The organism is Halolamina litorea (genome assembly GCF_026616205.1).
Classification (GTDB): domain Archaea; phylum Halobacteriota; class Halobacteria; order Halobacteriales; family Haloferacaceae; genus Halolamina; species Halolamina litorea.
On sequence record NZ_JANHGR010000001.1, the window covers coordinates 546,069 to 602,237 of the forward strand.

Below are 56,169 nucleotides of genomic sequence, written 5' to 3' on the forward strand. Positions count from 1 at the left end.
GACGCCGAGCGGATCAACAACGCCGAGCGTGCTTTCGACGTCCTCGACGACAACATCGAGGACATCACCGTCCGCGGCGCTCCCAGCCGCGGCACGGAGGTCAGGCTGGCCGAGGCCAGCATCGGGACGGGGGAGTCGACCCTGCTCAGCGTCTCGGGCTACGAGGGTGGCTCACTGGCGTTCTCGACGGGTAACTACACGCTCGACCCCGTGGTGTACGAGTCCGGCGACACCCGGATCCGCTACTCCGGGAACGCGCTGACGCGCATCCAGCCGGCTGGGTCCGTGGCGCTCTCGGAGCCCGATTTCGTCCTCTCGGAGCGCCGCGCGATCATCCCCGTCGTCGAACTCTCCGTCGAGGACCGTTCGATCGCCGGCTCGCGGACGGTGCTGATCCGGTCCCAACGCCGGCTCCGAACCGTCGAGGTCGACGACACCGACGTGGACCGACTCGAGATCGCGCTCTCCTCGCCGGTGGCCGACCGTTGGGAGTCCTACCTCTCGGGTGCGGGTATGAGCTGTTCGCGCCCCGGCGGCGCCGACGACCCGCGGGTCGTCTGTGAGACGACGGACCTCGACCGCGTGCAGGTGGTGCACTTCGAACTGGCCGTCACCTTCGGCTGAGACCCTCTGGTCGGTCTACCGGACCGAACTGCCCTCACTGGAGGAGTCGAGTACCGATCGAGGAATCGAAGAACGTAGTGGACTCGCTGGGATTTGAACCCAGGGCCTCTTCCTTGCGAAGGAAGCGATCTACCACTGATCTACGAGCCCGCACCCGAATCGATGCGGGGGAACGGTTTGAACGTTGCGCTTCACCCGCGAGTCGGCGCCGTCGGGCTGTCGTCGTCGGTCGTGACGACCGCGAGCGCCGCCGCTCGTCGGGGTGAGAAAACGTGAGAACGGGGTGGGTTCAGTCCTCGAGGACGATCTCGATCGAGACGTCGTTCGGGACCTGAATCCGCATCAGCTGTCGCAGCGCGCGCTCGTCCGCGTCGATGTCGATCAGCCGCTTGTGGACCCGCATCTCCCAGTGCTCCCAGGTGGCAGTCCCCTCGCCGTCCGGGGACTTCCGCGAGGGAACGTTGAGCTCCGTCGTCGGGAGCGGGATGGGGCCGGAGAGCGAGACGCCCGTCTTCTCCGCGATCTCGCGGACGTCGTCACAGATGTCGTCCAGATCCTCCGGGCTCGTGCCGGTGAGTCGGACGCGGGCCTGTTGCTCGGCCATCTATCGCTCGTCGACGCTGAGGACCTTCCCGGCCGCGATGGTCTGACCCATGTCGCGGATGGCGAAGCTCCCCAGCTCGGGGATCTCGCTCGACGGCTCGATCGAGAGCGGCTTCTGCGGTCGGATCGTCACGACTGCGGCGTCGCCGGACTTGATGAAGTCCGGGTCCTCCTCGGCGACCTCGCCGGTCGACGGGTTGATCTTCTGGTCGATGGACTCGACCGTACACGCGACCTGTGCGGTGTGGGCGTGGAAGACCGGAGTGTAGCCGGCGGTGATGACCGACGGGTGCTGCATGACGACGACCTGCGCCTGGAACGTCTCGGCGACGCTGGGCGGGTCGTCGGCCGGGCCACAGACGTCGCCACGGCGGATGTCGTCCTTACCGATGCCACGGACGTTGAACCCGACGTTGTCACCGGGCTCGGCCTTGGGCACCTCTTCGTGGTGCATCTCGATCGTCTTGACCTCGCCGCCCACGTCGCTGGGCTGGAAGGAGACGTTGTCGCCGATGTTCATCACGCCGGTTTCGATACGTCCGACGGGGACGGTACCGATACCGGAGATGGTGTAGACGTCCTGGATCGGCAGGCGGAGCGGCGCGTCCGTCGGCGGCTCCGGCTCCGGCAGGCTGTTGAGGGCCTCGAGGAGCGTCTTCCCGTCGTACCACGGCGTGTTCTCGGAGGCTTCGGAGACGTTGTCGCCTTCGAAGGCCGAGGTCGGCACGAACGTGGTGTCGTCGGACGCGAAGCTGACCTGGTTCAGCAGGTTGTTGACCTCTTCCTTGACCTGCTTGTAGGTGTCCTCGCTGTAGTCGACGACGTCCATCTTGTTGACGGCGATGATGAGCTCGTCGATACCGAGCGTCTTCGAGAGGAAGACGTGCTCTCGGGTCTGGGGCGCGACACCGTCGTCGGCCGCGACGACGAGCACCGCGTTGTCTGCCTGCGAGGCGCCCGTGATCATGTTCTTCACGAAGTCACGGTGACCCGGACAGTCGACGATAGTGAAGTAGTACTCGTCGGTGTCGAACTCTTGGTGGGCGATGTCGATGGTGACACCTCGCTCTCGCTCCTCGGCGAGGTTGTCCATGACGTAGGCGAACTCGAAGCCGCCTTTGCCCTTCTCTTCTGCCTCTTCGCGGTGCTGCTCGATGACGTGCTCGGGGACGCTCCCTGTCTCGAACAGCAGGCGCCCGACCATCGTACTCTTCCCGTGGTCGACGTGGCCGATGACGGCCAAGTTCTGGTGCGGTTTGTCTTCGCTCATGGTGGATTCACGCGCTAAAGGCGCTGTGGGGAATCGTTCGTCAGAACGCCGTAAAACCATTTCGATACGTGGCCCCTAATCCTGCCGCGTACGGCGGTTTGTGCCACTGTACCGTGGTTCCTGCCTCAGCGCGGGGGGAGCCGCCCGACGTCGGCCAGCACTGCCGATGCCGTCTCGGGACCACCCGCGCCCCGTCCCGAGATGTTCAGCCGACCCGCGTGGCCGGTCGCGACCTGGACGATGTTCTGGGTCCCCGTCACCGCGAGCGTCCCGTTCTCCGGGACCAGTCGCGGCCCGACGCGGACGCCGTCGGGCGTCGCCTCCACGATCAGTCGGACGGTCCGCCCGTCGTCGGCCGCAAGCGAGAGCGCACTCGTCGGCAGGTCCTCGATTCCCGCGACCTCGGCGTCGGCGAGCGAGATGTCGTCCTCCCCGCGAGCGTCGCGGAGCACGTTCGCCACGATGACGCCCTTCAGCGCCGCGTCGGTCCCGTCCACGTCGAAGCTCGGGTCCGCCTCGGCGACGCCGAGTTCCTGTGCCTCCGCGAGCACGTGCTCGTAGCCCAGCCCCTCGGCGGCCATCCGGCTCAGCACGAAGTTCGCGGTGCCGTTGAGCACCCCCTGGACCCGGTCGACCCGCTCCGGGCCGAGGTCCTCGATGGTCCGCACCGCCGGGATGGCGCCGCCGACGGTCGCCTCGAAGCGAAGCTCCCCGGCGCTCTCGCGGACGGCCGCACGGAGGTCGGCGTAGCGCTCGGCGACGGGCCCCTTGTTCGCGAGCACGACGTGGCGGTCCCGGTCGAGTGCGGCGACCGCGTTCGAAAAGCCCGGTTCGGCGTCGCCGAGCGTCGTCGGCGTCGCCTCCACGAGCACGTCGTAGTCGGCGTCCAGCAACTCCTCGTGGGACGTCCGGCCGACGACGCCCGTCTCGTCTTTCTCCGCGAGCACGGCGGCTACGTCCAGCGGTTCTCCCAACGCCGCCCCCGTGGAGTCGGCCAGTCCGACGACCTCGTGGCCGTAATCCTCAGCCAACTCGACGACGGCACGGCCGACGGCGCCGACGCCCATTACGGCGAGCTTCATTCGCCCACCCCTAGGGGTTCGACGACGGTCAGGTCCTTCCGCTCGGCGATCGACCGAACCGTCTCCAGGGCGGCCGCACGCTCGCCGGACCGTGCGCCGAGTCGGAGGTACGCCGAGGAGACTGCGCTGACGCCTTCGGGGGCAGTCAGGGAGAGTTCCTCCACCGAGACCGTCGACTCACCCTCGATCTCGCGGAGCGTCCCCGAGAGGTCGGTGTCGACGAGGTGGCCGGTCAACAGGACACGGAACGCCTCCCCGTAGTACTCCTCGTCGGCGGCGACGACGGTGACGCCGCGGTCACGGAGCCCCTCGACCACGTCCTCGAAGCGGTCCACCTGACAGTCGAGGGCGACTTCGACCGGGATTCGGCCCCCCGGCGTCCGGCTCCCCCGCTCGTGGAACACCGAGAGGAGGTTCCCTCCGTTCTCGGCGATGGGTTCGAGCGCGGCCGCCAACTCCCCCGGCTCGTCGTCGAGTTCGAGTCGCAGCGTGTGTGTGGTGACACCTTCGGGCCGGCTCATGGTCGATGCCTCCTCCCGACGGTTGGGTACACACGGATCACAACCCGAGGGAGCGCCGGGTTCGGTAAAAGCCTTCCCTGAGCGTGCTACTGGGTACCGAAGAAAGAACGGAGAAAGAACGGGAGAAGCCGCGCTGCTTAGAGGTAGTCGATCGACTCGGGCAGTTCGAGCTTCATGCCCTTACGCTCGCGGATCTCCATGATCTTCTCACGCTGGAGGTTGTCGGCCATGACGCGGAAGCCGGCGTTCTCCGTGTTCCAGGAGGCACGGCCCTCGGTCGCGCTCCGGATGTCGCTGGAGAAGCCGATCATCTCGCCGACGGGCGCGATGCCCTCGACGACCATGAGGCCACCCTCCTGGTACATGTCGTCGACGCGGCCACGGCGGCCCTGGATCTCGCCGGACGCCGCACCCATGTGCTCGGACGGAACGTCGATGCGGACGTTCTGGATCGGCTCCAGCAGGCGGATCTCGCCGTCGATCAACGCGCGGTGAACGGCCTCACGGACTGCGGGGATCACCTGTGCCGGGCCACGGTGGATGGTGTCCTCGTGGAGTCGGGCGTCGTGCAGTCGGAGCAGCGTCCCCTGCACGGGCTCGGCGGCCAGCGGGCCGTCGTCGAGCGCCTCGGAGAGCCCCTCGACCACCAGCTCCATCGTCTCGTTGAGGTGCTGGATACCCTTCGTGTCGTCGATCAGGATGTTCGTCCCGTGGATGTGCTCCACGTTCTGGGACGTGTCCTTGTCCATGCCGGCCTCCTGCAGCGCTTCACGGCGCTCCAGTTCGGGCATGTCCATCGAGACCTCGCCGAGCTGGATCGCGTCGACGATGTCCTGCCCCATCGGGTGGATGGAGATGTAGAACTTGTTGTGGCGGTTCGGCGAGACCCCTTCGACCTCTCGGGACTCCTCCTGGGGCTGCTCGCGGTAGACCACGATGGGCTCACCGGTGTTGACCGGGATGCCCTGCTCCTTCTCGATACGCTGGGTGATCACTTCGAGGTGGAGCTCACCCTGCCCGGAGATGAGGTGCTCCCCGGTGTCCTCGTTGATCTCGATCTGGATCGTCGGGTCCTCCTTGGCGACCTGCTGGAGCGTCTCGATCAGCTTCGGCAGGTCGTCCATGGTCTGGGCCTCGACGGACTTCGTGATCACCGGCTCGGAGATGTGCTCGATCGACTCGAACGGCGTCATATCGACTGAGGAGACGGTGGAACCGGCGATAGCGTCGCGCAGGCCGGTGACCGAGGCGATGTTCCCCGCGGGCACGCGGTTTACTTCCTCACGCTCACTCCCCATGAACAGCCCGACGGACTGGATCCGGTTCTTGCCGGCGGTGCCGGAGACGAACAGGTCCTGGCCCTTCTCCAGAGTCCCGGAGAAGACACGACCCGTGGCGATCTCGCCGGCGTGGGGGTCCATCGAGATGTCGGTCACCATGAAGACGACCTCGCCGTCCTCGTTGACCAGCCGCATGTCCTCGGCCAGCTCGGACTCGGCGTCGCCACGCCAGATGCGCGGGACACGGCGGGGCTGTGCGTCGACGGGGTTCGGGAAGTGCTCACAGACCATGTCGAGCACGACGTCCGAGAGCGGCGTCCGCTCGTGGAGCTCGTCGCGCTTGTCGTTCTGCTCGAGCTCGATGATGTCCCCGAAGTCCATCCCGGTGCGCTGCATCGACGGCATCGAGACGCCCCACTTGTAGAGCGCCGAGCCGAACCCGACGGTACCGTCCTCGACGGAGACCGTCCAGTCGTCGTCGATGTCGTCCATCTCCTCGATCATCCCGCGGATGAGTTCGTTCACGTCCGCGATGACGCCGAGCAGTCGCTCCTGCATCTCCTCCTCGCCTTCCTGCAGTTCGGAGATGAGGCGGTCGACCTTGTTGATGAACAGGGTCGGCTTCACACCCTCACGGAGCGCCTGTCGGAGCACCGTCTCCGTCTGGGGCATCGCGCCCTCGACGGCGTCGACCACCACAAGCGCGCCGTCGACGGCACGCATCGCTCGGGTCACGTCGCCACCGAAGTCGACGTGGCCCGGAGTGTCGATCAGGTTGATGAGGTGGTTGGTGTCCTCGTACTCGTGGGTCATCGAAACGTTCGCCGCGTCGATGGTGATCCCACGTTCCTGCTCGTCTTCCTTCGTGTCCATGGCGAGCTGTTCGCCGGCGGTACCCTCGGAGATCATCCCCGCGCCTGCGAGGAGGTTGTCCGAAAGCGTCGTCTTCCCGTGGTCGACGTGAGCGGCGATGGCGATGTTCCGGATGTTCTCCGGCGTGTCCATCAGTCGCTCACACTCTTGGACGATTTTCTTACGTCGGCCCATTGGCGTGGGCTACCCGTGGCGGGGTCAAAAGGGTAGTGTTTCGGCAAGCGGGGTGTGCCACCGGCACACGGGTGTCTGACCCTCGTTGCCGGCCGATCCGTTCACGCTGATCGCCCGCCGCCGTCGGCGCGGCGCAGGCTCGCCGTCTCGGCGTAGCAGACCGCCACGACGAACAGCGTGACGACGCCGAACAGGCCCAGATGGACCGCGAAGAGGTCCCCGGAGCCGTCGGCGACGGCCACGACGGGCCCGACCACCAGCGCCGTCGCGGCCACAACTGCGACGAGGGTGGCACCCCGTCGCTCCAACGCGAGAGCGGCGCCGGCGACGCCACCGACGGCGGCCCCGACCGCACCAGTCGCGGTCAACACGCCGCTGAGGGGGTTCGACACGACGAACTGCATCACGACCGCGACGACCACCGGCACCAGCGCCGGCGTCGCTCGCCGGAGCAGGTAGCCCGTGGCTGCCCGGAGGGTGAGCGGCGACGCCGGCGGGTCGGGGTCGCCGATGGCCCGAATCCGGTCGTCGAACCGGGTGAGGACGTTGTCCACGAGATCGTGTTGGTGGACCGACCCGTTAACCGTTACTCCACGGCCCCGGGCGACTCCAGTCGACGCACTTCGGCGTAGCCGACGACGGCGCTGAGGCCGGCGGCCACGAGGACCACGAGCGCGGCGGTACGGACGTAGCCCTCGCTCGCGCCGAGTCCGTCGACGTACGGGCCCAACTGCCCGACCACGGCGATAGTGACCCCGAACGCGACAGCCGCGCGGTACTGGTGATCCAGCGCCCCGAGGACGCCGGCGACGAACGCTGTCAGCAGCGCGACGCCGGCACCGAGGACAAGCGTCGCCCCGGGGACGCCGACGGTGACGTACTGCCAGCCGGCGACCGCGAGGTAGAGCGGGAGGCCCTTGGTGATGTCACGGCCCGCGTGGGAGAGCACGTCGCGCGCGGAGAGGGGGAGCGACGGCGCCGGTGCCGCCCACCACTCCTCCAGCCTGTCGATCACGCCCGCCCTTCCCGGCGCTGCGCCAAAAGTTCCTGCCCTTACTGCATCTCGTACCCGCCATCGAGCAGGCGACCGCCCCCCGCCGTCTCACACCCCCGAAACCGTCTTAATCCTCGAAACCGTGGTAGTCATACACATGGATCTACGACTCCCCGAGAACGGCCCCGCCGAGCCGTTCCTCGGCGCAGCAGACCTCCTCGAAACCGAGAGTCGGATCGATCTCCCCGTCGAAGTACACGTTCGCGACGACCCCGACGAACGGACGTGGGCCGGTCACTACGAGGACCGACACGTCCTCAACATCTCTCGGCAGGCGGCCACCAGCGCGATGGGTCGGGAACTGGCGCTGCACGAACTCTCACACATGGCCCGCTACGAGCAGAACCACCCCTCACACCACCAGTCGACGGACGAGGCCATCTTCCTCGCGTTGGCGGGCAAGCGCGTCGAGCGCCGGAAGCTGGCCCACGTCCACCAGCTCGCCAACCACATGAAGGACATCTACGCCGACGACATCACGCTCTCGGTCGCCCCCGGCGCGAAACTGGTGACGTTCCTGGAGTCGCGGCTGGCCGACGCCGTCGCGGACCGGCCGCCCGTCGTCCCCACGGGGTGGCAGCTCGCCACGCCCGGCTCCGATCCGGAGATCACCGCGGTTAACGCCGGCTTCGCGCTCGCGCTCGTCGAACGCCACGATCTCGTCGACGACGACCACCGGATCTACGACCTCGCCCACGCCGCGGCCGACGACGCACCCGGGGTCAGCGTCGAACGCTTCGCCGATGCGTTCCGGTCGCTCTCGGACGACCCGACGGAGAGTGAGTACCGCAAGGCGCTGGTCGACATGACCCGGGAGTACGTCGGCGGTGCCGACTAACGCTCGGTGATCCGGACCAACACGTCGTCGTACTCCATCGGGAACGGGGCGTTCGCCCGCCCGTCCCGGTTCGACGTGATGGCGTAGAGCGCGCCATCGGGGCCCTCCTCGACGTGTCGCACCCGCCCGAGATCGTTCTCCAGCAGGTCGTGACTCGTCACAGTGTAGCCCTCGGACAGCCAGTCGGCGTCCTGTCGGTGGCCCGTCTCCCCGAGTGCCGGCGGCTCACCATCCGGCGGCGTCAGCGTGAACGACTTGACGCGCTGCTCGGCCAGACAGCCCACAAGCAGGCGGTTGCGAAGCGTCGGCACGCCGTCGCCGCGGTAGAACGACGACCCCGACGGCGCCCACGTCGTCCCCTCGACCCGGGAACTGGCGATGGGGCGCCCGTAGTCGGTCCCCTCGTACTCGTCGGGCTGGCGGGCCTCGGGCCAGCCGTACTCGCTCCCGGTCTCGATGGCGTTGAGTTCGTCCGGGCCGGGGCCGTGCTCGTTGACCACCGGCGTCGTATCGGGGAGCCAACTCAGCCCCTGCGGGTTCCGGTGGCCGACGGAGTACACCCGGGCGTCACCGCCGCTCTCGTTGCCGTCGGCGCCCTCACCCGACGTATCGACGCGGAGCGTCTTCCCGGCCAGCGAGTCTGGGTCGGCCGCGAGTTCGCCGCTGCCGGCGTCGCCGGTCGTCATCCAGAGGTAGTTCGCGGGGCCGAACCGGAGCCGGCCGCCGTTGTGGATGAACGCGTTGGTCCCGACTTTCGCCGGCGCTTCGAGCAGCGTCTCGACCGGCTCGCCGGGGGTCTCGCTGTCGGGGTCGAACGCCGCCAGCCGAACGACCGGCTCCTCACCGTCGTCGGCGGTGTAGCAGACGTACACCAGCGGTACCTCGGGGTAGTTCGGGTGGACTTCCACACCCATCGTCCCGCCCTCGCCGCCGTCGACGAACCAACTCTTCTCGTCGCTGCCCGGCGGCACCGAGCCGCCGTCGATGGAGCCGGCCGGCTCGAACAGCGGCGTCACCTCGCCGTCCGCGTAGCGCAGCACCTGCCCGGGCCGCTCGGTCAGGAACAGGTCGCCGTTCCCGCCGAAGGAGAGGTCCCACGGGATTTCGAGGGTCTCGGCCAGCACCTCGACTTCCAACTCCGGCTCGGCGGCGGCGGTCGGCGCCGACCACTCGGGGTCGTAGCCGGCCCACGCCGTCTCGTCGTGGCCGAGGCGTCGGTCGTACTCCTCGGGACCGTCCTCGTCAGCGGGGTCCTCGTCTCCGATGGCGTCGTCGGGCGTGCTACAGCCCGCGAGGCCGACCGTGGAGAGGGCAAGCAGCGCGCGGCGGGAGAGCGCGTGATCCATGATTCTCACTCGACGCGCCCGGAGTAAATTCCTTCTGCCGGCGGGTCTCCGGCCGACCGGCGCCGTCGCTCGTAGGGAAGTGAGAAAACGAAAGAGAGAGAGAGAGAGAACCGCTTAGCGGGCCGCGGCCGCGACGCGCTCGGTCTCCTCCTTCTGGGAGATCGGGTACGCGCTCACGTCGTAGTCGGCGGCGCCGAGTAGCTGCTGGGCGAGCGCCTCCGAGGCGGACGTAGTCGTCTTTCGGGAGGCGTTGAGCGTGCCGACCGCGATGAACTTCAGCCCCTGGTCGACACGGCGCTGGGGCGCCACGTCGACGGCCTTCGGGACCGAGATCCCGCCGTACTTCAGGCGGACGGTCTCCTCGCGGGGGGCCGCGTTCTCGACGGCAGTGACGAGAACCTGTGCCGGGTTCTCCTCGCTCTGCTCGTGAACGATGTCGAACGCGTCGCGCACGATGCGCGTCGCCTTCTGTTTGTCGCCGGTGTTGTCCTCGGTCTGCATGAGGCGGTTGATCAGTCGCTCGACCACGCTGATCTCGGACTTCTCGAACTGCTTGCTCGCGTGACGGCCCATCGTGTGCGCGATGGGGGTCACGTTGAGGTAGCGCTGGGTCGAGGGGTCGGTGTACTCGATCTCGGAAACGTCCCAGACGCCGAAGAGGTCGGCGCCCGTCGAGGTCTCCTCCGTCGTCTCCTCGGCTTCGGCTTCGACCTCCTCGGTCTCGGCGTCGGCCTCGGCGGCTTCTTCCTCGCTCATCGGACGGGTTTCTCCGCGTTACCGCGAACCAGTTCGATCATCGAGACACCGTTGACCTTCTCGACCTTGTAGTTGACACCCGAGATGTCACCCATCGCACGACCCTTCGAGCCACCGATCCCGGCGATCGTGACCTCGTCGTGCTCGTCGATGAACGAGATCGCACCGTCACCGGGACAGAACGCGGTGACCTGCTTCCCGTTCTTGATCAGCTGAACACGGACACACTTTCGGATGGCCGAGTTCGGCTGCTTTGCCTCGATACCGACCTTCTCCAGGACGATCCCGCGCCCCTGGGGGGCACCCTCGAGGGGGTCGGATTTCTCGCGCAGTCCTCGCTCTCGGCGCGCGTACTCCGAGTCGGACCACCGCCGCTTCTGGCGGTCCTTCTTGAGTTTCCGCGCGGCGTATTTGCCGTTCGCCATACCCGGACTTTTCGACGGAGCCACTTAAGCGTCCCCTTTCGTGAGGGCGAAACGGCCGGAGAACTGATTAGCGGTATCGCTAATCCGATCTGAGCCCGTTTCACTCACTAGCCGTCGACGGCGTCTCGGTCGCCGTCACGGGAATCTCGGTCGACCACCTGTCGACGCCCCAGTCGAGCCAGACGCGTGCCTGCTCCTCCCCCCCGTAACGTGTCGTCGTCGGGCTGAGTTCCCGCTCCTCTCCCGGATCGAGCGTCGTCCTCACGAGGTCCGACCCGGACGCTGGCCCTGACAGGCTCGCCCCGAACGTCCCCGTCCCCTCGCCGTGGTTCGTCACCGTGAACGTGACCGTCACCTCTGTGCGCTGTTCGGGCTCGATCTCGGCGGGCGAGACCGACGGCTCCCCGACCTCGAAGACGGGCGGCTCGTTCAGCCGGCTGATCGTCTCCGGGGGCAACGTCCGGAACGTCGATCCGCCGAGGCGCAGTTCCCCCCGCTCGACGGTCCGGTCTTTCGACACCGCGAACACGGCCGTGACGGTGTCGTCCTCCTTTACCGGTTCCCGGGAGGCCCGGTCGACCGCCTCGCCGTCGAGATAGAGGGTCATGTGATTCCTCGCCCCCCGTTCGAGCCGGACGACGACGTACTGCTGTCCGGCCTTCCGGTGGACGGTCGGATGCGTCCCCGACAGCAAGTACTGGAAGAAGTCCGCGACCGAGAGTTCGGTGAGTCGTTCCGGCGGGGTTCCCGTTTCGGTCGTCGCCTCGTCGGTCGGCGTCGCCGAAAGGCAGCCGGCGCTGCCGGCGATGGCTACGACGCTGCCGGCCAACAGCTGACGACGGGAGGGCTTCTGGCGGGCCACGGCTCTCCTGTCGAACGGTCTGCATAAATGCTTCGTGGGGCGGCTGCCCCGATTCAGGCCAACTGCACGTCGTCCACGTCGAAGTGGCGGGCAGCCAGCCGCCGGGCGGTCTCGATCGACTCCCCGCCGGCGCCGATGGCGACCCCGCGGTCGCCCTGTGGCACCTCGACGTACGCGACCGTGCTGCCACCCTGCGTCGACAGGGTGACGTTGCGCACGGCCGCGGGCGCGAGGCAGTTCGCGACGAACGCGGCCGGGTCGTCGGCGTCCTCCACGAGGTCGACGCGGGTGTTCAACTGCTCCTCGGCGGCGGCGACGGTTTCGCCGTCCGGGCCGATGGCCGCGCCCATCTCGCCGGCGGGCACGACGAACACGATCCGATCCTCCTCGACCAGACAGTCAGTCGGCGTGACGCCGGTCGCGTCGGCGAAGGCGGCGATGTACTGCCGTGCGTCGTCCGACAGCGTGACCGTCATCGGCGACCCGCCGTCGACTCGGAGAGCCGACCCATCAGTCGTCGGCGGACTTCGGCGTCGACGCCGAGCCCATGCGGAGGTCCACGTCGCCGGTTCCGATCGAGACCGGCTTCCCGACGATCACGTTCTCGATCACGCCGTCGAGGTCGTCGACCTCGCCGTGGATCGCGGCGTCGAGCAGGTGGTTGACGGTGACCTCGAACGCCGCGCGGGCGAGCACGGAGTCCTTCGACCCCGAGATCCCGTGGCGACCGATCGACTCGATCGTCCCGCGGTTGGTCATGATGTCCGCCACCAGCATCAGGTGCCGGACGTTCACGTCGTCGAGCCCCTGTTCCTGCAGGGTCTCCTGGGTCTCGTTGATGATCGTCTCCCGGGCGGCCTCGATCCCGAGCTGTTTGTGGATCTCGTGGATGTTGTTACACGTCGAGCGGCTGGTGTCGACGCCCTCGATCTCGAGCACGTCGCCGAACGCCGACCCCTCGGTGTAGAGGACGAACTCCTCCTCGTCGCTGTCGTCCATCTCTTCCTTCCGGATGACGACGCGGGAGACCTCCTCGATCCCCTTGAACACGACTTCGCGGAGCTCTTCGACCAACTGGAGCAGTTCGCGGTAGCTGGGCTGCTCGGGGCCGAAGGCGATGGCGGTCCCCTTGCGCTTGGTCGCCACCTTGAGTTCGCTCTCGATGGTGTCCTGTATCTCCTCGGCGATGGTGCCCACGTCGTCGTAGGTCGGCCAGCGCTTCTGGAGCGTCTCCTCGTTCAGGTCGATCGTGACCTGCATGTCCGCGACGTTGGTCGAGACGTTCCCCAGTGCGAGCACCTTCGTCGCCTCGATCTGCCAGACGACCTCGCGGGCCTTGTCGCGGTCGGTCGCGTACTCGCCGTCGAGGTGGACCGTCATCGTCGGCGTGTCCGGCGTCTTCCGGGCGTCGACGAGTTCGATCAGTCGGGGCAGTCCCTGTGTCACGTCGATCTCCGCGACCCCCGCGAAGTGGAACGTGTTCATCGTAAGCTGGGTCCCCGGCTCACCGATCGACTGGGCCGACACCGTCCCGACGGGGTCGAGCGCGTCGACGCGGGTCTCGTCGTAGCGGGTGACGACGGCCTTGACGATCTCGTCGATCTGTTCGGGTGTCGCGCCCTCGTTCTCCTCGATGGCGCCGTAGACCCGGTCCTTCAGTCGCCGCGGGAGGTCGGTCCCCTCGACGAGCGTCTCGGTGTCCTCGTCGATGTGTTCGAAGCTCTCGGGGAGCGCGTCGGCATCAGTCATCGCTCACCCCCTGTCCCGCCTTGTTCAGGCCGGGACCGGCGTACTCCGAGATGTTGGTCTCCTCCTGCTTCTCGCCGAGGAAGCGAGCCTTCTGGTCCTCGCTGCTGAACTCGGCGTCCAGCACGCGCTGGGTGATCGCCTCCACGTCGACGGGGTCGTCCTCGTCGTAGGCGACGTTGACCGGCGAGGTGCCGTCCTCGCCGAACTCGAACTGGACGACGGTGCCGGAGGTGTCCCGGACGGTGCCGTCGTACTGCGCTTCCAGTTCCGAGAGCGCGTTGATGAGGCGGCGCTGGAGGTAGCCGGACTTCGAGGTCCGGACTGCCGTGTCCACCAGCCCCTCGCGGCCACCCATCGCGTGGAAGAAGAACTCACGCGGGGTCAGCCCCGAGCGGTAGGAGTTCTCGACGAAGCCGTGGGGCGCCGCCGAGAGGTCGTCGCGCTTGTAGTGGCTGAGGGTGCGGTCCTCGTAGCCACGGTTGATGCGCTCGCCACTGACGGTCTGCTGGCCGACGGAACCGGCCATCTGGGTCAGGTTCAGCATCGACCCACGTGCACCGGAACGGGCCATGACCACGGCCGGGTTGTCGTCGGCGAAGTAGTCGTCGGCGATCTCCCCGGCGGAGTCACGCGCCTTGCCCAGCGTCTGCATGATCTTCAGTTCGAGCGTCTCGTCGACCGTTCGGCCGGGGATCGAGTTGAGGTCCCCCGCACGGTAGGTCTCGATCAGCTCCTCGATGCGCTCGTGGGCGTCGTCGATGGCTTCGTCGACCTGCTCGCCCGCCGCGGCCGGGATGGACTCGTCGTCGATCCCGATCGAAAACCCGAAGTGCATGATCGAGCGCATCGCGAGCGTCGCCACCTCGTTGACGAATACGCGTGCGCGCGTCTTCGAGTACTCCTTGGTGATCGTGTCGACGATGTCGCCACCGAACGCACCGACGGCGCCCTCGTCGATCGTCCCCTGGATCAGCTGTCCGTCCTCGATGACGACCTCGTCGTCGGCCTCGGAGATGAACTCGAGGTTGAGGTCGTCGGGGAGGAGCTCCGAGAACACCGTTCGGCCGGTCCAGTACGGCTGGCCGTCCTCCTCGCCGTCAGCCTCGGGCAGCTCGTCGACGCTCGTCGCACGGAGCAGGTCCAGCGCCTGGTTCTCCGAGAACGTCGGGTTGTTCCGGGTCAGCAGGTAGGTCCCGCTGATGTGGTCCTGAATGGCGCCGATGATGTTCTTCCCGAAGCGCGGGCTGAGCATCTGCTCCTGAACGCGCATCAGGACGCGGGCCTCCGCACGGGCCTCCTCGTTCTGGAGGGCGTGCATGTTCATCTCGTCGCCGTCGAAGTCGGCGTTGTACGGCGTACAGACCGTCGTGTTCAGGCGGAACGTCTTGTACGGCATCACGACGACCTCGTGAGCCATGATCGACATCCGGTGCAGCGACGGCTGTCGGTTGAACACGATGATGTCGCCGTCGGTCAGGTGCCGGGAGACCTCCCAGTCGGGCTGGACCTTCTCCGCGAGCTCCTCACAGTTCTTCTCGGTGACCTTCAGTCGGCGGCCGTCGGGCCGCTTGACGTAGTTGGCGCCGGGGTGGCCCTCGGGGCCGTTCCGGACGTAGGTCCGTGCCTCCTCGATGTTGCGCTCGGAGACGTTCATCGTCTGGGTCATCTCTCGCGCGACGCGCTCGGGGACGCCGACCTCGTTCAGCGAGAGCGTCGGGTCCGGCGAGATCACGGTACGCGCCGAGAAGTTCACACGCTTACCCGAAAGCGAGCCACGGAAGCGACCCTCCTTCCCCTTCAGTCGCTGGGAGAGGGTCTTCAGCGGCCGCCCCGACCGGTGCCGGGCCGGCGGCGTCCCGGAGATCTCGTTGTCGACGAACGTGGTGACGTGGTACTGGAGCAGCTCCCAGAGGTCCTCGATGATCAGCTGGGGCGCACCCGCCTCGCGGTTCTCCATGAACCGCTGATTGATACGGATGATGTCCACCAGCTTGTGGGTCAGGTCGTCCTCGGAGCGCTGGCCGTTGTCCAGCGTGATCGAGGGACGAGTGGTGACCGGCGGGACCGGCAGCACCGTCATGATCATCCACTCGGGCCGGGAGGTCTCGGGGTTGACGCCGATGTTCGCCAGGTCCTCGTTCGGGATGTCCTCGAACCAGTCCCGGATGTCGCTGGGCATCAGCTTGTTCTCGTCCTCCTCGGTGAGGTCGATGTCCAGCGCCTTCTCGAGTTCCTTGCGGTCGTCCTCGCGGGGACGGAACTCGCCGCTCAGGATGTCGTTGACGCGGTCGAGCGCGATGCCGGTCCGGTCGGCGAGGTCGGTCGGGGCCATCCCCTCCTCGTCCTCGTCGTCGGGCTGCATCGCCTCGGCGATCATGTCCGAGTACTCGCCGGCCAGCACGTCCTGTACCTCGTAGTAGGTGGTCGGCTTCTCGTGTTTGATGTCGTACTGGGTCTCGCCACAGTACGGACAGCGGGAGGCCTTCCGGGCCTGTCGGATCGCGGCCTTGAGCACGTCGTCGGGGTCGTCGCCGAGCTCCTTGGCGCGCTTCAGTCGCTCCGCGTACTCGGCCTGCTCGTCCTCGGTGAGCGAGAGGCGGCCGCAGTCACGGCAGGTACCGCGCAGCAGGCGGCGGATCAGCTTGGCGAAGCCGACGTGGATCACCGGCGCCGCGAGCTCGATGTGGCCGAAGTGGCCGTTACACGAGCCCGAGTGCTGACCGCAGGTTCGACACTCCAGCCCGGGGTCGATGACCCCGAGTCGGGGGTCCATGAGCCCCATGTCGATGGGGTAGCCGTCGTCGTCGTACGTGTCGGCGGTGATCACCTTCGTCGCGGACATGTCCCGGTACGTTTCCGGGTCCATCAGGCCGAAGCTGATCTCGCCGATCTCCTTGGGTGAGCCTGAGATTGACATTTATACTGCGTCCTCCAGTTCCAGCTTGGGTCGAATGCCGAGCGCCTTCATCTCGTCGAGCAGGAGCTTGAACGCGTAGCTGACCTCCAACTCGTGGATGTTGTCCTCGTCTTTCGTGATGGGGTCGTACACCCGGCGCTGCTCCACGTCCTCGACCGCCACCATCCCGGTGTCCTCCGAGATGTACACCGTCTCGCGGTCCGAGGAGTCGAGCAGTCGTTCCTTCAGCGCCATCGCGGCACCGTGCCCGATCAGCACCTCACGCTCCATCTCGCCCACACGGAGCCCACCCTCGCGGGCGCGCCCCTCGGTGGGCTGGCGGGTGAGCACCTGCACCGGCCCGCGCGAGCGGGCGTGCAGCTTGTTGCTCACCATGTGGTACAGCTTGTGGTAGAAAATCGTCCCGACGAAGATCTCCGCGTCGATCTTCTCGCCGGTGACGCCGGAGTACATGACCTCCTTGCCCGAGGACTTGAAGCCGCGCTCCTCGAGGCTGCTGCGGAGTTCGTCCTCGCCCTCGCCCTGGAAGGCGGTCCCGTCGACGCGGCGCCCTTCGAGCGCGCCGACCTTGCCGCCGAGCATCTCCAGCACGTGGCCCACGGTCATCCGCGAGGGGAGCGCGTGGGGGTTCATCACGAGGTCGGGGATGAGCCCTTCCTCGGTGAACGGCATGTCCTCCTGGGGTGCGAGGTGGCCCACGACACCCTTCTGGCCGTGCCGGGACGCGAACTTGTCCCCGAGTTCGGGGATCCGCTCGTCGCGCACCGAGACCTTCGAGAGCTTCGAACCGTCCTCGCCCTCCATCAGCGTGACCGTGTCGACGATGCCGTCCTCGCCGGACCGCATCGTGACCGAGGTCTCCCGTCGCTTCTGGGGCGAGAGCCCGCCGAGGTCCTCCTGCTCCTCGAGGAACCGGGGCGGCGAGGTCTTGCCCAGCAGCACCGAGTTCTCGTCGACCTTCGTCTCGGGGTTGACGAGGCCGTCCTCGTCGAGGTGCGTGTAGGCGTCCTCACCGCGTGCACCGCGCACGTCCTGCGAGGGCGTCTCGAAGCGGTCCTCCTGACCGCCGGGGTAGCGGCGCTCCTCACCCTCGTAGGTGCGGAAGAAGTGCGAGCGGGCGAGGCCACGCTCGACCGACCCCTGGTTCATGACCAGCGCGTCCTCGATGTTGAACCCCTCGTAGGACATGACCGCGACCGTGAAGTTCTGGGCCGCGGGTCGCTCGTCGAACCCGATCTGCTCGGTGGTCTGTGTCTTGACCATCGACAGCTGCGGGTAGTGCAGGAGGTGCTGGCGCGTGTCCGGTCGGATCCGGTAGTTCGCGCTCGGGATCCCGAGTGACTGCTTCATCATCCCCGCGCCCATCGTGATACGCGGCGACGCGTTGTGTTCGGGGTAGGGGATCATCCCGGCGCCGATCCCGAAGATCAGCTGCGGGTCGACCTCGAGGTGCGTGTGGTCCTCGGTCACGTCCTCCTCGTCGACGGCGACGAGGATGTCCTCCTCCTCCTCGGCGTCGATGAACTCGACGATTCCGCGGTCGACGAGGTCGCTGAACTCGAGTTCGTCGTCCTTGACGGCCTCGACGTGCTCGTCGGCCAGGCGGGGCTCGCCGTCGTCGACGACGATCAGCGGGCGGCGCGCGCGGCCCGCGTCGGCGTTGACGATGACCTCGCGGGTGCGGTCCTTGACCGCGACGTTGACCATCTCGCTGACCTCGCCCTGTCGGCGGGAGTCTCGGATCTGTGCTGCCAGCTCGTGGGGGTCGGGGTGCGTCCCCACGAGGCTGCCGTTCACGTAGACCTTCGCAGGTCGTTGCTGTTTTCCTGCCATCTCAGTCGTCCGCGGGTGTGGTTCGTTCGACGCCCTCGATACCGGGGATGCCTTCGACGCCCATGTCGTCGAGTTCGCGCTTGAGTTCGCGCTCGTCCTCGACGTGCTGGGAGAGCTCCATCGCCTGTGCGAAGTTCTTCACGAGGCCACAGTTGGGCCCCTCCGGCGTTTCGGAGGGACAGATACGGCCCCACTGGGTCGCGTGCAGGTCACGCGCGTCGAAGTGGGGCTGGGAGCGGCTGAGCGGCGAGCGCAGCCGTCGCAGGTGGGAGAGAACGCCCATGTAGTCGGTTCGGTCGACCAGCTGGGAGACGCCCGAACGGCCACCGACCCAGTTCCCGGTGGCGATCGGGTGTTCGAGGCGCTCGGTCAGCACGTCCGAGCGGACGACCGTGTTGACGCTGAGGTCACGGTTCCGCATGTTGGCGCGCTCGAGCTGGTACTTCACGTCCCGGGAGAGCTTGTTCAGCGCGGTCCGGAACAGGTCCTTCATCAGGTCGCCGCTGACCTTGAGGCGCTTGTTGGAGTAGTGGTCCTTGTCGTCGGAGTCGCGTCGACCGAGGGCGAGTTCGAAACACGCCTCGGCCATCCGGCAGAGGTAGTACGCCTTGTTGATGCGGACGTCCTCCTCCTCGACGCCCTCCTCGTGGAGGTGCGGGAGCAGGTAGCGGTCGATGACGTAGTTCGCCCGCTTCAGCTGGTAGTTCTTGCCCTGGCCGGAGGCGACGCGCTTCCCGAGGGTCTCGATGGCGCCCTCCTCGGTCTGGACGTCGGCTTCCTCCAAGTTCTCCAGCATGAACTTCACGATCTCGGGGTCCTCCGAGACGCGGTGGACGATCTCCTCGTCGGACTCCAGCCCGAGGGCACGGACCAGCGTCACGAACGGCACGGAGCCGGAGACGGAGGGGAAGCTCACTTCGAGCAGCCCCTCGCGGTTGCGCTCACACAGCACGAGCGCGCGGTAGCCACGGCGCTGGGAGAACGTCTTGGCCACCTGGATGTCGTCGCCGTACTTCGTGTCGTGCTCCGCGAGGATCTTGTTCGGCGCGAGGTCCTCGCTGGTCATCAGCACGCGCTCGGAGCCGTTGACGATGAAGTAGCCGCCGGGGTCGACGGGGTCCTCGCCGATGTCGACCAGTTCCTCGTCGGTGAAGCCGTCGATGTTACACTTGTTCGAGCCGACCATGATCGGCATGCGGCCGACCTTCGTCTCGGTCTGGTCGACGACCTCCTCGGGCTCCTCCTCGCCGCCGCGAACGATGGACATCTCCATGAACACGGGGGCGGCGTAGGTGATGTTGCGCAGGCGGGCCTCCTGCGGGTAGAGCAGCTCCTCGGAGCCGTCGGCCTCGCGGACCCGCGGCGTCAGGATACGGACGTTGCCGAGTTCGACCCAGACGGGCTCCTGTCCTTCCTTGTCGCCGATGTCGGTGCCGATCGTCTCCTTCTCGTCGACGACGTCCTGCATGCCGCGGTCGAGGAAGTTGTTGAACGACCGGAAGTGGTGCTCCGCCAGACGCTCCTGGGAGAAGTACTCCCGGGAGACCGCACGGCGGTCTTCTCGGTCCATTATTCGACCACCAGTCTGTAGACGACGGCGGTGTCTGTGGTGCGCGAGTCGCGCTCGATGCGAACGACGTCGCCGGGCTCTGCCTCCTTGGGCAGGGCGGGATCCCTGCGCTTGATTTTGGGTAGGTTCGTCTTCTTCACTTGGTACTCCTCCAGCACCTCCTCGATCTCGGGCTCATCGAGGAGTGTGTGCTCCGGAACCAGTTCGTGTTGGCTTACGTCTACCATAGGTGTGGGGCGTTCAGAGAATCGGTCACGAGATACTACGGCCGTATTTTAGCCGGCGCCATATAACGCTTGCTAATGTAGGTCGCGCGTGCGCGAGCGGTTGACGCACGCGGGATGGTCGCGTGGTCACCAGCGGCCCGGTCGCGTCGGCGTCATCGGCGACACCACGGCACGCGTATTCGTCCCATGGCGACGATGGATAACAAGCCTTATCTAGCCGACGGCAATACGATTGAGTGTAGTAAGGCAGCGGCCTGAAAGCGTGCCCGGATGGTGTAGTGGCCCATCATACGACCCTGTCACGGTCGTGACGCGGGTTCAAATCCCGCTCCGGGCGTCTTCTCTCTCTAACTCAACCCCCGAGCGAAACGCTCGTTCTCTCACTCTCTCCCGACCCGGTAGCGTGACGCTCGCGCTCTCGGCTTCTCCAACCGCGTCAGTCGTCGGCGACGACCGACGCCGTTCCCGTGAGTACCTGCTTCTGTGCCGCCAGCCACGCGTCGATGTCCTGTTCCCGGACCGCCGCCTGCATCGTCCCAATCCGCTCGCGCCGTTCGTCGGCGTCCATCCCGAGCGCCTCGCCGATCGTCGACGCGAACCCCGACACGTCGTAGGGGTTGACCGGGAGCGCCGCCGGGCAGAGCGCCTCGGCGGCGCCGACGAATCGGCTGAGAACGAGCACACCGGGGGTGTCGGCGGCCGTGGCGCCCTGCGCGGCGACGAACTCCTTGGCGACGAGGTTCATCCCGTCCCGCCGCGAACTCACCACCGCCACGTCGGCGTGCCGGTACAGCCCGGCCAACTCGCGGTCGTCGATGCCCTCCTCGATGTAGATGGCCGGCGTCCAGTCCTCGGTCCCGTGGACCCGGTCCAGTTCGTTGATCCGGGCGCGGACGTCGTCGTAGTAGCGCCGGTAGGCCGGAATGCGGTCGCGCGTTCGGGTCCCCTTCTGGACGTAGGTGAACTCGCCGACGAGCCCTGGGTTCTGCTCCAGCAGGTACGAGAGTGCGTCGAGGCGCTCGACGATCCCCTTCGTGTAGTCGAGGCGGTCGACGCCGAGCACGATCGAGCGGTCCGCGGGCAGGTCGTAGCGCGCGGCGACGCGCTCCCAGTAGTGCTCGGCGGCGTCGCTCGCGGCGTTCGCGGCGACGCGGTCGGTATCGACGCCGATCGGCGAGGCGTACGTCTCGACGGTCCGCCCCTCGTAGCGGATCTCGCCGGCCGGGGTCAGCGCCGCGTCGGGGACGAATCGGGCCACGCACTCCCGGAAGTTCGCGGCGTAGCGGTCGAGGTGGAAGCCGACCGCGTCGTTGCCGAGCAGCCCGCGGAGCAGTTCGGTCGCCTGCGGGCAGATCTCGAAGAACTCCGGCGTCGGCCACGGGACGTGCCAGAAGTGCACCAGTCGCGCGTCGGGGATGGCCTCTCGGACGTCGCCCGGCGCCAGCGCGAGGTGGTAGTCCTGGAACCAGACCACGTCGGGGTCGGCGTCGCAGATCCGCTCGGCGAAGCGGCGGTTCGCCTCGCGGTAGGCCGGGGCGAAGTCGGGGGCGACGTTCACCGGGTCGGCTTCGAGGTGGCAGATCGGCCAGAGCACCTGGTTGCTGTAGCCGTAGTAGTAGTTCTCGACCAGCCGCCGCGGCAGGTCCAACCGCGAGAGCGTGTAGCCCGGCCGGTCGTCGCTATCGCCGGTCGCCACCTCCGGTGGCAGGTCCACCCGGCCGTTCGGTGCCACCGCGGGGTCGAAGTCGGCGTCGCCGCTGCCCCACGCGACCCACGTCCCGCCGGTCTCGGCGACGACGCCGTCGAGTGCGGTCACGAGCCCTCCCGTGGGGCGCTCGACCGTCGGCTCCCCGTCGTCGTAGTCGTGGACGTACGGCTCACGGTTCGAGGCGACCACGAGCGACCGATCACCCAGGGCGTCGTCGATCACGCCCGGAGGTGGTCGCCGACCGGTGTTGAACCCATCGGGAGCGGCACGTTCGTGGCTCGTGCCGGCCGGACTCGGTGCCACATCCAGCACACCTTTCCCCGAGCCCTCGGACGTGGAACCATGAACCCCGTCGACATCGCCGGCCTCCCCGTCGGGGAGGGTCACCCGCCGCGGATCATGGGCGTGCTGAACATGAGCGTCGAGTCGAACTACGGCCCCAGCACGTGGGGCGACGTGGAGCACGCCGTCGAGCACGCCGAGGAGATGGCGGCCGAGGGTGCCGACATCATCGACGTGGGACTGCAGTCCTCGAACCCGAAGAACCCGTGGCAGGCCGTCGACACCGAACTCGAGCGGCTCGAACGCGCGCTGGAGGTCCTCGACGCCGCCGAGGTCGACGCCGTCTGGTCGATCGAGACGCGCTACGCCGAGGTCGCCGATGCGGCCCTCGAGGGCGGTTTCGACATGGTCAACGACGTGTGTGGCTTCGCGGACCCCGACATGCCAGACGTGTGTGCGGCACACGACGCCGCCGTGGTGAAGATGGCGTCGCCGCCGGACATCCAGTCGCCGGGCCACCTCCGCTCCATCGACGACTGCTTCGCCGCGCTGGCCCGCGGCGGTTTCACCGAGAAGACGATCATCGACCCGGCCTTCGGCGGCTGGTACGACGAGAAGACCTACGAGGACAACTGGGAGATGTTCCGTCGCCTCCGGGAGTTCCGCGCGTTCAACCGGCCGATCCTGACCGCCACCAACCGCGAGGACTTCCTCGGCGACATCGCCGACCGGCCCGAGACCGAGGACCAGCTCGCCGTCAGCATCGCCGCGGCGACGATGGAGGTCGAGCGCGGCGCCGACATCGTCCGAACCCACGACGTGCCCGAGACGGCCGACGCTGTTGCCGTCGCCGACTTCCTCGGTGACCGACGCGCGGTCGAAAGCGGCCCGGCCGCCCACGATGGCGACGACGAGGCGGGCGTCCACGCCGCCGAACTCACCGGCGTTACGCCGCGGGAAGTCGCACGGAACACGCTGATCCGAGAGCACGACGGCGTCGACCCCGCGCTCGCGGTGACACTCACGTTCGCCGCCGGCGACCTCCCCGAGGCCGCGCGCGAGGAACTGATGGCGGTCGGCGGGGAGTACGGCCTGCTCGTCGCCGCCGACGACGCCGGGGCAGTCGTCTCCGGCGACCACGTCGACGCCGCTGGCGACGACTCGGAGGGTGGACAGGGAAGCAGCCCCGCGGGCGAGGGGACGTTCGTCTCCGGCACGCTCGCAGCCTACGAGGACGCACTCCCGGAACTGTCGGGGACGCCCGCGCTCGAAGCGCTCACGACGACGATCCGGGAAGCGCTGGAGCGCGAGCGACTGTAGTCAGCCCCGCCGCAAGAGCAGGATCGGCACGCCCACCGCCACGAGAACCACCGCCGCGCCGAGGATAGCCAGCGGCTCGCCGGCCAACAGCCCCGACGCGGCGTCGACGACCGCAGCCCAGATCGCGTCACGGAAGGCGACGATCCCAGCGACGAGGAAGCTCAGCCCCAACAGGAGCAGGAGCAGTACCACGACCCCGCGGACGGGGCTCTGTCGGATCGCCAGCTTGAGCCGTTCGCGGAAGCTCGGCATGCCGTCGTCCCACGCGCCGACCCGGTCCCGTTCGTCTGATCGACTCACACGTCCTCGTTCGGCCCCACGCACCTGTCGGTTTCCCTTCCGGCGTCGGGAGGACTCGCAGTGAGCCCGCTCGCCCGCGGCGTGTGCCCGCCGTGGGGGGTATGTCGCTCCCGTATCCGGACGCTGTGAGTCGACTCGGTGGCGTCGTCGACGATCAGCGCCTCCCCCTGGCCCGAGGGGAGTCGCTCCCGGAGCGTCCCGGTGAGGTACGTCGGGCTCGCGGCGGCGAGCGCGTCGATGTCGGCGCCGCTGGTGAGTCGGTGCGCCACGAGTAGGTCCGCCTGCGAGGCCGCGACTGCAGGGAGTGCCGACGGTCGCTGGGTCGCCAGCAGGAGCGACACGCCCGGCGTGCGCCCCCGAGTCAACAGCGTCCGGAGTGCCGCGCCCGCGACGCCGTCGACGGCGACGTGGGCCTCGTCGACAAACAGCCACGGCAGCCGCGGTGGACGGTCGCCTTCGTCACCCGTTCGCGCGTCGTACAGCAGCCGTGCGACGGCGGCGACCACGGCACTCGTCGCCGCGTCGTCGGCCCCGGCGAGCGAGAGCACGGTCGCTTCCGGGCCGAACAGCTCACTTGCTGTGAGCCCGTCCTGGTCGAACACGTCCCAGTCCCTCGCCCGCCCCAAGTGGTTCCGCGCGGCGCGCTGGTGTTCGCGTGGCGCTTCGAGCGACTCGACCTGCTGAAGCATTCCCGACAGCGTCGGCGCCGACGAGGCTGCGTCCCAGACGAGCGCTCCCGGTCCGCTCTCCGGATCAAGCCCGACCAGTTCGGGCCAGTCAGTCGCCGGGATCGCGTCGGCTCGGATCGTCGGTCGTTCGACGACGCGCGCCGGCACCGGCTCCGTCCCATCGCCGTTTCTTCCCCCGCCAGCATCGGCTGTGAGCCCGCCGAACGCCCCTATCGGGTCGACGACGACCGGGGCGACGCCACGTGCCCGGGCGGCTGCCTCGGCGAGCACGCCCAGTGTGTGGGACTTCCCGGCGCCGCGCTTGCCGACGACGAGCCCCGCATGGGGGTGATCGAGGTCGATCCCGACCGGTGCACCAGTACTGTCGTCCCGGGCGAGATAGCGCCCCAGACGCCCGGTCGGTGGTGCCTCCCCCTTCGCAGTCGACTCTCGCGTCTGCCGGCCGACGACGTGCATGGCGAGGGTGGTCTCGCCATCGCCCTTCAACTCCCGCCCGGCGTTTGAAGTACGGTGACGGGGCCAGGGGGACCTATGCTCGATCCGAGCCGCATCCGGGACCCGATCACCGACCGTCTCGCCACGCTCCGCGACGACGAACGCGCCATCGAGGGGCTGCCGGTCCGCCTCGTCGTCTCCTTAGTCGTCGGCGCCGCCTGTCTGAGCGTGATGCTGAACCTCGTCAACGGCGTCGGGAGCCTCGCGGCCAGCGAACTCGACGTACAGCCCCGGACGGAGGTCGTCGAGACGGGGCCACAGGACCTGACGCTGCAAGTCGTCGACGCCGAGGGCGGCCCGGTGTCCGGTGCGACCGTCGTCGTCGACGGCGGCACCGCCAGCGTCGACGGCGTCGCCACCGCGACGACCGGCGCCGACGGCAACGCCACCGTCTCGGTGGAGCCGACGCTGGGGGCCAATCAGGAACGCGGGACGCTGTCTCTCGACGTGAAGCCGCCGGCTGGGGGGTCGTTCGTCGACCGGCGCGAGAACAGCCACGTGCTGGTGATCCGGCCGTGAGCCGGTCGGCTCCGCCCCGGGACGCATCGTCACCGGTGATCGAGGGGCTGCCGCGATACCTGCTCGTCGGGCCGGCGCTCGCCGGCGTCACGCCGCAGGCCGTCGTCGCGGCGTCACCGTATCGCCGGTCGCCGTAGTCCCACCTACCGCCGGTCGCCGTAGTCGCCCCAGTCGGGAGCACCCGACCGGCGCTCGCGCCCGGAGAGTCGCTCGTCCCAGTCCAACCACTCGTGTTCCCAGCCGTGGGAGGGGCCACGCTCCGCGTGTTCGCGGTCCTCCCGGTGGGTTCGGTTCCGGGTGACGCCGGGCTGTTCGCCGTCGACCAGCAGCGGCGCGAACCGGACCGGCCCGCGCTCGTCGACGCGACGGTAGCCATCCGGGGCGTCGGTGTCCCGGGTCACGGCCACGAGCGTCTGGTCTGTGTTGCCCTTTGGGTACACCAGCCGGCCACCCTCGGCCAACTGTTCGAGCAGCGACCGGGGGGGCTCGACGACGGCCGCCTCGACCAGAATCCGGTCGTAGGGGGCGTACTCCGGCAGGCCGTCCGAGCCTTCGCGGCAGTCGACCAACACCTCGCCGTAGCCGGCGGCTTCGAGGTTCTGTCGGGCGCGGTAGACCTGCCGCCGGGAGATGTCGAGTGCGTGAACGCGCCGGCCGTCGAGTATCTCGGCGAGCACGGCGGCCGTGTAGCCGACGCCAGCGCCGACGACGAGCGCCTCCTCACCCCCCTGGGGGTCGAGTGCGGTCAGCAGGCGGGCGACCGTCCCCGGCGCGAGCGCGATCGCGCCGTCGCTCGTCGACGGTCGGTTGTCGTAGGGGGCGTCCTCGACGAACTCGCGTCGGGGAACCGTTCGCATTGCGACGCCGATGGCCTCCGGGAGGGGCCGGCCGAGGTCGTGTTCCAGCCCGTCGACCATGTCGTCCCGGAGCACCGCGGGATCCATACCCTCGGCTCGGAGATACGGCTATTTGAACCCGACGGTGGCGCCGACCCCGGAGCGCGCTACTCCTCGCGCCGCCCGGCGACCGCCTGATACGGCGTCCCCGGCACGTCGGCCGTTTCGACAGCCACCAACCCGGCCCCCTCGAACCACGCAGTCACCTCCGCCTCGTCGTACGGCCGGCCCGTCCCGGTCGCCAGCGCCGCCGTCGCCACCCGTGGCGCCGCCGGCGAGCGGTCACCGAGCGGCTCGACCAGCACCGCGGCACCGCCCGGGGCGACGGTTTCGGCAGCCGCCGCCACGGTAAAGCGGTTCTCGTCGGGCGACGCCCGCCACGCCGCGTCGACGCTGAGCACGAGGTCGAACGTCGTCGCCACGTCGGCGAGGCTGGCGGCCCGAACGGTCACCGACGTGCCCGACAGCAGCGGCTCGACGGCCTCCGCCTCCACGGCCCCGTCGAGAAGCGTCACGTCGAGGCCGCGCTCGGCGAGCGCACGGGCGTGCGGGCCGGGACCGTCGGCGATCACGAGCGCGCGTTCCGCGTCGGGGGCCGCAGCGAGCGCGGCTTCGACGGTGGCGTCGACCGTCGCGTCGTCGGTTGCCTCGACGGCACCCAGCCGGTGGCGGAGCCCGTCATCCGGTTCCATCGGCGGCACGCCGGTCTGCATCGTTCGCGGGAGTTCGGCGTAGGCGCCGAAGCGGTCCAGCGCGGCCGGGGTCGTTCCCACCGAACGTAGGTCCCGCGTCGCCAACAGCCCCAGTGCGCGGTTGGTCGGCTCGACGCCGTCGTCCATGCGGTGGAGGAACCCCAGATCGACCAGCGTGTCCACGACGATGGTCGCCGCGCGCTCGGTGACGCCTGCGGCGTCAGCGGCCTCCGGTGCCCCACCGGGTTCGCGTAGCAGCGCCCGCAACAGCCCCGTCTCGCGGGCTGCCCACAGCAGCGCGAGCGTCGGGGTGTCGAGCTCTGGATCTCCAGCGGTCGGCATCGACCGTGTCACGGGAGAGCGGAGCAAAAGCGGTTTGGGTCTGACTACTCGCCCTGCATCCGGACGAACCGCACGCCTTCGAGCGTCTCGCGGTCCGTTCGGCCCCCTTCGTGGACGGTCATTAGGACGAGCTGTTGGCTCCCGTCGCCGACGGGTGCGAGCACTCGACCGCCGGCGCGGACCTGCTTGACGACCGCTGGCGGCACTTCCCGAGCCGCACAGGTGAGGTACGCGGCGTCGTACGGCGCGTGTTCGGGCCAGCCTTCGTGGCCGTCACCGGTGCGGACCGCGATGTCGTCCCCCAGCCGGTCGAACGTCTCCCGGGCGCGTTCGGCCAACTCGGGGACGTACTCAACCGAGTAGACGTTTCCCGGGCCGACGACTTCGGCCGTGACGGCGGCGTGGTAGCCACAGCCCGTCCCGACCTCCAGCACCCGGTCGCCCCGTTCGAGGCCGAGGTGTTCGATCATCATCGCCACCATGTGTGGCGCCGAGACGGTCTGTCCGCTGCCGATCGGGAGCGGCTTGTCACGGTACGCGTCGTCGCGCTGGGGCGCGGGGACGAACTCGTGGCGGGGCACCGCCCGAATCGCCTCGGCGGTCACGTTGCGCTCGATGACGCCGCGCTCACGCAGTCGTTCGACCAGCCGGTCGCGGCGCGCCGCGAACTCCATGGTCGCCGGTTTCGGCGGCAGCGACTAAGGCAGTTCGGCGTTTGCGTGGCGAAACTACTTCAGGTGGCGGCCGAACAGGGACCGTATGCAGACCGGCGGCTATGCGGACGCGGTGGCGAGGGCTGAGCAGTTCGCTCGGGGGAACCCGGAACTGGCCGTCGCCGCCGTCGTGTTGGTCGTGCTCGCGATAGCCGGTCTCTTAGCCCTGCTCCGGTATCGACGACCCGTCGGCGTACGGTTCAAGGAGGCGCTCGCGGACCGGGACCGCGTCGCCGTCTTGATGCACCCCGACCCCGACCCCGACGCGATGGCTGCGGCGGTCGGCGTCGCCCGACTCGCCGAACAGGTCGACTGCGAGCCGACCCTCCAGTTCTCCGGACAGATCCGCCACCAGGAGAACCGCGCGTTCCGTAACGTCCTCGACCTCGACATCCAGGGGATCGACCACGTCTCGGAGTTGGCCGCCGAGTCCGTGGTGTTGGTCGACCACAACCACCCCCGTGGGTTCGAGGGCGCCGACGGCGTCCTCCCCTTCGCCGTCATCGACCACCACCCCGGCGAGGGCACCGGCGAGGAGTTCACCGACGTGCGGACGGACTACGGCGCGAGCGCCAGCATCGTCGCCGAGTACTTCGGCGACGTCGGCGGCAAGCCGGTGCCGCCGGACGTTCACGAGAGCGAGGTCGAGGCGCGCTTCACCCTCCCCTCCCGGGAGTGTACGGGGTTACTCTACGGGATTCTCGCCGACACCCGCCACCTCACGACGGGTGCGGCCGCCGAGGACTTCAACGCCGCCGCCTCGATCGCACCCGGCGTCGACGAGGACGCACTCGACCGGATCGCCAACCCGCAGGTCAGCGGCGAGACCCTCGACGTGAAAGCCCGCGCCATCGCCGGCCGGCAGGTCGAGGGATCGTTCGCCGTCAGCGACGTGGGGACGCTCTCGAACGCCGACGCCATCCCGCAGGCCGCCGACGAACTCATCACCTTGGAGGGGATCACCGCCGTCGTCGTCGTCGGCGAACGCGACGGCACGGTGAACCTCTCGGGACGCTCCCGGGACGACCGGGTCCACATGGGCCGAGCGCTCCAAAGCGCGGTCGAAGGGATACCGAACGCCGGCGCCGGCGGGCACGCCCGGATGGGTGGCGGCCAGTTCCCGGCCGCCGCCGAGGTGTCCCGCGAGGCGCTGGTCGACGCCATTTTCGACAGCCTCGAAGGCGACGTGTAGCGGTTTCCCGCCGGCTCCCCGCTGCCGAACGGCAGCCATATCCCCGTCGGACCGCTCGCTCCACCAATGGCGACCCACGACGCGACGTGGCGCTACCGCGACCGGTTCGGGGACCGCTACGGCCGCACCTACTTCCGCCGCTTCGGCCCGGGCGTCGTCTCCTCGATCGGTGCCGGCAGCTACCGCGGCGACCCGACCGCCGCCGTCGACGAGCGCCACCACGACGCGCTCGTCACCGCATTGCAGAACGGCTGTAACGTCGTCGATACCGCGCCCGACTACCGCTGTGGCCGCGCCGAGGGCGTCGTCGGTGACGCGCTCGCCGCCGCCGACACCGACCGCGAGTCGGTCCTTCTGTCGACGAAGGGCGGCTTCGTCCCCTTCGACGGCGAGCGCCCGACGGACCCTGCGGCGTACGTCCGGGAACAGTTCGTCGAGCCGGGAATCGTCGACCCTGCCGACCTCGCGCGCGGCAGCCACGCGATCAGCCCCTCGTTCCTCGACGCGATGCTCGACCGCTCGCTCGACGCGCTGGGCGTCGATGCGGTGGACTGTTACTACGTCCACAACCCCGAGACTCAGCTGTCGGCGCGCCCACGTGAGGACGTGTACGACCACCTGCGAGCGGCGTTCGAGCACCTCGAACGGGAAATCGACGCGGGTCGGATCGGCCGCTACGGCGTGGCGTCGTGGGATGCGTTCCGCGTGTCCGCCGACCACGAGCAGTACCTCTCGCTCGCCCGCGTGCTCGACTGTGCCCGGGCGGCCGCCGAGGCGGTCGGGCACGACGCCGACGACCACGGGTTCGAGGCGCTCCAACTGCCGTTCAACGTCCACATGGCCGACGCGTTCACCGTCGACAACCACGAGGACCCAGAGAGCGGCGAGGCCGTCAGCGCGCTGGAGTTCGCCCACCGCGAGCGACTCTCGGTGGTCGCCAGTTCGGCGCTCATGGGCGGGGAGTTGGTCGACGGCCTCCCCGCGGACGTCGCCGCGGAGTTGGCCGGCGACAGCCCGGCCCAGCGAGCGATCAACTTCGCGCGCTCGGCGCCGGCGGTGGTGTCGGCGCTCGTCGGGATGGGTCGCCCGAGCCACGTCCGGGAGGACCTCGCCGCCGGCACGTTCGACCCGTTGGGGGCGTCGGCGTTCGACGCGGTGTTCGAGTAACGCGACTGACCCGAACGGCTTTTCCCCGCGTGTTCGTTACGCGGTGGCATGACTGACACCGACGGCGACGTGGTCGCCGAGGCCGACCCCGAGGAGGAACCCGAGCGAGAGATCCAGCTCATCGAGGACGACAGCGGCTTCTGGACGCTCGTGGACTCCGAACACGGCCCCGTCGGTGACGCGCCGACGAAGGCTGCCGGCCTGACGCTGATGGAGGGCTATCTCGAAGACATCGACGTGGAAATCCCCGACGTCGAGCCCGCAGAGCCCGAGGAGGACGACCGTCCCGAGCAGTTCCCGCCGGACCCTGCCGACCTCGACGACCCGCAGTAACCTGTCGGCCGAGACGGAGTCGGCCCAATCGTCCGGAACCTTCTTTAGACGTACACCGACATCTTCACCCGATGGGAGTACTCTGGCTCGACGACGTTCGCGCCGCAGACCTGGAGACTGTCGGCGGGAAGGGCGCCTCCCTCGGTGAACTCACCGGGGCGGGGCTGCCCGTGCCGCCGGGATTCGTGGTCTCGGCGGGAACGTATCGGGCGTTCATCGAGGAGGCTGGCATCGACGAGGAACTGTTCGCGGCGATGGATGTGGACCCGGAGGACTCCGAGGCGCTGAAGGCGGCCTCCGACAAAGCACACGAACTGATTCTGGACACCCCGTTCCCCGAGGAAGTGCGTGAGGAGATCCTCGCGGCCTACGAGCAACTGGGCGAGAACGCGTTCGTCGCCGTCCGGTCGTCGGCGACCGCGGAGGACCTGCCCGACGCCTCGTTCGCGGGCCAGCAGGAGACGTATCTCAACGTCCAACGCGACAACCTGCTGCAGCGTGTCAAGGAGTGCTGGGCGTCCCTGTTCTCCCAGCGCGCGATCTACTACCGCGAGCGCAAGGACTTCCCGCACGACGCCGTCGACATCGCCGTCGTCGTCCAGGAGATGGTCGACGCCGAGAAGTCCGGCGTGATGTTCACGTCCCACCCCTCCACGGGCGAGCCCCGGATCATCATCGAGGCCGCGTGGGGGCTTGGCGAGGCGGTCGTCTCGGGGACGGTCTCCCCGGACAACTACGTCTACGACCGGAAGAGCGAGGCCGTGGAGGAGGTCACGGTCGCCGACAAGAAGGTCAAGATGATCAAGGACCCCGAGACCGGCGAGACCGTCGAGAAGTCGGTCCCGCCGGGCCGGCGAAACGCCCGCGTGCTCTCGGACGACGAGATCGAGGAACTGGTCACGCTCGGCGAGCGCGTCGAGGACCACTACGGCCAGCCACAGGACGTGGAGTGGGCCATCGTCGACGGCGAGGTGTTCATGCTGCAGTCCCGACCGATCACCACCATCGACGACGAGGACGCCGAACTCGAAGAGGAGCGCGAGACCGCCGAGAACGGCGCCGACGGCGAGGTGCTGATTCGCGGCCTCGGCGCGTCGCCGGGCGTCGTCTCGGGCGAGGTCCGTGTGGTCACCGAACTCGACCAACTGGACAAGGTCGGTGACGGCGACATCCTCGTCACCGAGATGACGATGCCGGACATGGTGCCCGCGATGAAGCGGGCGGCCGGGATCGTCACTGACGAGGGCGGCATGACCAGTCACGCCGCCATCGTCTCCCGCGAACTCGGCGTGCCCGCCGTCGTCGGCACCGGCAGCGGCTCCCGCGAACTCGTCGACGACCAGGTCGTCACCATCGACGGCGACCGCGGCACCGTCATCGAGGGGCGTACGGAGCCGGCCGAACCGGACCACGAACCCGTCGAGGAGGTCCGCCCGAAGACGCCCGTCAAACCCATGACCGCAACCGAAGTGAAAGTCAACGTCTCGATCCCGGAAGCGGCCGAACGCGCGGCCGCGACCGGCGCCGACGGCGTCGGCCTGCTCCGCATGGAGCACATGGTCCTCACGCTCGGTAAGACCCCCGAACGCTACATCGAGGAGGAGGGCGGCGAGGCCTACGAGCAGCAGTTGGTCGACGGCATCCAGGGCGTCGCCGAGGAGTTCTACCCCCGGCCCGTGCGGGTCCGCACCCTCGACGCCCCGACCGACGAGTTCCGCTCGATGGAGGGCGGCGAGGACGAACCCAACGAGCACAACCCCATGCTCGGCTGGCGCGGCATCCGCCGCAGCCTCGCTAAGCCCGGCGTGTTTAAGCACGAACTCGCGGCGTTCCGTAAGCTGTACGACATGGGCTACGACAACGTCGAGCTCATGCTGCCGCTGGTCAACGACGCCGAGGACGTCATTCAGGCCAAGAAGCTGATGGAGGACGCCGGCATCGACACCGAGAAGCGCAACTGGGGCGTGATGATCGAAACCCCCGCCAGCGCGCTGATGGTCGAGGAGATGGCCGAGCAGGGCATCGACTTCGCCTCCTTCGGCACGAACGACCTGACCCAGTACACGCTGGCGGTCGACCGGAACAACGAGCACGTCGCCGGGCGGTTCGACGAACTCCACCCCGCCGTGCTCGAACTCATCGCCGACACCATCCAGACCTGCCGTGAGTACGACGTCGATACGTCCATCTGCGGGCAGGCGGGCTCCAAGCCCGAGATGGTGAACTTCCTCGTCGAGGAGGGTATCTCCAGCATCTCCGCGAACATCGACGCCGTCCGCGATGTCCAACACGAGGTCAAGCGCGTCGAGCAGCAGTTGCTCCTCGACTCGGTCCGCTAGACCGACAGCAGAACTCCGCCTCCGGAACCCGTTTTTCGGCGCCGTTCAGACGTCCAGTTCGGTGCGCTCGCTCACGTCGTAGCGCACGACGTCCGGCTCACCCGCCAGCAGGTCGGGCAGTTCCGCCTCGAACGCCTCGAAGTGCTCGCTCTCGCTGTGGGCGCCGAAGGCGTCCTCGTCCTCGTACAGTTCGGTGAAACGCAGCGTGTTCGGCTCCAGCACGTCGGTGGCGGCGTCGTATTCGAGGACGCCCGCCTCCGCGCGGGAGGCCTCGACCAGTTCGGCCGCGTTCTCGAGTGCTTCCGCACGCTTCTCGGGGTCGATCGGGAACGTCGCGTGGACGTGGATCATCCACCGGAACGAGCGCCGGTGCGGGGATACGGCTTGGGGAACCGGCCCGGACTGCTAAGGATTAATAACGAACAGCGCTTGAGTTGCTACATGACCGTCGTCAGCGTCTCGATGCCCGAGGAACTGCTCGAACGGATCGACAGCTTCTCCGAGGAACACGGCTACACCGGCCGGAGCGAGGTCGTCCGCGAGGCCGCCCGGAACCTGCTCGGGGAGTTCGAGGACCGCCGACTGGAGGACCGCGACCTCATGGCCGTCGTCACCGTGCTCTTCGACCACGAGACCACCAGCGTCGAGGAGCGGATGATGCAACTACGCCACGAACACGAGGGGCTGGTCGACTCGAACTTCCACTCCCACGTCGGCGAACACCACTGCATGGAACTGTTCGTGTTAGAGGGCTCGCTGGCCGAGATTTCGACGTTCGTCGGCAAGATCCGCGCCACCCGGGACACGCTCACCGTCGACTACTCCGTCACGCCGATCGACGGCTTCGACCCCACCTCGGGGCTCGGCCCGCTCACCAGCCACGCCGGCGACGATGTCACGGACGGGGGCACCGACGGCGCCGAGGACGCCGACACGGACGACCACGGCCACGACCACTGACTCCCGCTAGAGCCAGCCCTCGTCGACCGCCGTGACGAGCGCCGACCCCGCGGCGCGCCAGTCGTCGCTGGCCCGTTCGTACAGCGCCGCTGCGCGTTCGGTCGCCTCCTCGACGGCCGCCGCGGGGTCGGCGTCGACGAACGTCCCCTCCCGGACCACCGACTCCCCGGCCACGAACACGTCCCTGATCTCCCGTCCCGTCGTCGAGTAGACGAGGTTCGGCACCGCGGTGTGGAGCGGCGAGTCGACGGCCGGCGCCGTCGAGAGCTGGTCGGTTTCGACGACGAGCAGATCCGCTCGCGTGCCCGGCGCAAGCGTCCCCACCTCGTCGGCGATACCCAGCGCCTCGGCGCCGCCGACAGTCGCCAGCCGCAGCGCCTCGGGCGCCGTCAGCGCCGTCGGATCCGTGTGTTCAACCTTCGAGAGCGTTGCCGCAGTCCGGGCCTCGCGGAACATCGAGTGGTGGCCCGGGCCGGGTGCTTGGTCGGTGCCGATGCCGACGGCGGCGCCGTACTCCCGGAACTCCGCGACCGGGGGGACGATCCCGTCGATGGCCGCGATCGAGGAGGGACAGCCGAGCATCGACGCCCCGCTCTCGGCGAGGTGGCGGCGCTCCTCGGGGCTGGCGCCGTGGCAGTGGACCGCGACGAGCGCGTCGTCGACGACCCCGAGGTCGGAGAGCACCGAGACCGTCGAAGCGTCCGCGCCGTAGCGTTCCTCGACCTGGATGGCCTCCCGCTCGCCCTGTGCGGTGTGGAGGTGGAGCTTCGCGTCGCGCTCACGCGCGTGTTGGTGGACCGCGTCGAGGAGTTCGGGCGAGACCATATCCAGCGCCTGTGGCCCGTAGGCGGGCGTGACGAGCGGGTCGTCCGCGAAGGACTCGAACAACCGATCCGCGCGGGCAAGCGCCCGCTCGCCCTGCTCGCGGTCGAAGGGGTAGAGCTCTCTGGGCCCGAGGTCGCCGCGCTCGTCGGGGACCTCGTTGATCGTCTCGACGGCGACGACGCCGACGCCGAGGGGCTGGTACACCTCCTCGGCGAGTGTCCCCACGTCGCCGGCGTACTCACAAACCGTCGTCGCGCCGGCGCGGACGGCCTCCATCGCGCCGAGTCGGGCGCCCGCGATCCGGTCGCCCTCGTCGGCGGCCGCAGAGAGCGGCCCGAGCGCGCGGTTCATCCACTCGATCTCGGGCACGTCCTGTGCGGCGCCGCGCAGCAGCGTGTGGGACATGTGGGTGTGGGCGTTCACCAACCCCGGCATGACGACGCCGCCCTCGGCGTCGACGGTGCCCGCGTCACCCGGTTCCGGTGCCTCGGCGGCGGGGCCGACGTAGCTGATCCGGTCGCCGTCGATGCCGACAGCACCGTCGTCGACGATTCCGAGTCGGTCCCCACGCATCGTGAGCAGCGTGGCGTTCCTGACGAGCGTGTCCATACGCGGGGCTGGGGTGGTCGGTTCTTGAAAGTTCGCCGCGCTCGGACCGCTACCCCGGAGCTTTTCACCGCGTGTTTCATGGACTGCTGTATGACTGACTCCGACGGCGTCGTCGAGACCGACGACGTCTTCGACGCCGGAGGCGACGACGCCGACGAAGTGGTGGTGTTCTCGGACTACGTCTGCCCGTTCTGTCACCTCGGGCGTGCCTCCCTCGAACAGTACCGCGAGGGCCGCGAGGCGCCCCTCGACGTCGAGTGGCATCCCTTCGACCTCCGTGGCTACCGCCGCGACGAGAACCGCGAGATCGAAGCGGAGGCCGACGACGGGAAAGACGAGGAGTACTTCGACCGCGTCCGGGAAAACGTCGAGCGCCTCAGCGAGAAGTACGGCGTCGACACCGACATCGACGCGGTGCCCGACACCGACTCGTGGGACGCCCAGCAGGCCGCCTTCTACGTGCGCGAGGAGCACCCCGAGCGGTTCGCGGCGTTCGACGACGCGCTGTTCGAGGCGTTCTGGGACGACCACCGCGATATCGGCGACCTCGACGTGATCGCCGACGTGGCCGAGTCGGTCGGCCTCGACGGCGCGGAGATCCGGGAGGCCGCCATCGACGAGGAGTGGGCCGACCGCCTCGAAGCGCAGTTCCAGGAGGCTCGCGACCGCGGCGTGACCGGCGTGCCGACGTTCGCCGCCGACGGGCACGCGGCCCGCGGTGCGGTGCCGCCCGAGCAGCTCGAACGGCTGATCGAGGGCTGAGCGGCCGTCCGGTTCCCACGAAACACTTATACTTTGCTTCCGTTAGCTCGGCTGTCGCGATGCCGCCCCGGTTCGGGGTAGGGGCCTTATCGGGGGGGCACCGCGGCGATGCGCGCATCGCCGTGTGGTCGGCCAGACGTGGCCGTTCACCCACGGCGGACTTTATCGTCGAGACACCGACCCGCGAGCCGTGGCGCTCCTCGGCGCCCGCGACCCACACGCGCCGACCCGCAGGGCTTTAGCCGCCGACCCGCCGAGGGCAGTCCATGTCGCAGGGTATCGTCGGGGAGTTCCTCTCCCTCAAATCCGAGACCGACGCGGATCTCCTGATGATGCAGTGTGGGGACTTCTACGAACTGTTCGCCGACGACGCCGAGACCGTCGCCGACGAACTCGACCTCACCGTCTCCCAGAAGTCCTCCCACGGCTCCTCCTACCCGATGGCGGGCGTCCCGCTCTCGGAGCTCACCCCCTACCTGACCGCGCTGGTCGAGCGCGGCTACCGCGTCGCCGTCGCCGACCAGTTCGACGCCGACGACGGCTCGAAGTACCGCGAGATCACCCGCCTCGCGTCCCCCGGAACCCTCGTCGAGACCACCGACGACGACGCTCAGTACCTCGCCGCAGTTGTCGAGGGTGACACCGGCGAGTACGGCCTCGCGTTCGCCGACATCACCACGGGCCGCTTCCTCGTCACGGCCGTCGACGACGCCGACGCCGCGAGCGCCGAACTCTACCGCTTCGCCCCCTCCGAACTGCTTCCCGGTCCCGCCGTTCGTAACGACGACGCCCTCCTCAGCCGACTCGGCGAGCGCCTCGACGCCACCCACACGCTCCGGCCGAGCGACGAGTTCGGGCCCGGCCGCGCGCGCCATCGCGTTCGTGACCGGTTCGGCGAGTCCACGCTGGAGAGCGTCGGCCTCGACAGCGACTCCCCCGCAGTTCAAGCCGCCGGCGCCGTCCTCGCGTACGTCGAGGAGACCGGCCTCGGCGTCGACGCGGCGATGAGCCGACTCCAGCACTACCGCCCGGACGACCACCTCGATCTGGACGCGACAACCCAGCGCAACCTCGAACTGGTCGAGACGATGCAGGGGGGCAGCGACGGCTCGCTGTTCGACACCGTCGACGCCACCGTCTCCTCGCCCGGCCGACGGCTGCTCCGGGAGTGGCTCACTCGGCCGCGCCGCGACCGCGAACTCCTGACTCGCCGCCACGACGCCGTCGAGGCGCTCGCCAGCGCCGCGCTGGCCCGGGAAGCGCTGCGGGACTGTCTCGACGACGCCTACGACCTCGAGCGGCTGGCCTCCCGCGCCGCCTCCGGGTCGGCCGACGCCGGCGACCTACGCTCGGTGCAGGACACTCTCGGCGTGCTCCCGGCGCTCGCCGACGCCATCGACGGCACGCCGCTCTCGAACTCCCCGCTCCCCGCGGTGCTCGAAAAGCCCGACCGGGGCGCTGCCGCGGCGCTCCGTGAGGAACTCGCGACGGCGCTCCGGCCCGACCCGCCGAAGACGGTCACACAGGGGGGCATCTTCCGGGAGGGCTACGACGAGGAACTGGACGAACTGATCGAACGCCACGAGGAACTCGAACAGTTCCTCGACACGCTCGCGGATCGGGAGAAGCAGCAACACGGCCTCTCCCACGTCACCGTCGACCGGAACAAGACCGACGGCTACTACATCCAGGTCGGCAAGAGCGTCGCCGACCAAGTGCCCGAACACTACCGCGAGGTGAAGACGCTCAAGAACTCCAAACGGTTCGTCACCGAGGAACTGGAGGAGAAGGAACGCGAGATCATGCGAGTCGAGGAGGCCCGCGGGGAACTGGAGTACGAACTGTTCGAGGACCTCCGCGAGCGCGTCGCCGACCACGCCGAACTCCTGCAGGACGCCGGCCGCGCCATCGCCGAGGTGGACGCGCTGGCCTCGCTGGCGGATCACGCCGCCCGGAACGACTGGACACGCCCCGAACTCACCGACGGCGACGCGCTGCGCGTCGAAGCCGGCCGGCACCCCGTCGTCGAGACCACCACGGAGTTCGTCCCGAACGACCTCCACCTCGACCGCGACCGGCGGTTCCTGATCGTCACCGGGCCGAACATGAGCGGGAAGTCAACGTACATGCGCCAGGCGGCGCTCATCACCCTGCTCGCGCAAGCCGGGAGCTTCGTCCCCGCCCGATCCGCCGAGGTCGGCCTCGTCGACGGCATCTACACCCGCGTCGGGGCGCTGGACGAACTCGCACAGGGGCGCTCGACGTTCATGGTCGAGATGCAGGAACTGAGCAACATCCTCCACTCCGCGACGGAGGACTCGCTGGTCATTCTGGACGAGGTGGGCCGCGGGACCGCGACCTACGACGGCATCTCGATCGCGTGGGCCGCCACGGAGTATCTCCATCGGGGCAACGACCCGCGCACGGAGGGGACCCCTGCCGGCCCCAAAGTACTCTTTGCGACACACTACCACGAACTGACCGCGCTCGGCGACCACCTCGACGGCGTCGCGAACGTCCACGTCGACGCCAAGAAACAGGGCGATGACGTGACGTTCCTGCGGACGGTCAAGGAGGGCGCGGCCGATCGTTCCTACGGTATCAACGTCGCCGAACTCGCGGGCGTCCCCAGCCCAGTGACCGATCGAGCGGACGAGATCCTCGACCGACTCCAGCAGGACAAAGCCATCGACGTGAAGAGCGGCGATTCTGGCTCCCGGCAGGTCGTCTTCGACCTTGAGCAGGCAGAAATCCAGAACGAAGCCCCACCGTCTGGGGAGCAGGCCGGCGCTACGCAGGCAGACGGCGACGACCGATTGACCGAGGCCGAACGCGATGCGGTTCGTGAACTCCGAGAGATGGACGTAAACAGCACCCCCCCGATCGAACTCTCTCAGCGGTTGCAGGAGTTACAGCAACGCCTGAAAGAGGATTGACGGGTCGGAAGCGGCGGCCGGGGCATCTGCGGTCGCGGTTTATGTCGACACAACAGGTTATATTTAGGGTGGGTTCTTGGGGCCAACTGATGAAGCGACGACAGCTTCTCTTTACTGGAACCGTTGGACTGTCGACTGTCTTAGCCGGCTGTAGTTCTCTCACTGGCGACGATGGGGACAGTAGTGCAACGGATGGACCGTCCGACGATAGCGAATCGGGGGACACGGCGACGCCGACCGGGCCCGCCGAGTTCGAGGAAGTCACGCTGGCTGCCCCCAGCAGTGTGACCGTCGGTTCGGAGTTCTCGCTCACGGCGGCGGCGACGAACGTCGGCGGCGAGACCGGGAGCTACGAAGGGACCGTTCAGCTCGTGACAGAAAGCCAAGGGACGGAGGACGGCTCGGATGGGACGACCTCGTTCGAGGCGTCGTTCACTATCTCGGACGTTCCCCCGGGCGAGACCGGTGAAACGGAGGTCTCCGCCCCGGCGTTCGATACGGTGGACGACTACGAGTTCGGTCTCGCCGACGCGGACGCCTCGGTCACGGTTCGGCCCGCCCCGGAGACGGCCGGCGTCGGCGAGACGCTCGCCCTCGGTGAGGATCTGGCCGTGACGGTCGATGACGTGGCCGTTCAGGAGTCGGTTTTCTACCCCACGTCCCGATCGAGTGGGCTTTCGACCTACGAAGAGGTCGGCGCGTTCGGGGCGCCGTCGGGTCACGTCCTCGCGGTCGTAACCGTCACCGTCGAGAACACGGGGACGTCGACGACCACCGCTGCGAGAGGCACGATAGGCATCAACGACGCTGAGTGGTACGGCGACGGCGAGGGCTCCCCCCGGTCGGTCTTGGGCCGCTCCAGCAGTCGGTTTTACAGCGGCGGGCTGCCGGAAATCTCCCCGAGCGAGTCGGTGACAGGCTACTACCTCGCGAAAGTCCCGCGCGAAACGGCACGCGGGACGATCGAGATTACCGGTCAGGCCGACAAAACCGGGACCCTTCCCGAACGGGTCTGGACTGCCGAGCACGACGGTGACCAACGTTCGCTCCCGGAACTGACGCTTCAGTCGATCGACGCACCCGACACGACAGCGCTCGGCCGAGACTACGAGCTCACGGCGACGGTCGCGAACGAGGGCGACGCGGCCGGCACACTCCGAGGGGTGGCTCAGTGGGACGCTGACGGGACGTGGGCACAGCTTTCGACAGCGACGACCCACGCGAATCTGGATATCGACCGGGGAACCGGGGGCGTGGTCGAACGCCAGATCGAGGCGGGTGAGTCGACGGAGGTCACGCTCACTAGCTTCTCGGTTTACAACCGCCAGCACACGTATCGGCTCCAGCCGTTCAGCAACGAGTGGCAGGTCGACTTCCAAGGGGCGGACCTCTCGATGGGCGACCGGCTCAAGTCCAGCAGCAACGCGAACATCGTCGTCTCGGACCTTCGGGTACAGGACACCGTCACTGTCTACGACGACTGGGAAGACGAGGTTCAGGAGGCACAGCCCGACGACGGCAACAAGTACGTTGCAGTGCAGTTCCGCTTCACGCAGCGCAACGACGGCGACTACACGTCGACGCCATCGACCAGTGACTTCAGCATCGTCGCCGAGGGCAACAGCGTCGGCAGTAGCACGTACGTCGACGATTCGATCCGAGAGGATTGGTACGAGCCGATCGAGGGCGACCTCGATGAGCAGGCGGAGCTGGCCGGCTGGAGCTTCTACGAGGTGCCGACGGAGTACGCGGAGAGCGACCTCGCTGTCAAGTACGAAGTGAGTGCGGGCATGGGATCGAGCGTGAGCACGGTCGCGACATGGACGCAGTGACCGGCTAGCGCGGTCCCCTCTGGCTCGAAACACCGCTGGGGCCGGCGCGCTTTCGGCGGTCTCGACGACGCGTGTCGACGGCCCAATGAGCGCATCGTTCTTTGGGACGGGGTGTGTGTCCCCGATATGAACGGACAGTCAGTCGACGCGGAGGGGTCGGCGTGACCGACAGCTTCGCCGTCACCCAGAAGGCGGTGCTGCTCGGCCCGAACGACCGCCTGCTGCTGCTCGAGAACGCCAACGGCGTCTGGGAGTTCCCCGGCGGCCAACTCCGCGTCGGCGAGAACCCCATCACCGGCCTGAAGCGCGCGATCCGCGGGACCACCGGGCTCGACGCGACCGTCGACGGCCCGGTCCTGAACACCGCGTGGGAGATCGAGGAGGGCGGCGCCTTCGCCGCCATCTACCGCGCTCACAGCCCGACCGAGGCGGCGACGCTGGCCGGCGACCACGTCCGGGCGGTCTGGGTCGAACCGACCGAAGCCATCGAGCGCGACCTCAACACCACCCAGAAGCGCGCCATCGAGCGTGCGGGGCTGCTCTGACGATGGGTGAGAAGCGGAACGACGGCGGGAGCGCGGACGACGCCGACGACACGAACGCCACGGATGACGGACCGAGCATCGCTGCACTCGACGACGCGACCGTCAAGCGCATCGCCGCCGGCGAAGTCGTCGAACGACCCGCCTCAGTCGTCAAGGAACTGGTCGAGAACGCCATCGACGCCGACGCCTCCCGCGTCAGCGTCGCCGTCGACCGGGGCGGCAAGGACGGGGTCCGCGTGCGCGACGACGGGGTCGGCATGACCGCCGCCGAACTCGATCTGGCGGTCCGGGACCACCACACTTCGAAGATCGGCGACATCGGCGACCTCGAAGCCGGCGTGGGCACGCTCGGCTTCCGCGGCGAGGCGCTGGCGGCCATCGGCGCCGTCTCGCGGACGACGGTCCGGTCGAAGCCCCGCGGCGGCGAGGTGGGCCACGAACTCACCGTCGCCGGCGGCGACATCGGCGACCCCTCGCCCGCTGGCTGTCCCGAGGGAACCGTCGTCGAGGTCGAGGACCTGTTCTACAACGTCCCCGCGCGGCGGAAGTTCCTCAAGACCGACGCCACGGAGTTCGACCACGTCAACACTGTCGTCACGCAGTACGCGCTGGCCAACCCCGACGTCGCCGTCTCGCTCGAACACGACGGCCGCGAGGTGTTCGCCACCGACGGCACCGGGAACCTCCGCTCGACGGTGCTCTCGACGTACGGTCGCGAGGTCGCGGAGTCGATGGTCGACGTGGAGTGGCGCGCCGAGGAGGCCGGAGTGGAGGCGGACGCTACCGAGATCGACGCCCCCGTCCTCTCGGTGCAGGGGCTCGTCTCCCACCCGGAGACCACCCGCGCTGGCCGGGAGTACCTCTCGACGTTCGTCAACGACCGCTACGTCACGGCCTCTGCGCTCCGTGAGGCCGTCCTCGACGCCTACGGCGGGCAGTTGGCGCCGGACCGCTACCCCTTCGCCGTGCTGTTCGTCGAACTCGACCCTGCGACGGTCGACGTGAACGTCCACCCGCGGAAGATGGAGGTCCGATTCGACGACGAGGCGGGCGTGCGCGGGGCCGTCAGCGAGGCAGTTGAGGAGGCGCTACTCGCGGAGGGCCTGATCCGAACCTCGGCCCCCCGCGGGCGCTCACAGGCCGACGAGACACCGATCCGCCCCGGAAGCGAGACCGACGAGGTCGTCGGCGGCGCCGATACCGCTCACGAGGAAGCGAGCGGCGTCGACGAGCGCCGGACGGAGCGGCGAACGACGACGGAGAAGCGATCCGGGCTCGGTGTCCCCGACTCCGGGCTGTCCGACGAGACGTCGCCGGACGGCGCGACCGACACGGCGATCGACGACTGGAGCGACGACGCTGACCCCGACGCTGACGACGCAGACGACGAACCGACCTCGGTGGCGGCGTCGCCGTCCACCGACCCGCCCGACGCCGACGACGAGGCGGACGACTGGACGGTCGACCTCTCCGGTGGATCGAGCCGTTCGCCCACGGGACGACCGAGTTCGACCCGAACGGGCGATTCCGGGGGTTCGACGCCGACTGACGACACCGAGGCCGACACGCCCGGCGACGATGGGTCGGGCCCCAGTCTATCGTCGTCGCCGTCGCCGTCGTCACCCTCTACGCCCGAGCCGAGCCGAACGGACGAGTCCTCGGCCCCGAATCGGGAGCGGTCCGCGGACCGCGAGCGGTCGTTCTCAACGGCGACCCAGCAGGCGCTCGGCGGGGGCACCGCCGAGGCGGGTGGGGAGTTCGACTCGCTGCCGTCGCTGCGGGTGCTCGGACAGCTTCACGACACCTACGTCGTCGCCGAGAGCGACGACGGGCTGGTGTTGATCGACCAGCACGCCGCCGACGAGCGGGTGAACTACGAGCGCCTCCAGCGCGCGTTCGCCGACGGGATGGCGAGTCAGAGCCTCGCCGAACCGGTCGGTCTGGAACTCACCGCCCGCGAGGCCGAACTGTTCGAGCGCTACGTCGACGCGCTCGGCGATATCGGGTTCGAGGCTCATCGGGCGGGTGATCGCACAGTCGAGGTGACGGCCGTGCCGACGGTGTTCTCGACGACGCTCGACCCCGAACTGCTGCGGGACGTGCTCTCGGCGTTCGTCACCCAAGAGGACGGCGGTGCGCCCGTCGAGGACGCCGTCGACGACCTGCTCGCCGACCTCGCGTGTTACCCGTCGGTGACGGGCAACACCTCGCTCACCGAGGGGTCGGTGAGCGACCTGCTGTCGGCGCTGGACGGCTGTGAGAACCCCTACGCCTGCCCGCACGGTCGCCCCGTGATCGTGGCGGTCTCCGGCGAGGAGATCGGGGATCGGTTCGAGCGCGACTATCCGGGGCACGGCGGACGCCGGCACTAGTGAGCCGGCATCGGCCACGGCGGACGCCGGCAGTAGCGACCGTCCCTATTCGCTCCCCAACTCCGCCGCCAGTTCCTGGGCGACCTGCAGGCCGAGGGCGGTCTTGCTCCCGGTGAACTCCGTGTAGCCGCCGTTCCGGACGAACAGCACCCGCGTCTCGTCGTCGCCCATCACGCTCGCGTCGTTGGCGACGACGAACGCGAGGTCCGATCGATCCTGAATCCGCCGGGCCTCCGAGACGAGCGCCTCGTGGCCCCCCGCCGTCTCGGCTTTGAACCCGACGATCGGGAGCGTCGGGTGGGCCTCACGGACGGCGTCGATGAGCTTCGGCGCGGGCGTCAGAGGGAGGGTTCGCTCCTCGCCGGACTTCAGCTTCTCCGGGGCGGCGTCGACGGTGAAGTCCGAGATCGCCGCCGCCGAGATCAGCGCGTCGGCGCCGCCCTCGGCGGCGTCGAGCACCGCATCGAGCATCTCCGCGGCACTCTCGACCTGGTGTACGTCGGCGTACGGCACGTCGTCGCCGTCGTGGACCAGCGTCACGTCGGCGCCGAGGACGTGGCAGCCCCGGGCGATCGCCCGCCCGGTCTTCCCCGACGCGCGGTTGGTGAGCACCCGGATCGGGTCGATCGGCTCGCTCGTCGCGCCGGAGGTGACGACGACGTGGTCACCGTCGAGGGGGTTATCGGCGGCCGCGCGAGCGGTTTCGGTGACAATGGCCTCCTCGGTGGCGATCTTCGCTTTCCCCTCCTCGATACGGGGGTCGACGAACTCGACGCCCCACGACTCGACGGTCTCGATGGCGTCCAGCACGCCCGGGTGATCGTACATCGGTTCGTGCATCGCCGGCGCGATGACGACCGGCACGTCCGCGCCGAGGGCGGTCGTCGCCGTCGTCGTCACCGGCGTGTCGTCGACCGCTGCAGCGATCTTCCCGACGGTGTTGGCGGTGCAGGGGGCGATCAGGAGCACGTCCGCCCAGCCATCGCGGCCACAGAGTTCGACGTGTTCGACCCGGCCCGTGAGTTCGGTGATCGGCTCGTGGGCCGTGGCGAACTCGACGGCCCACGGGTGAACGATCCCCTGTGCGCCCTCGCTGAGGACACCACGCACCGCCGCACCCTGTCGACGGAGTTCGTGGGCCAACTCCACGACTTTCACGGCGGCGATGCTGCCCGTGACTCCGAGCGCGACGTTGACGCCTTCGAGCATCACTGACCGGTCGCGCGCAGGGGGCTTAAACGTCCGCCGCGCGTACGTCGCCCCGTGTGTACGCTGACGCTCGCGTGGCAGGTCTTGGACGACGCTCCCGTCGCCGTCGCCGCCAACCGCGACGAACGACGTGACCGGCCCTCCGAGCCACCCGCCCGGATCAACGACGACCCGACCGTGATCGCCCCGCGTGACGCCGAAGCCGGCGGCACGTGGCTGGGATACAACGAGTCGGGGCTGTTCGTGGGGATCACCAACCGCTGGACCGACGCCGACCTCGCCGGCGAGCGCTCCCGGGGGCTGCTCGTCCGTGACGCCCTCGAACAGCCCTCCGCCGAGGCAGCACTGGCACTGGTCGAGGAAGAGGTCGCCGAGGCCGAGTACGCGGGGTTCAACCTCGTGCTCGCCGACGCCGATGCGGCCTACCTGCTGGAGTGGGACGGCCGCCTCCTGACCCGCGAACTGGAGCCGGGCGTCCACGTCATCGTCAACGTCGGCGCCAGCGACGCGCCCGCGATTCCGGTCGGGGAGGCCGAGCGCGGGCAGGAACAGGCCGCCGACGCCGCCGCGGTCCGGACCGAACTCCTCGCCCACCCAGAGGAGAGCAGCACGGAGTGGCTCGACCGCGCGAAGGCGGTTCTCGGAGATCACGAGTACGGCGTCTGTGTCCACGAAAACGGCTACGGGACGGTTTCGGCGGCCGTGCTCGCCCTCGACGCCGACGGCGGGGTCGCCTTCGAGTTCGCCGACGGTCCGCCCTGTGAGACCGCCTTCGAGGCGGTGGACGCCGCCGACTTCGAGTAACCCGGCTTCGCCTACCGGGTTCAGTTCCGGAGTTTCGGGAGCGTCTGCCAGAGGAACGCGGAGGGGACCAGCCGGCTTCCAGGGTCGTAGCCCATCTTTCGCTGCCACGCGATCAGCGCCAGCGCCGTCGGTTCGGGGGCGAACACCATCGCTCGCACGTCCATCTCGCTGCCGCTCTCGGCGCGCTCGTGGGCGGCCTCGATCAGGTGGTTCAGCGCAGGCTCGAACGCCGCTCGGTCGCCTTCGACGGCGGAACGGAGGGCAGCCGTGGAAGATTCGGCCCACTCGTTGTTCGGAGCCGTCCCGGCCAGCGCCTCGCGGGCGTCCTCGTCGTCGCCGGCGGCCGCGGCGGCGACCGCTCGGGCGTAGTGGTACGGGTGGTCGTCGAGTAGGACGCCGGGCTCGGGCTGCTGGTCGACCATCGCGACGGTGTCGGCCATCGCGCGGACGCGGCCGGGATCTGCCGAGAGCAGAGCCGCGTACGTGCCGCGCCAGGCGTGCAGCGGGATCGCCGCGTAGTCCGTGCCCGCGGGGTCGGCGATCCTGGCTTCGACGCTCTCGCGGTAGTCGTCGGCGGCGCGGCCGAAGGCGTCGTGGGCGGCCTCGAAGCCGTCGAACGCGAGCGCGAAGGTACCGACGCCGACGCCGGCCTGCGCGCGCCGGGCGTACTCGTCGGGCGTGGACGCCTCGCGGTCGCAGCGGCGCTGTGCGGCCTCGTAGCGCTGACGTGCGATCGCTTCGGCCTCGCCGGTGAGCGGAACGTCGATCATGGGCCGACTGGGGTGCGGGCGCCGAAAACCGTACCGGACCGGGAAACCGTGATTCGCCGGAACACTGTGGGGTCGATTACGCCGGTCAGCGGCGGAGTCGAGAGCCGATCACGCCGCCGACGACGAGGCCGGCCGCGAACCCGGCAGCGGCGACGCGGCGACGCCGCGCGGCCACTTCCGCGGGGAAGTACTCCTCGGTCAGGTCGAGGGTGCGTTCGGCGATCTGGTGGCGCGCGACGGCGGCCTCCTCACTCTCGGCCGCCCGGGCCCGGAGCGCCGCGTAGCGCGCCCGAAGCTGTTCGGCGGCGATGTCGGCGTCGACGGTCCGGCCGCCCGCGTACTGCTGAATCTTGGGGAGTTCCATAGCTCAGTATCCGCTCGGGGAGGAGATAACTGTTGCGTGCGTAAGGACAGAAGTTCGCACGGCCCGGCGGCGCCGGCGTGCGGGTCAGAGCGGAAAGCGCGCGACAGTCCGGTAGTCAGCGCCCTCGTCGGTCAGCACCGAGCGCTCGAGTCGCAGTTCGTCGACCCTGAAGCGCCCGACCGTCGGGTCGGTGTTCCGGAGGTAGTCCTGTACGAGGTCCTTCCCGCGCGCGTCGTCCATCCGCGCGAGGGTGACGTGCGGTGTGAACTCTTTCTCGGCGGCGTCGAAGCCGCGGTCGGTCGCCTCGGTTTCGAGTGTGGCCGCGAGCGCTTCGAGGTCTGCGGCACCGTCGCGGACGCCGGCCCACACCACCGAGATGTACTCCTCGGAGGGGAACGCCCCGAGGCCGCCGACTTCGACCTCGAACGGCGGCAGATCAGCCGCATCGACGGCGGCGGCGCCGGCGGCTTTCGCGTCGGCGACGGTCGGGCCGCCGTCGCCTCGCTCGCCGTTCCCGGCTTCCTCCTCGGGCACGTCGCCGAGGAACTTCATCGTCAGGTGGGCCTGTGTGGGGTCGGTGAATCGCAGTCCGTCGGCACCGCAGAGGTCGTCCTGCAGGGCGGCGAACGGCTGCGTGAGTCCTTCGGGGAGGTCGATGGCGAAGAACAGTCGCATACGCGCTACAGGTCCCGACGGGCGCTAAACGTTGGGGCCGGACGCGTAACCCTTACCCCCGACGACGACGAACCGCGGGTAATGAGTGATAACCCCCGTGAGGACCGTGACCACCAGTTCTCGGAGGGGCAGGGGCTCCCCGACGAGTTCGAGGAGTTCGACCTCGACCCGCCGGAGCTGAAAGTCGACCCCGCGAAGGTCGACCCCGTGGACACACGGGTGCTGTCGGACCTGCTCGACGAACGAAACATCGCCAAGGACGAGGTCGACACCGACCAACTCATCGACGTCGGCGTCTCCTACACCCGGATCAACCGCTTCGAGGAGGCGACCGAGACGTTCGAGCGCGCCGCCCAGTTCGCCGAGGACCCGAGCAAGGAACAGGAGGCGTGGGTCAACAAGGGCGCCGCCCACGCGGAGCTGGAGGAGTACGACGCCGCCATCGGCGCGTACAAGGAGGCCATCGACATCGACGACGACTCCGAGCACGCCGCCACCGCCGAGACGAACCTCGCCTACGCGCTCTGGGAGTTCGGCCAGAGCGAGGAGGCGCTGCGCCACGCCGAGAACGCCGTCGAAATCGACCCCCGGTTCGCCCAAGCGTGGTACAACCGCGGGTTCTTCCTGCTCGAACGCGGGCTAGCCGAGGACGCCGTCGACTGCTTCGAGAACGCCCAGCGACTCGGGATGGGGAACGCCGAAGTGCTCGAGGAGAAGGTCCGGGCACTGGAGGAGGTCGGCCGCGAGGAGGAAGCCGAGGAGGTGCGACAGCGCGCCGAGGAGATGCGCGAGGAGGCCGAACAGCAGATGGTCGAGGAGTTCTAGATGCTCCTCCGCGAACGACAGACCGAGCGGGGCCTGCTGGTCTCCGTCTGTGATCCCGGCCTGCTCGGGGAGACGTTCGAGAGCGGCGAGATCTCCCTGACCGTCGAGGAGTCGTTCTACGGGGGCGAGAACGCCGTCGAGGCCGACGCCGACGCCGTCGTCGCCGGGCTTCGACGGGCGTCCGTGGCCAACCTCGTCGGCGAGGAGTCCGTCGGCGTCGCCGTCGAAGCCGGCCTCATCGACGAGGCGACGGTGCTCGAGGTCGGCGAGACCCGCCACGCGCAACTGTTGCAGATATAGGGTCGTGGCCGATGGCCGATTTCGGCCGGCACTGCTCGGTTCTGTTTGGCTCGCTCGCCACTCACGACAAGCGGTACGCGAGGCGAGCGTGGCGCTAGGCGGTGTAGAACGGCGGGAGGAAGCCCGCCCGTGTGGGACGAGCGGGGCAACGGTCAGCCGGGAGCGGTGCCGGAATGCTAAGTCGTGGGTGTGACAACGCGTTCGGGTCGGCTGAACGTCTCCCTGTAAAACAACAAAAGGGCCGACGGGCTATCCTCCCACCGGCTATACTGATGGGGGATTGCCACAGATGGACACTATATTGATTGGGAATCCTGCTCCCGGCCACGCGTCGTTCCCCCACTACCGAAGCCCCCTTGCCCCTCGAACCCCTGTATCCGGCAATGGCTACATCCGACGTGAGCGGCCTCGACGTGGAGGCCATCCGCGAGGACTTCCCGATCCTCGACCGGAAGATCGGCGGTGACGTGACCGTGCCCGGTCCCGACGAGGGCGACGACAAGCCGCTGTACTACCTCGACAACGCCGCGACGAGCCACACCCCCCGGCAGGTCGTGGAGGCGATGACCGAGTACTACTACGAGTACAACTCGAACGTCCACCGCGGCATCCACAGCCTGAGTCAGGAGGCCTCCGTGGCCTACGAACAGGCCCACGACCGAGTCGCCGAGTTCATCGGCGCCGACGGGCGCGAGGAGATCGTCTTCACCAAGAACACCACCGAGGCGTTCAACCTCCTCGCCTACACGTGGGGCCTGACCGAACTCGAGCCCGGCCAGAACGTCGTCACCACGCAGATGGAGCACCACGCCTCGCTGGTGACGTGGCAACAGCTCTGTGAGAAACAGGGTGCGGAGGTCCGCTACGTCGAGATCGACGACGACGGCCGACTAGACATGGACGACTTCCGCGCGAAGGTCGACGACGACACCGCGATGGTGAGTGCGGTCCACGTCTCGAACACGCTCGGCACGGTCAACCCCGTCACCGAGATCACGGAGATCGCTCACGAACACGGCGCGCTCTCGTTTATCGACGGCGCACAGGCGGTGCCGACCCGCCCCGTCGACGTCGCCGAGATCGATGCCGACTTCTACGCCTTCTCGGGCCACAAGATGCTCGGACCGACGGGGATCGGCGTCCTCTACGGCAAGCGCGACCTGCTGGAGGACCTCCCGCCGTTCCTCGTCGGCGGCTCGATGATCCGCCGCGTCGAGTTCGAGGGCGCAACGTGGGAGGACCTGCCCTGGAAGTTCGAGGCCGGAACCCCGCCGATCGCCGAGGCGATCGGCCTGACGGCGGCGATCGACTACCTCGAAGACGTGGGGATGGAAGCGATCGAGCGCCGCGAGTGGGAGCTCGCGAGCTACGCCTACGAGCGGCTGAACGAGTTCGACGACATCGAGATATACGGCCCCGAGACCGACCGCGGGGGGCTGGTGAGCTTCAACCTCGAGGGTGTCCACGCACACGACCTCTCCTCGATCCTCGACGACCACGGCGTCGCCGTCCGCGCCGGCGACCACTGTACCCAGCCGCTGCACGACGTGCTCGACGTGCCGGCGTCGACGCGAGCGTCGTTCTACCTCTACAACACGACCGACGAGATCGACGAACTGATCGAGGCCGTCGACACGGCCCGACAGCTGTTCGCCTGAGGCGGCGCCGACCGGACTGCCGACCCCGGAACCCTTTTCCGCCGAAACCACCTGTTTCGGGACATGAGTGGCGACATGTACCGCCAGCAGATCCTCGACCACTACAAGAACCCGCGCAACTACGGGGAGCTTTCCGACCCCGACTTCTCGCACGTGGGGGAGAACCCCTCGTGTGGCGACACGATCCAGGTCGACGTGACGCTGGCCGACGACGACGACACCATCGAGCAGGTCTCCTTCGTTGGCGACGGCTGTGCGATCTCGCAGGCGGCGGCGTCGCTGTTGACCAAGGAACTCCCCGGCAAGAGCATCGACGAGCTACAGGCGATGGACACCGACGACATCGTCGACCTCCTCGGCGTCGACGTGTCGCCGATGCGGATCAAGTGTGCCGTACTCGCCCGGCAGGTCGCTCAGGACGGCTCGAAGATCTACCGCGGCGAACTCGACGCCGACGACCGCACGATCACCGAGGAGTAGCCCGGCGGTCACGGCCGCTCCCCGGCACCGACAGGGCCCCTCGGCCCCGTTCGCCGTTCCTCTCGGATGGCGGTACGTTTTTGCGACCCGGTCTCATCTGCGATAACGAATGGCCGCGGACGAGATCATCGAGGTGCTTGGCCACAAGTACAACCCGGAGATCCTCGAAGCCGCGAGTGAACCCAAGTCCGCACAGGAGCTATCGGACGAACTCGGCGTGCCGATCGCCACCTGCTACCGGCGTATCGAGGAACTCACCGAGGCGGACCTGCTCGAACTCCACGACCGGCCCCTTTCGGAGGAGCACCGCCGGATCAGGGTGTACCGGCGCTCGGTCGAAGAACTCACCGTCGACTTCCGGGACGGCCTGAGCGTTGAGGTCGAGCGGCGTTCCGAGGTCGCCAACACGTTGGACGAGGTCTGGCGTCGAATGTCGGCGGACGGCCAGCGTTAGAAGCCGGGCTGTTCTTCGTTGCCCATCATCGAGAAGCCGCCGGCGCGGTCGTAGACGGTGATCCCGCCCTCGCCGATCTCCATGGGGAAGATGTCGGTGTTGATGTCCTGTTTGCGCATCTTCGCCACCCAGACGTAGCGGTTCACGCCGTTGTCGGTCGGCGTCTGGATGAAGTAGATGTTGCCATCGGTCAGGAAGTTCTCCAGGCCGATCTCGGTCTCGGGGAAGACGGCGCCCTGTTCGTTGATCAGCAGGGAGGTCAGCCCGTTCTTCTTGAGGATGTCCGAGAACTTCAGGAGGTAGGTCCGGTTCTCCTTCTCGGTGTCGAAAAAGAGGCTGAACATCGTCAGCGAGTCGAGCACCAACCGGTCGTAGCTGGTGCCGGCGAAGTCCTGTAACAGGTGGTCGATGGCGGTGTTGAAGTCCTCCTCGCGGAGCATCGTCGACTTGTCGTACACCTTGATGTCACCGTTCTCGACCAGTTCGCCCCAGTTGTCGAAGCCGATCGACTCCGCGGCCTGCCGGATGTCCTCGGCGTTCTCCTCGAAGGAGATGTAGATACCCTTCTCGTCGAACTCCTCGACGCCGCTGTGGAGGTACTGGATCCCGAAGATGCTCTTGCCAGTGCCGGGGTTGCCACTCACCAGCACCGTCGAGTTCTCGACGATGCCCCCGTTGAGAATCGCATCGAGGCCGTCGACCCCGGTCTCGGTGACATCGACCATACGTACCTGCATAGACTCGCGGGGGGAATTAAGCCCACCGGGTCCGGTAGGGCGGTCCGGTACGGGTCCGAAGGGGGCCGGACCGATGCCCGGGGCTCAGTCCCCCAGTTGCTCGCCGACGATCTCGTCGGCGCGTTCGAGGAACGCGTCCCGGGCGTCGCGGGGGATCGTCGCCCCCGCGGCCACGTCGTGTCCGCCGCCGCCGCCGCCGACGGCCGCCGACGCCTCGGACATCACGACCGAGAGGTCGAGTCCGTCCCGAACGAGGAAGCCGCTGCCCCGCGCGGAGACCTTCAGTTCCTCGGCGTTCTCCTCGGCGAAGGCGACGATGGGCTGGTCGCGCCGGACGCCGTCGGCGCCCAGCGCCATGCCGGCGATGATGCCCACGATGGTCTCGCGGATGCGCGTCCCGGCGTCGAACCACTGGAGGTGCTCCTCGTGTTCGACGCCCTCGTTTTTCACCCACTCCAGCCCCTCCGAGAGGTTCCGACGGTGGGTTCGGAGCAACCTCCGGGCCTCCTCCAGGGCGTCGCCACGGTAGCCCAGACAGACCGCCAGTCCCACGTCGGCACGCTCGTAGCGCGCGGTGGCGTTGAGCACCGTCGAGAACTCGCTCACGTCCCGCAGTTCGGTGCCGACGGCCTCGGCGGTGAGCGTGTACGTCGTCGTCGTGACGCTGTTGACCCGTTCGGGGGGGACCCCGCGGGAGATGGCGTGACGCATCAGCGCGCTGGCGACGGTCTGGCGCTCCTCGAAGGAGAGGTCGACCCACCGACGCCAGTCGCCGTCGACCTGCAGGTCCACGTCCAGGTCGGAGAGGAACCGGATCGACCCGTTCTCGTCGCCCGAGATGCCCGGGATCCGGAGTTCGCTCGCGTACTCCAGAAGCTTCGGCAGCGGGCGGGTCTGGCGGCCGTACAGCGAGATGTCGGTGACCTCCTCGAGGACGCCGGCCTCGACGCCCTCGGCGACGACCCCCTCGTTGGCGCCGATCAGGCCGCCGTCGGTGTCCTGCATGTCGCCCACGGCGCCGACGACGGCGAGCGCGGCGAGGTCGCGGTTGTCGACGCCGTCGGTCTCCATCGCGCGGGCGAGGACGTAGGTCGCGCCCGCACCGGAGAGTTCCGCGGCGCCGTCGATGCCGAACAGGAGGGGGTTCAGGTGCAGGTCCGTGTCGGGGTCCTCGCCGTCCTCGACGGTCGCTGGCTGGTGGTGGTCGGCGACCACGGGCGTGAAGTCGCCGGCGTCCTCGTGAGGGACGATGTCGTCCAGTTGGCCGCTCCCGAAGTCGGTGAAGAGCGCCACGTCGTGCTCGGTGGCGGCGATGCGATCGATCGCTTCGGCGTCCAACTGCTTCTCGAAGGTCGTCTCGAATGGGACCCCGGCCCGCTCCAGTGCGGTGGCGGCGATGGCGCCGCTAGTGAGGCCGTCGGCGTCGATGTGGGAGGCGAGCACGACGGAGTCGGCGGCGAGCAGGCAGTCGGCGCAGTCCGCTGCCCGCTCGGCCATCGCGGGGACGGGATCGCTCATGGCTTGGCGGGACTGGGCGCGCCTCGGTGTTTAAGCTCTCGCTTGGGGCGAGCCGACGGCCCCGCCAGCGCGTGCTCAGTCGTCGCCGGTGACGACCGCCACCGACTGGATCTCCTCGGGGTCGCCGTCGAGCGTCGCCAGCACCATCCCGGCGGTGAGCAGCGCGAGGCCGGCACAGACCAGATACTCCGTGCCGATGCCGACCGTCGACGCCAGCGGGAGTGCGACGAGCGGGCCGATCGTCGAGCCGAGGTCGCCGAAGACGTTGTAGACGCCGCCGAGTTTCCCCACGTCCTCGCCGGGTGCGATGTCACCCAGGTAGGCCAGCAGCGGCGGGCCGGTCCCGCCGACGCCGATCCCGATCATCGCCACGCCGGCGACGGTGCCCTCGACCGTGGGGAGGAACGCGAGCAGCGCGAACCCGCTGGCGAGCAGGCCCAGCGCCGGGATGACGGTGTAGGTCCGCGACGGCAGGCCGTCGGAGAGTCGGCCGACGAGCAGCGTCGTCACCGACATCGCGAGCACCGAGACGGCCATCACGATACCGCTGGCACCGGTCTCGCCGAGCGACCCCAGGGAGATGCCGTTCTCGGTGGTGTAGAGCACCGCCGTCGAGAGCAGGATACCCGCGTAGAGCAGCCGAACCGAGAAGTTGGTGGCGCCGATCCCGAACACCCGCGCGTCCGAGCGAACGACCGCCGGGAGATCACGCAGCCGCGTCGTGGCCGTGGAACTCCCTTCGACGTTCGGGAGGACGACGAACGCCACGAACGCGGCGAACAGGCCCAACACCCCGGCGATCACGAACGCCCCAGAGTTGCCGTACGCCTCCGAGAGCACGCCACCGAGGATCAGCCCCGCGGGGAAGCCGAGGCTCTGTCCGCCGCGCATGTAGCCCACCCACTTCCCGCGGTTCGCCGGCGAGGTGACGTGGGTGACTGTCGTGAACGCGCCGACGAACACGAACGCCGAGCCGACCCCCCAGACCGCACGCGAGAGGAAGAACAGCGCCGCACCCGACAGGGGGATCGGCCCCGGATCCAGTCCGAGCACGTAGCCGAAGGGGACCAATCCCTGCACGACGAGACCGATCAGCATCGGCCGCCGGGTGCCGAACCGGTCGAGCACCTGCCCGGCGGGCGTCGCCAGCAGCAGGCGGGTAAACCGGTTGATCGAGAGGATCAGGCCGACAACGAACGCCGAGGCGCCGATGACCGACCCCAGCGCGGGGAGGATGGGGAATGCGACGCCGCCGCCGACGCCGCCGAAGAACACGCCGGCGACGATGGCGCCGACCACGACCGGGACGCTCGGGTCCTCGTCGTCGATGGCCGGCGTGGAGAGCGTTGGGAGCCCCACCGCTTACCAGGCGTACTCCTCGCGGGGGTCGACAGCGTCCGCGTCGCGGTCGAAGACGTGTTCGCCGTCGACGAACACGTGCTGCGTGCGGCTGTCGACGCGCCAGAACTCGCCGTTCCAGACGGCAACGTCGGCGTCGGTGCCCGGTTCGAGCGTACCCACGCGGTCCTCGATGCCGAGGATCTCCGCGGCGTTGGTGGTCACGGCGTCGAGTGCCGCCTCCGCGGGCAGGCCCTCACGAACCGCCAGTCCCACGCACACGTCGAGGTGCTGCTGTGGCAGGACCGGCGCGTCGGTCTGGATGGCGACCTTGACGCCGGCGTCGTGGAGGATGCCCGGCGTCTCGAAGGTGATGTTCCGCAGTTCGTACTTCGAGGCCGACGAGATGGACGGGCCGACGACCGCGGGGACGTCGCGCTCGACGAACTCGTCGGCGACGACGTGGCCCTCGGTCGCGTGCTCGATCGAGAGGTCGTCGATGCCGAACTCCTCGCCGATCCGGAAGACGGTCATGATGTCGTCGGCACGGTGGGCGTGGACCCGCAGCGGGAGGTCGCCCGTCAGCACCCGCGAGAGGTTCTCCATCCCGAGGTCACGCTCGAAGGACTCGTCCTCCGCGGCGGCGTCTTCCTTCCGGTCGAGGTAGTCCTCGGCCTGCATGAACTGCTCGCGGAGCGTCGCGGCGACGCCCGGGCGGGTGGAAGGCTGGCGCCCCTCGCGTTCGCCGTGGAAGCGCTTGGGGTTCTCGCCCATCGCGGCCTTCATGCCGTCTTCCTTGATGAGCATCTCGTCGGCACGGTCGCCGTAGGTCTTCATCGAGACGATGATGCCGCCGATGACGTTGCCCGACCCCATCCGGCTCGAGACGCTGGTGACGCCGTTCTGGAAGGCGTGTTTGAGCTCCTCGTCGCGCGGGTGGAAGCCGTCGAGGGCGTTGACGTTCGGCGTCGTCGCCGAGGTGCCCTCGTTGAAGTCTGCGTCCTCGGGCTCGGCCCACTCGGCCATCCCGGCGTGGGAGTGGGCGTCGACGAGCCCCGGGGTGACGTGGGCCCCGTCGACGTCGATCTCCTCGGCGTCGGCCGGCGCGTCGACCTCCCCGACGGCCGCGATCTCGCCGTCCTCGATCAGCACGTCGCCCTCGATCGTTCCCCGCTCGGTCTGGGTGTGGACCGTCCCGTTCCGGA

Annotated in this window: 53 protein-coding genes and 2 tRNA genes (2 of these 55 running past the window's edge); 21 read left to right on the top strand and 34 right to left on the bottom strand. The window is 68.7% G+C overall.

What is annotated here, in order from left to right:
• Positions 1-624: the 3' portion of a DUF7289 family protein gene (locus tag NO998_RS02985; protein ID WP_267645544.1), read on the top strand. It extends 120 nt beyond the left edge of the window; only the last 624 of its 744 coding nucleotides appear in the window; its start codon lies off the left edge, out of view; its stop codon occupies positions 622-624.
• A 78-nt stretch (positions 625-702) separates the two neighbouring features.
• Here the strand turns inward: NO998_RS02985 and NO998_RS02990 are convergent.
• From NO998_RS02990 to NO998_RS03025, 8 genes are all read right to left on the bottom strand, one after another.
• A tRNA-Ala gene (locus tag NO998_RS02990) sits at positions 703-774 on the bottom strand.
• A gap of 139 nt (positions 775-913) precedes the next feature.
• Positions 914-1,228 carry a 30S ribosomal protein S10 gene (rpsJ, locus tag NO998_RS02995; protein WP_267645545.1) on the bottom strand — a complete coding sequence of 105 codons (315 nt, stop codon included), beginning with the start codon at positions 1,226-1,228 and terminating at the stop codon, positions 914-916.
• Positions 1,229-2,497: a translation elongation factor EF-1 subunit alpha gene (gene tuf / locus NO998_RS03000; RefSeq protein ID WP_267645546.1), complete on the bottom strand. Its 1,269-nt coding sequence runs from the start codon at positions 2,495-2,497 to the stop codon at positions 1,229-1,231.
• A gap of 125 nt (positions 2,498-2,622) precedes the next feature.
• Positions 2,623-3,579, bottom strand: coding sequence for a homoserine dehydrogenase (locus NO998_RS03005; protein WP_267645547.1), 957 nt, complete (start codon positions 3,577-3,579; stop codon positions 2,623-2,625).
• Entirely contained in the window at positions 3,576-4,100 is a 525-nt protein-coding gene (locus NO998_RS03010) for an amino acid-binding protein (protein WP_267645548.1), read from the bottom strand. Before NO998_RS03010 ends, NO998_RS03005 begins: the two co-directional genes overlap by 4 nt.
• A 137-nt stretch (positions 4,101-4,237) precedes the next feature.
• On the bottom strand, positions 4,238-6,427 hold the full coding sequence (locus tag NO998_RS03015; RefSeq protein WP_267645549.1) for an elongation factor EF-2: 2,190 nt from the start codon (positions 6,425-6,427) through the stop codon (positions 4,238-4,240).
• Positions 6,428-6,528: 101 nt separating this feature from the next.
• Positions 6,529-6,981 (bottom strand): hypothetical protein, encoded by a 453-nt coding sequence (locus tag NO998_RS03020; protein ID WP_267645551.1) that lies wholly within the window; start codon positions 6,979-6,981, stop codon positions 6,529-6,531.
• 32 nt (positions 6,982-7,013) lie between these two features.
• Positions 7,014-7,442: a hypothetical protein gene (locus NO998_RS03025; RefSeq protein ID WP_267645552.1), complete on the bottom strand. Its 429-nt coding sequence runs from the start codon at positions 7,440-7,442 to the stop codon at positions 7,014-7,016.
• A gap of 136 nt (positions 7,443-7,578) precedes the next feature.
• Between NO998_RS03025 and NO998_RS03030 the strand changes: the two genes are divergently transcribed.
• On the top strand, positions 7,579-8,319 hold the full coding sequence (locus tag NO998_RS03030; RefSeq protein WP_267645553.1) for a DUF5781 family protein: 741 nt from the start codon (positions 7,579-7,581) through the stop codon (positions 8,317-8,319).
• Here the strand turns inward: NO998_RS03030 and NO998_RS03035 are convergent.
• The 10 genes from NO998_RS03035 to NO998_RS03080 all read right to left on the bottom strand — a co-directional run bounded on the left by NO998_RS03035 (position 8,316) and on the right by NO998_RS03080 (position 20,004).
• Positions 8,316-9,665: a PQQ-dependent sugar dehydrogenase gene (locus NO998_RS03035; protein WP_267645554.1), complete on the bottom strand. Its 1,350-nt coding sequence runs from the start codon at positions 9,663-9,665 to the stop codon at positions 8,316-8,318. The two genes, NO998_RS03030 and NO998_RS03035, sit on opposite strands and share 4 nt — an antisense overlap.
• Before the next feature lie 114 nt (positions 9,666-9,779).
• The gene (locus tag NO998_RS03040; protein ID WP_267645555.1) at positions 9,780-10,421 is read right to left on the bottom strand and encodes a 30S ribosomal protein S7; all 642 of its coding nucleotides are present in this window, start codon (positions 10,419-10,421) and stop codon (positions 9,780-9,782) included.
• Complete coding sequence (locus NO998_RS03045; protein WP_267645556.1) at positions 10,418-10,846, bottom strand: 30S ribosomal protein S12; 429 nt, start codon at positions 10,844-10,846, stop codon at positions 10,418-10,420. The genes NO998_RS03040 and NO998_RS03045 overlap by 4 nt, the downstream gene beginning before the upstream one ends.
• Positions 10,847-10,946: 100 nt before the next feature.
• Positions 10,947-11,708 carry a hypothetical protein gene (locus NO998_RS03050; protein WP_267645557.1) on the bottom strand — a complete coding sequence of 254 codons (762 nt, stop codon included), beginning with the start codon at positions 11,706-11,708 and terminating at the stop codon, positions 10,947-10,949.
• A 53-nt stretch (positions 11,709-11,761) separates the two neighbouring features.
• The gene (locus tag NO998_RS03055; RefSeq protein WP_267645558.1) at positions 11,762-12,184 is read right to left on the bottom strand and encodes a NusA-like transcription termination signal-binding factor; all 423 of its coding nucleotides are present in this window, start codon (positions 12,182-12,184) and stop codon (positions 11,762-11,764) included.
• A gap of 34 nt (positions 12,185-12,218) precedes the next feature.
• Positions 12,219-13,457, bottom strand: coding sequence for a DNA-directed RNA polymerase subunit A'' (gene rpoA2, locus NO998_RS03060; RefSeq protein WP_267645559.1), 1,239 nt, complete (start codon positions 13,455-13,457; stop codon positions 12,219-12,221).
• Entirely contained in the window at positions 13,450-16,374 is a 2,925-nt protein-coding gene (locus NO998_RS03065) for a DNA-directed RNA polymerase subunit A' (protein WP_267645560.1), read from the bottom strand. Before NO998_RS03065 ends, rpoA2 begins: the two co-directional genes overlap by 8 nt.
• Positions 16,375-18,207, bottom strand: a complete 1,833-nt coding sequence (gene rpoB, locus NO998_RS03070) for a DNA-directed RNA polymerase subunit B (protein ID WP_267645561.1) — start codon at positions 18,205-18,207, stop codon at positions 16,375-16,377.
• Between the two features lies 1 nt (position 18,208).
• On the bottom strand, positions 18,209-19,777 hold the full coding sequence (locus NO998_RS03075) for a DNA-directed RNA polymerase subunit B'' (RefSeq protein ID WP_267645562.1): 1,569 nt from the start codon (positions 19,775-19,777) through the stop codon (positions 18,209-18,211).
• Complete coding sequence (locus tag NO998_RS03080) at positions 19,777-20,004, bottom strand: DNA-directed RNA polymerase subunit H (RefSeq protein WP_267645563.1); 228 nt, start codon at positions 20,002-20,004, stop codon at positions 19,777-19,779. Before NO998_RS03080 ends, NO998_RS03075 begins: the two co-directional genes overlap by 1 nt.
• A gap of 264 nt (positions 20,005-20,268) precedes the next feature.
• Between NO998_RS03080 and NO998_RS03085 the strand changes: the two genes are divergently transcribed.
• A tRNA-Asp gene (locus NO998_RS03085) sits at positions 20,269-20,341 on the top strand.
• A gap of 99 nt (positions 20,342-20,440) precedes the next feature.
• Here NO998_RS03085 and NO998_RS03090 read toward each other — a convergent pair.
• Positions 20,441-21,934 carry an alpha,alpha-trehalose-phosphate synthase (UDP-forming) gene (locus NO998_RS03090; protein WP_267645564.1) on the bottom strand — a complete coding sequence of 498 codons (1,494 nt, stop codon included), beginning with the start codon at positions 21,932-21,934 and terminating at the stop codon, positions 20,441-20,443.
• 120 nt (positions 21,935-22,054) lie between these two features.
• On the opposite strand from NO998_RS03090, the gene folP reads away from it, so the two are divergent.
• Positions 22,055-23,314 carry a dihydropteroate synthase gene (folP, locus tag NO998_RS03095; RefSeq protein WP_267645565.1) on the top strand — a complete coding sequence of 420 codons (1,260 nt, stop codon included), beginning with the start codon at positions 22,055-22,057 and terminating at the stop codon, positions 23,312-23,314.
• Here folP and NO998_RS03100 read toward each other — a convergent pair whose 3' ends face one another.
• Both NO998_RS03100 and NO998_RS03105 read right to left on the bottom strand, forming a co-directional pair.
• Positions 23,315-23,614, bottom strand: coding sequence for a hypothetical protein (locus tag NO998_RS03100; protein WP_267645566.1), 300 nt, complete (start codon positions 23,612-23,614; stop codon positions 23,315-23,317). It lies immediately after the preceding gene.
• Positions 23,611-24,759 (bottom strand): ATP-binding protein, encoded by a 1,149-nt coding sequence (locus NO998_RS03105; protein WP_267645568.1) that lies wholly within the window; start codon positions 24,757-24,759, stop codon positions 23,611-23,613. The genes NO998_RS03100 and NO998_RS03105 overlap by 4 nt, the downstream gene beginning before the upstream one ends.
• A 75-nt stretch (positions 24,760-24,834) precedes the next feature.
• Between NO998_RS03105 and NO998_RS03110 the strand changes: the two genes are divergently transcribed.
• Positions 24,835-25,317 (top strand): DUF7382 domain-containing protein, encoded by a 483-nt coding sequence (locus NO998_RS03110; RefSeq protein ID WP_267645569.1) that lies wholly within the window; start codon positions 24,835-24,837, stop codon positions 25,315-25,317.
• A gap of 143 nt (positions 25,318-25,460) precedes the next feature.
• Here the strand turns inward: NO998_RS03110 and NO998_RS03115 are convergent, their stop codons facing one another.
• The 3 genes from NO998_RS03115 to NO998_RS03125 are packed head-to-tail and all read right to left on the bottom strand — an operon-like array spanning position 25,461 to position 27,921.
• Complete coding sequence (locus NO998_RS03115) at positions 25,461-26,261, bottom strand: protein-L-isoaspartate O-methyltransferase family protein (RefSeq protein ID WP_267645570.1); 801 nt, start codon at positions 26,259-26,261, stop codon at positions 25,461-25,463.
• Positions 26,262-26,320: 59 nt separating this feature from the next.
• Positions 26,321-27,247: a class I SAM-dependent methyltransferase gene (locus tag NO998_RS03120; RefSeq protein ID WP_267645572.1), complete on the bottom strand. Its 927-nt coding sequence runs from the start codon at positions 27,245-27,247 to the stop codon at positions 26,321-26,323.
• Between the two features lie 44 nt (positions 27,248-27,291).
• Complete coding sequence (locus tag NO998_RS03125; protein ID WP_267645573.1) at positions 27,292-27,921, bottom strand: protein-L-isoaspartate(D-aspartate) O-methyltransferase; 630 nt, start codon at positions 27,919-27,921, stop codon at positions 27,292-27,294.
• 85 nt (positions 27,922-28,006) lie between these two features.
• Here NO998_RS03125 and NO998_RS03130 point away from each other — a divergent pair, with 85 nt between their 5' ends.
• The 4 genes from NO998_RS03130 to ppsA all read left to right on the top strand — a co-directional run bounded on the left by NO998_RS03130 (position 28,007) and on the right by ppsA (position 32,991).
• Complete coding sequence (locus NO998_RS03130; RefSeq protein ID WP_267645574.1) at positions 28,007-29,152, top strand: DHH family phosphoesterase; 1,146 nt, start codon at positions 28,007-28,009, stop codon at positions 29,150-29,152.
• Positions 29,153-29,218: 66 nt separating this feature from the next.
• A complete protein-coding gene (locus tag NO998_RS03135) occupies positions 29,219-30,319 on the top strand; it encodes an aldo/keto reductase (RefSeq protein WP_267645576.1) in 1,101 nt (366 codons plus the stop codon).
• 48 nt (positions 30,320-30,367) lie between these two features.
• Complete coding sequence (locus NO998_RS03140) at positions 30,368-30,652, top strand: hypothetical protein (RefSeq protein ID WP_267645577.1); 285 nt, start codon at positions 30,368-30,370, stop codon at positions 30,650-30,652.
• 71 nt (positions 30,653-30,723) lie between these two features.
• Complete coding sequence (gene ppsA / locus NO998_RS03145; protein ID WP_267645579.1) at positions 30,724-32,991, top strand: pyruvate, water dikinase; 2,268 nt, start codon at positions 30,724-30,726, stop codon at positions 32,989-32,991.
• Between the two features lie 45 nt (positions 32,992-33,036).
• On the opposite strand, the gene NO998_RS03150 is transcribed toward ppsA, so the two are convergent.
• Positions 33,037-33,342, bottom strand: a complete 306-nt coding sequence (locus NO998_RS03150; RefSeq protein ID WP_267645581.1) for a putative quinol monooxygenase — start codon at positions 33,340-33,342, stop codon at positions 33,037-33,039.
• A 90-nt stretch (positions 33,343-33,432) separates the two neighbouring features.
• Between NO998_RS03150 and nikR the strand changes: the two genes are divergently transcribed.
• Positions 33,433-33,951, top strand: a complete 519-nt coding sequence (gene nikR, locus NO998_RS03155; protein WP_267645582.1) for a nickel-responsive transcriptional regulator NikR — start codon at positions 33,433-33,435, stop codon at positions 33,949-33,951.
• 6 nt (positions 33,952-33,957) lie between these two features.
• Here the strand turns inward: nikR and NO998_RS03160 are convergent, their stop codons facing one another.
• Positions 33,958-35,385 carry an amidohydrolase family protein gene (locus NO998_RS03160; protein WP_267645583.1) on the bottom strand — a complete coding sequence of 476 codons (1,428 nt, stop codon included), beginning with the start codon at positions 35,383-35,385 and terminating at the stop codon, positions 33,958-33,960.
• Positions 35,386-35,475: 90 nt separating this feature from the next.
• Here NO998_RS03160 and NO998_RS03165 point away from each other — a divergent pair, with 90 nt between their 5' ends.
• The 5 genes from NO998_RS03165 (at position 35,476) to mutL (ending at position 43,832) form a co-directional block, all read left to right on the top strand.
• Entirely contained in the window at positions 35,476-36,147 is a 672-nt protein-coding gene (locus NO998_RS03165; RefSeq protein ID WP_267645584.1) for a DsbA family oxidoreductase, read from the top strand.
• 266 nt (positions 36,148-36,413) lie between these two features.
• Positions 36,414-39,083, top strand: coding sequence for a DNA mismatch repair protein MutS (gene mutS, locus NO998_RS03170; protein WP_267645585.1), 2,670 nt, complete (start codon positions 36,414-36,416; stop codon positions 39,081-39,083).
• An 89-nt stretch (positions 39,084-39,172) separates the two neighbouring features.
• Positions 39,173-40,915: a DUF4352 domain-containing protein gene (locus NO998_RS03175; protein WP_267645586.1), complete on the top strand. Its 1,743-nt coding sequence runs from the start codon at positions 39,173-39,175 to the stop codon at positions 40,913-40,915.
• A gap of 161 nt (positions 40,916-41,076) precedes the next feature.
• Complete coding sequence (locus NO998_RS03180) at positions 41,077-41,460, top strand: NUDIX domain-containing protein (RefSeq protein WP_267645587.1); 384 nt, start codon at positions 41,077-41,079, stop codon at positions 41,458-41,460.
• A 2-nt stretch (positions 41,461-41,462) separates the two neighbouring features.
• Positions 41,463-43,832, top strand: a complete 2,370-nt coding sequence (gene mutL, locus NO998_RS03185; protein WP_267645588.1) for a DNA mismatch repair endonuclease MutL — start codon at positions 41,463-41,465, stop codon at positions 43,830-43,832.
• A gap of 45 nt (positions 43,833-43,877) precedes the next feature.
• Here mutL and coaBC read toward each other — a convergent pair whose 3' ends face one another.
• Positions 43,878-45,041, bottom strand: coding sequence for a bifunctional phosphopantothenoylcysteine decarboxylase/phosphopantothenate--cysteine ligase CoaBC (gene coaBC / locus NO998_RS03190; protein WP_267645590.1), 1,164 nt, complete (start codon positions 45,039-45,041; stop codon positions 43,878-43,880).
• A 54-nt stretch (positions 45,042-45,095) separates the two neighbouring features.
• Between coaBC and NO998_RS03195 the strand changes: the two genes are divergently transcribed.
• Positions 45,096-45,845 carry an NRDE family protein gene (locus NO998_RS03195; RefSeq protein WP_267645591.1) on the top strand — a complete coding sequence of 250 codons (750 nt, stop codon included), beginning with the start codon at positions 45,096-45,098 and terminating at the stop codon, positions 45,843-45,845.
• A 20-nt stretch (positions 45,846-45,865) separates the two neighbouring features.
• Here NO998_RS03195 and NO998_RS03200 read toward each other — a convergent pair whose 3' ends face one another.
• From NO998_RS03200 to thpR, 3 genes are all read right to left on the bottom strand, one after another.
• Positions 45,866-46,615, bottom strand: coding sequence for an Imm49 family immunity protein (locus tag NO998_RS03200; protein ID WP_267645592.1), 750 nt, complete (start codon positions 46,613-46,615; stop codon positions 45,866-45,868).
• A gap of 85 nt (positions 46,616-46,700) precedes the next feature.
• Positions 46,701-46,979 (bottom strand): hypothetical protein, encoded by a 279-nt coding sequence (locus tag NO998_RS03205; protein ID WP_267645593.1) that lies wholly within the window; start codon positions 46,977-46,979, stop codon positions 46,701-46,703.
• An 84-nt stretch (positions 46,980-47,063) separates the two neighbouring features.
• Positions 47,064-47,654 (bottom strand): RNA 2',3'-cyclic phosphodiesterase, encoded by a 591-nt coding sequence (thpR, locus tag NO998_RS03210; protein WP_267645594.1) that lies wholly within the window; start codon positions 47,652-47,654, stop codon positions 47,064-47,066.
• A gap of 81 nt (positions 47,655-47,735) precedes the next feature.
• Between thpR and NO998_RS03215 the strand changes: the two genes are divergently transcribed.
• The 5 genes from NO998_RS03215 (at position 47,736) to NO998_RS03235 (ending at position 51,371) form a co-directional block, all read left to right on the top strand.
• Positions 47,736-48,479 (top strand): tetratricopeptide repeat protein, encoded by a 744-nt coding sequence (locus NO998_RS03215; RefSeq protein ID WP_267645595.1) that lies wholly within the window; start codon positions 47,736-47,738, stop codon positions 48,477-48,479.
• Positions 48,480-48,779, top strand: coding sequence for a DUF424 domain-containing protein (locus NO998_RS03220; RefSeq protein WP_267645596.1), 300 nt, complete (start codon positions 48,480-48,482; stop codon positions 48,777-48,779).
• A 383-nt stretch (positions 48,780-49,162) separates the two neighbouring features.
• Positions 49,163-50,437, top strand: a complete 1,275-nt coding sequence (locus NO998_RS03225) for an aminotransferase class V-fold PLP-dependent enzyme (RefSeq protein ID WP_267645597.1) — start codon at positions 49,163-49,165, stop codon at positions 50,435-50,437.
• 63 nt (positions 50,438-50,500) lie between these two features.
• Positions 50,501-50,917: an iron-sulfur cluster assembly scaffold protein gene (locus tag NO998_RS03230; protein WP_267645598.1), complete on the top strand. Its 417-nt coding sequence runs from the start codon at positions 50,501-50,503 to the stop codon at positions 50,915-50,917.
• Positions 50,918-51,026: 109 nt separating this feature from the next.
• Positions 51,027-51,371 (top strand): ArsR/SmtB family transcription factor, encoded by a 345-nt coding sequence (locus NO998_RS03235; RefSeq protein ID WP_267645599.1) that lies wholly within the window; start codon positions 51,027-51,029, stop codon positions 51,369-51,371.
• On the opposite strand, the gene NO998_RS03240 is transcribed toward NO998_RS03235, so the two are convergent.
• The 4 genes from NO998_RS03240 to NO998_RS03255 form a co-directional block, all read right to left on the bottom strand.
• On the bottom strand, positions 51,368-52,096 hold the full coding sequence (locus tag NO998_RS03240; protein ID WP_267645600.1) for an RAD55 family ATPase: 729 nt from the start codon (positions 52,094-52,096) through the stop codon (positions 51,368-51,370). The two genes, NO998_RS03235 and NO998_RS03240, sit on opposite strands and share 4 nt — an antisense overlap.
• 96 nt (positions 52,097-52,192) lie before the next feature.
• Positions 52,193-53,626: a RecJ family nuclease gene (recJ, locus tag NO998_RS03245; protein WP_267645601.1), complete on the bottom strand. Its 1,434-nt coding sequence runs from the start codon at positions 53,624-53,626 to the stop codon at positions 52,193-52,195.
• A gap of 75 nt (positions 53,627-53,701) precedes the next feature.
• Positions 53,702-54,985, bottom strand: coding sequence for an MFS transporter (locus tag NO998_RS15770; RefSeq protein WP_267645602.1), 1,284 nt, complete (start codon positions 54,983-54,985; stop codon positions 53,702-53,704).
• 3 nt (positions 54,986-54,988) lie between these two features.
• Positions 54,989-56,169 carry the 3' portion of an amidohydrolase gene (locus NO998_RS03255; RefSeq protein ID WP_267645604.1) on the bottom strand. 10 nt of this gene lie beyond the right edge of the window, so only the last 1,181 of its 1,191 coding nucleotides appear in the window; the start codon falls outside the window, past its right edge; the stop codon is at positions 54,989-54,991.

What these genes read in the sequence shown, in the direction of transcription:
- rpsJ (WP_267645545.1), bottom strand. Translation starts at nt 1,228, where the DNA reads ATGGCCGAGCAACAGGCCCGCGTCCGACTCACCGGCACGAGCCCGGAG.
- tuf (WP_267645546.1), bottom strand. Translation starts at nt 2,497, where the DNA reads ATGAGCGAAGACAAACCGCACCAGAACTTGGCCGTCATCGGCCACGTC.
- NO998_RS03005 (WP_267645547.1), bottom strand. Translation starts at nt 3,579, where the DNA reads ATGAAGCTCGCCGTAATGGGCGTCGGCGCCGTCGGCCGTGCCGTCGTC.
- NO998_RS03010 (WP_267645548.1), bottom strand. Translation starts at nt 4,100, where the DNA reads ATGAGCCGGCCCGAAGGTGTCACCACACACACGCTGCGACTCGAACTC.
- NO998_RS03015 (WP_267645549.1), bottom strand. Translation starts at nt 6,427, where the DNA reads ATGGGCCGACGTAAGAAAATCGTCCAAGAGTGTGAGCGACTGATGGAC.
- NO998_RS03030 (WP_267645553.1), top strand. Translation starts at nt 7,579, where the DNA reads ATGGATCTACGACTCCCCGAGAACGGCCCCGCCGAGCCGTTCCTCGGC.
- NO998_RS03035 (WP_267645554.1), bottom strand. Translation starts at nt 9,665, where the DNA reads ATGGATCACGCGCTCTCCCGCCGCGCGCTGCTTGCCCTCTCCACGGTC.
- NO998_RS03040 (WP_267645555.1), bottom strand. Translation starts at nt 10,421, where the DNA reads ATGAGCGAGGAAGAAGCCGCCGAGGCCGACGCCGAGACCGAGGAGGTC.
- NO998_RS03045 (WP_267645556.1), bottom strand. Translation starts at nt 10,846, where the DNA reads ATGGCGAACGGCAAATACGCCGCGCGGAAACTCAAGAAGGACCGCCAG.
- NO998_RS03055 (WP_267645558.1), bottom strand. Translation starts at nt 12,184, where the DNA reads ATGACGGTCACGCTGTCGGACGACGCACGGCAGTACATCGCCGCCTTC.
- rpoA2 (WP_267645559.1), bottom strand. Translation starts at nt 13,457, where the DNA reads ATGACTGATGCCGACGCGCTCCCCGAGAGCTTCGAACACATCGACGAG.
- NO998_RS03065 (WP_267645560.1), bottom strand. Translation starts at nt 16,374, where the DNA reads ATGTCAATCTCAGGCTCACCCAAGGAGATCGGCGAGATCAGCTTCGGC.
- rpoB (WP_267645561.1), bottom strand. Translation starts at nt 18,207, where the DNA reads ATGGCAGGAAAACAGCAACGACCTGCGAAGGTCTACGTGAACGGCAGC.
- NO998_RS03075 (WP_267645562.1), bottom strand. Translation starts at nt 19,777, where the DNA reads ATGGACCGAGAAGACCGCCGTGCGGTCTCCCGGGAGTACTTCTCCCAG.
- NO998_RS03080 (WP_267645563.1), bottom strand. Translation starts at nt 20,004, where the DNA reads ATGGTAGACGTAAGCCAACACGAACTGGTTCCGGAGCACACACTCCTC.
- folP (WP_267645565.1), top strand. Translation starts at nt 22,055, where the DNA reads ATGAACCCCGTCGACATCGCCGGCCTCCCCGTCGGGGAGGGTCACCCG.
- NO998_RS03105 (WP_267645568.1), bottom strand. Translation starts at nt 24,759, where the DNA reads ATGCACGTCGTCGGCCGGCAGACGCGAGAGTCGACTGCGAAGGGGGAG.
- NO998_RS03110 (WP_267645569.1), top strand. Translation starts at nt 24,835, where the DNA reads ATGCTCGATCCGAGCCGCATCCGGGACCCGATCACCGACCGTCTCGCC.
- NO998_RS03115 (WP_267645570.1), bottom strand. Translation starts at nt 26,261, where the DNA reads ATGGATCCCGCGGTGCTCCGGGACGACATGGTCGACGGGCTGGAACAC.
- NO998_RS03120 (WP_267645572.1), bottom strand. Translation starts at nt 27,247, where the DNA reads ATGCCGACCGCTGGAGATCCAGAGCTCGACACCCCGACGCTCGCGCTG.
- NO998_RS03125 (WP_267645573.1), bottom strand. Translation starts at nt 27,921, where the DNA reads ATGGAGTTCGCGGCGCGCCGCGACCGGCTGGTCGAACGACTGCGTGAG.
- NO998_RS03130 (WP_267645574.1), top strand. Translation starts at nt 28,007, where the DNA reads ATGCAGACCGGCGGCTATGCGGACGCGGTGGCGAGGGCTGAGCAGTTC.
- NO998_RS03135 (WP_267645576.1), top strand. Translation starts at nt 29,219, where the DNA reads ATGGCGACCCACGACGCGACGTGGCGCTACCGCGACCGGTTCGGGGAC.
- NO998_RS03140 (WP_267645577.1), top strand. Translation starts at nt 30,368, where the DNA reads ATGACTGACACCGACGGCGACGTGGTCGCCGAGGCCGACCCCGAGGAG.
- ppsA (WP_267645579.1), top strand. Translation starts at nt 30,724, where the DNA reads ATGGGAGTACTCTGGCTCGACGACGTTCGCGCCGCAGACCTGGAGACT.
- NO998_RS03150 (WP_267645581.1), bottom strand. Translation starts at nt 33,342, where the DNA reads ATGATCCACGTCCACGCGACGTTCCCGATCGACCCCGAGAAGCGTGCG.
- nikR (WP_267645582.1), top strand. Translation starts at nt 33,433, where the DNA reads ATGACCGTCGTCAGCGTCTCGATGCCCGAGGAACTGCTCGAACGGATC.
- NO998_RS03160 (WP_267645583.1), bottom strand. Translation starts at nt 35,385, where the DNA reads ATGGACACGCTCGTCAGGAACGCCACGCTGCTCACGATGCGTGGGGAC.
- NO998_RS03165 (WP_267645584.1), top strand. Translation starts at nt 35,476, where the DNA reads ATGACTGACTCCGACGGCGTCGTCGAGACCGACGACGTCTTCGACGCC.
- mutS (WP_267645585.1), top strand. Translation starts at nt 36,414, where the DNA reads ATGTCGCAGGGTATCGTCGGGGAGTTCCTCTCCCTCAAATCCGAGACC.
- NO998_RS03175 (WP_267645586.1), top strand. Translation starts at nt 39,173, where the DNA reads ATGAAGCGACGACAGCTTCTCTTTACTGGAACCGTTGGACTGTCGACT.
- mutL (WP_267645588.1), top strand. Translation starts at nt 41,463, where the DNA reads ATGGGTGAGAAGCGGAACGACGGCGGGAGCGCGGACGACGCCGACGAC.
- coaBC (WP_267645590.1), bottom strand. Translation starts at nt 45,041, where the DNA reads ATGCTCGAAGGCGTCAACGTCGCGCTCGGAGTCACGGGCAGCATCGCC.
- NO998_RS03200 (WP_267645592.1), bottom strand. Translation starts at nt 46,615, where the DNA reads ATGATCGACGTTCCGCTCACCGGCGAGGCCGAAGCGATCGCACGTCAG.
- NO998_RS03205 (WP_267645593.1), bottom strand. Translation starts at nt 46,979, where the DNA reads ATGGAACTCCCCAAGATTCAGCAGTACGCGGGCGGCCGGACCGTCGAC.
- thpR (WP_267645594.1), bottom strand. Translation starts at nt 47,654, where the DNA reads ATGCGACTGTTCTTCGCCATCGACCTCCCCGAAGGACTCACGCAGCCG.
- NO998_RS03215 (WP_267645595.1), top strand. Translation starts at nt 47,736, where the DNA reads ATGAGTGATAACCCCCGTGAGGACCGTGACCACCAGTTCTCGGAGGGG.
- NO998_RS03220 (WP_267645596.1), top strand. Translation starts at nt 48,480, where the DNA reads ATGCTCCTCCGCGAACGACAGACCGAGCGGGGCCTGCTGGTCTCCGTC.
- NO998_RS03225 (WP_267645597.1), top strand. Translation starts at nt 49,163, where the DNA reads ATGGCTACATCCGACGTGAGCGGCCTCGACGTGGAGGCCATCCGCGAG.
- NO998_RS03230 (WP_267645598.1), top strand. Translation starts at nt 50,501, where the DNA reads ATGAGTGGCGACATGTACCGCCAGCAGATCCTCGACCACTACAAGAAC.
- NO998_RS03235 (WP_267645599.1), top strand. Translation starts at nt 51,027, where the DNA reads ATGGCCGCGGACGAGATCATCGAGGTGCTTGGCCACAAGTACAACCCG.
- NO998_RS03240 (WP_267645600.1), bottom strand. Translation starts at nt 52,096, where the DNA reads ATGGTCGATGTCACCGAGACCGGGGTCGACGGCCTCGATGCGATTCTC.
- recJ (WP_267645601.1), bottom strand. Translation starts at nt 53,626, where the DNA reads ATGAGCGATCCCGTCCCCGCGATGGCCGAGCGGGCAGCGGACTGCGCC.